Origin of the sequence: Burkholderia sp. BCC1985, from assembly GCF_905339915.1 — a bacterium.
Classification (GTDB): domain Bacteria; phylum Pseudomonadota; class Gammaproteobacteria; order Burkholderiales; family Burkholderiaceae; genus Burkholderia.
Window position 1 is genome coordinate 220940 of record NZ_CAJPGY010000004.1, and the last position, 57671, is coordinate 278610.

Annotated in this window: 43 protein-coding genes and 3 pseudogenes (2 of these 46 running past the window's edge); 30 read left to right on the top strand and 16 right to left on the bottom strand. The window is 66.8% G+C overall.

Annotated elements, in window-relative coordinates; genetic code table 11:
* From U4Z31_RS05880 to U4Z31_RS05900, 5 genes are all read left to right on the top strand, one after another.
* A protein-coding gene (locus U4Z31_RS05880; protein ID WP_415749147.1) for an amino acid ABC transporter ATP-binding protein crosses the window boundary here: on the top strand, positions 1-252 show its 3' portion. Its footprint begins 552 nt before the window's first position; only the last 252 of its 804 coding nucleotides appear in the window; its start codon lies off the left edge, out of view; it ends in the stop codon at positions 250-252.
* Between the two features lie 108 nt (positions 253-360).
* Positions 361-1194 carry an ABC transporter substrate-binding protein gene (locus U4Z31_RS05885; RefSeq protein WP_124485914.1) on the top strand — a complete coding sequence of 278 codons (834 nt, stop codon included), beginning with the start codon at positions 361-363 and terminating at the stop codon, positions 1192-1194.
* A gap of 7 nt (positions 1195-1201) precedes the next feature.
* Positions 1202-2083, top strand: coding sequence for a polysaccharide deacetylase (locus U4Z31_RS05890; protein ID WP_321809712.1), 882 nt, complete (start codon positions 1202-1204; stop codon positions 2081-2083).
* Positions 2080-2988, top strand: coding sequence for a polysaccharide deacetylase family protein (locus tag U4Z31_RS05895; protein WP_321809713.1), 909 nt, complete (start codon positions 2080-2082; stop codon positions 2986-2988). The genes U4Z31_RS05890 and U4Z31_RS05895 overlap by 4 nt, the downstream gene beginning before the upstream one ends.
* Positions 2985-4433: an MmgE/PrpD family protein gene (locus U4Z31_RS05900; protein WP_321809714.1), complete on the top strand. Its 1449-nt coding sequence runs from the start codon at positions 2985-2987 to the stop codon at positions 4431-4433. Before U4Z31_RS05895 ends, U4Z31_RS05900 begins: the two co-directional genes overlap by 4 nt.
* Before the next feature lie 34 nt (positions 4434-4467).
* Here the strand turns inward: U4Z31_RS05900 and U4Z31_RS37150 are convergent, their stop codons facing one another.
* Both U4Z31_RS37150 and U4Z31_RS37155 read right to left on the bottom strand, forming a co-directional pair.
* A complete protein-coding gene (locus U4Z31_RS37150) occupies positions 4468-5745 on the bottom strand; it encodes a formylglycine-generating enzyme family protein (RefSeq protein ID WP_415750272.1) in 1278 nt (425 codons plus the stop codon).
* Between the two features lie 3 nt (positions 5746-5748).
* Positions 5749-6447: pseudogene (locus tag U4Z31_RS37155) on the bottom strand (caspase family protein); the annotation flags it as partial.
* 325 nt (positions 6448-6772) lie between these two features.
* Here U4Z31_RS37155 and U4Z31_RS05910 point away from each other — a divergent pair.
* The 8 genes from U4Z31_RS05910 (at position 6773) to U4Z31_RS05945 (ending at position 18236) form a co-directional block, all read left to right on the top strand.
* Positions 6773-7201 (top strand): DUF4399 domain-containing protein, encoded by a 429-nt coding sequence (locus U4Z31_RS05910; RefSeq protein ID WP_124485919.1) that lies wholly within the window; start codon positions 6773-6775, stop codon positions 7199-7201.
* Positions 7202-7243: 42 nt separating this feature from the next.
* A complete protein-coding gene (locus U4Z31_RS05915) occupies positions 7244-7669 on the top strand; it encodes a DUF4399 domain-containing protein (protein WP_124485920.1) in 426 nt (141 codons plus the stop codon).
* 423 nt (positions 7670-8092) lie between these two features.
* Positions 8093-9520, top strand: a complete 1428-nt coding sequence (locus U4Z31_RS05920) for an efflux transporter outer membrane subunit (protein WP_321797628.1) — start codon at positions 8093-8095, stop codon at positions 9518-9520.
* 191 nt (positions 9521-9711) lie between these two features.
* Positions 9712-11571, top strand: a complete 1860-nt coding sequence (locus U4Z31_RS05925) for an FHA domain-containing protein (RefSeq protein WP_321809716.1) — start codon at positions 9712-9714, stop codon at positions 11569-11571.
* On the top strand, positions 11558-12967 hold the full coding sequence (locus tag U4Z31_RS05930; RefSeq protein ID WP_124485922.1) for an HlyD family efflux transporter periplasmic adaptor subunit: 1410 nt from the start codon (positions 11558-11560) through the stop codon (positions 12965-12967). Before U4Z31_RS05925 ends, U4Z31_RS05930 begins: the two co-directional genes overlap by 14 nt.
* A 101-nt stretch (positions 12968-13068) precedes the next feature.
* Positions 13069-13821: a peptidylprolyl isomerase gene (locus U4Z31_RS05935; RefSeq protein WP_044846561.1), complete on the top strand. Its 753-nt coding sequence runs from the start codon at positions 13069-13071 to the stop codon at positions 13819-13821.
* Positions 13822-13839: 18 nt separating this feature from the next.
* Positions 13840-16911, top strand: a complete 3072-nt coding sequence (locus tag U4Z31_RS05940) for a peptidase domain-containing ABC transporter (RefSeq protein ID WP_321809717.1) — start codon at positions 13840-13842, stop codon at positions 16909-16911.
* Entirely contained in the window at positions 16908-18236 is a 1329-nt protein-coding gene (locus tag U4Z31_RS05945) for a sigma-54 dependent transcriptional regulator (protein WP_321809718.1), read from the top strand. The genes U4Z31_RS05940 and U4Z31_RS05945 overlap by 4 nt, the downstream gene beginning before the upstream one ends.
* 15 nt (positions 18237-18251) lie before the next feature.
* Here the strand turns inward: U4Z31_RS05945 and U4Z31_RS05950 are convergent, their stop codons facing one another.
* Positions 18252-19022, bottom strand: a complete 771-nt coding sequence (locus U4Z31_RS05950) for a PP2C family protein-serine/threonine phosphatase (RefSeq protein ID WP_044846564.1) — start codon at positions 19020-19022, stop codon at positions 18252-18254.
* Between the two features lie 84 nt (positions 19023-19106).
* Positions 19107-19391 (bottom strand): hypothetical protein, encoded by a 285-nt coding sequence (locus U4Z31_RS05955; protein WP_044846565.1) that lies wholly within the window; start codon positions 19389-19391, stop codon positions 19107-19109.
* Positions 19392-19873: 482 nt separating this feature from the next.
* Between U4Z31_RS05955 and U4Z31_RS05960 the strand changes: the two genes are divergently transcribed.
* Positions 19874-20395: a lecithin retinol acyltransferase family protein gene (locus tag U4Z31_RS05960; protein ID WP_321809719.1), complete on the top strand. Its 522-nt coding sequence runs from the start codon at positions 19874-19876 to the stop codon at positions 20393-20395.
* Positions 20396-20437: 42 nt separating this feature from the next.
* A complete protein-coding gene (locus tag U4Z31_RS05965) occupies positions 20438-20680 on the top strand; it encodes a hypothetical protein (protein WP_321797171.1) in 243 nt (80 codons plus the stop codon).
* 29 nt (positions 20681-20709) lie between these two features.
* Here the strand turns inward: U4Z31_RS05965 and U4Z31_RS05970 are convergent, their stop codons facing one another.
* Positions 20710-20928, bottom strand: coding sequence for a hypothetical protein (locus U4Z31_RS05970; RefSeq protein ID WP_124645719.1), 219 nt, complete (start codon positions 20926-20928; stop codon positions 20710-20712).
* A 447-nt stretch (positions 20929-21375) separates the two neighbouring features.
* Here U4Z31_RS05970 and U4Z31_RS05975 point away from each other — a divergent pair, with 447 nt between their 5' ends.
* Positions 21376-23493 carry a serine/threonine protein kinase gene (locus U4Z31_RS05975; protein ID WP_321809720.1) on the top strand — a complete coding sequence of 706 codons (2118 nt, stop codon included), beginning with the start codon at positions 21376-21378 and terminating at the stop codon, positions 23491-23493.
* A 17-nt stretch (positions 23494-23510) separates the two neighbouring features.
* On the opposite strand, the gene U4Z31_RS05980 is transcribed toward U4Z31_RS05975, so the two are convergent.
* Positions 23511-23969: a (2Fe-2S)-binding protein gene (locus U4Z31_RS05980; RefSeq protein ID WP_044848690.1), complete on the bottom strand. Its 459-nt coding sequence runs from the start codon at positions 23967-23969 to the stop codon at positions 23511-23513.
* The gene (locus U4Z31_RS05985; protein ID WP_321809721.1) at positions 23897-26281 is read right to left on the bottom strand and encodes a xanthine dehydrogenase family protein molybdopterin-binding subunit; all 2385 of its coding nucleotides are present in this window, start codon (positions 26279-26281) and stop codon (positions 23897-23899) included. Before U4Z31_RS05985 ends, U4Z31_RS05980 begins: the two co-directional genes overlap by 73 nt.
* A gap of 281 nt (positions 26282-26562) precedes the next feature.
* Between U4Z31_RS05985 and U4Z31_RS05990 the strand changes: the two genes are divergently transcribed.
* Together U4Z31_RS05990 and U4Z31_RS05995 are read left to right on the top strand one after the other, a co-directional pair.
* Positions 26563-28908: a hypothetical protein gene (locus tag U4Z31_RS05990; protein WP_321809722.1), complete on the top strand. Its 2346-nt coding sequence runs from the start codon at positions 26563-26565 to the stop codon at positions 28906-28908.
* A gap of 11 nt (positions 28909-28919) precedes the next feature.
* On the top strand, positions 28920-29891 hold the full coding sequence (locus tag U4Z31_RS05995; RefSeq protein WP_321809723.1) for an NAD(P)/FAD-dependent oxidoreductase: 972 nt from the start codon (positions 28920-28922) through the stop codon (positions 29889-29891).
* A gap of 145 nt (positions 29892-30036) precedes the next feature.
* Here the strand turns inward: U4Z31_RS05995 and U4Z31_RS06000 are convergent, their stop codons facing one another.
* Together U4Z31_RS06000 and U4Z31_RS06005 are read right to left on the bottom strand one after the other, a co-directional pair.
* Positions 30037-30297 (bottom strand): hypothetical protein, encoded by a 261-nt coding sequence (locus U4Z31_RS06000; protein WP_044848682.1) that lies wholly within the window; start codon positions 30295-30297, stop codon positions 30037-30039.
* Positions 30298-31085: 788 nt separating this feature from the next.
* Complete coding sequence (locus U4Z31_RS06005) at positions 31086-31346, bottom strand: hypothetical protein (RefSeq protein WP_044848681.1); 261 nt, start codon at positions 31344-31346, stop codon at positions 31086-31088.
* 370 nt (positions 31347-31716) lie between these two features.
* Here U4Z31_RS06005 and U4Z31_RS06010 point away from each other — a divergent pair, with 370 nt between their 5' ends.
* The 5 genes and pseudogenes from U4Z31_RS06010 to U4Z31_RS06030 all read left to right on the top strand — a co-directional run.
* On the top strand, positions 31717-33312 hold the full coding sequence (locus tag U4Z31_RS06010; RefSeq protein ID WP_321809724.1) for a GMC oxidoreductase: 1596 nt from the start codon (positions 31717-31719) through the stop codon (positions 33310-33312).
* Between the two features lie 384 nt (positions 33313-33696).
* Entirely contained in the window at positions 33697-34710 is a 1014-nt protein-coding gene (locus U4Z31_RS06015; RefSeq protein ID WP_321809750.1) for a hypothetical protein, read from the top strand.
* A gap of 669 nt (positions 34711-35379) precedes the next feature.
* Positions 35380-39522 (top strand): CheR family methyltransferase, encoded by a 4143-nt coding sequence (locus U4Z31_RS06020; RefSeq protein WP_321809725.1) that lies wholly within the window; start codon positions 35380-35382, stop codon positions 39520-39522.
* Positions 39523-39726: 204 nt separating this feature from the next.
* Entirely contained in the window at positions 39727-40731 is a 1005-nt protein-coding gene (locus U4Z31_RS06025; protein ID WP_321809726.1) for a chemotaxis protein CheB, read from the top strand.
* 62 nt (positions 40732-40793) lie between these two features.
* Positions 40794-40967: pseudogene (locus U4Z31_RS06030) on the top strand (BON domain-containing protein); the annotation flags it as partial.
* A 49-nt stretch (positions 40968-41016) separates the two neighbouring features.
* Here the strand turns inward: U4Z31_RS06030 and U4Z31_RS06035 are convergent.
* Positions 41017-41508 carry a PRC-barrel domain-containing protein gene (locus U4Z31_RS06035; RefSeq protein WP_321809727.1) on the bottom strand — a complete coding sequence of 164 codons (492 nt, stop codon included), beginning with the start codon at positions 41506-41508 and terminating at the stop codon, positions 41017-41019.
* Between the two features lie 542 nt (positions 41509-42050).
* Here U4Z31_RS06035 and U4Z31_RS37160 point away from each other — a divergent pair.
* Positions 42051-42344, top strand: a complete 294-nt coding sequence (locus tag U4Z31_RS37160) for a hypothetical protein (RefSeq protein WP_415750271.1) — start codon at positions 42051-42053, stop codon at positions 42342-42344.
* Between the two features lie 34 nt (positions 42345-42378).
* Here U4Z31_RS37160 and U4Z31_RS06045 read toward each other — a convergent pair whose 3' ends face one another.
* The 3 genes from U4Z31_RS06045 to U4Z31_RS06055 form a co-directional block, all read right to left on the bottom strand.
* Positions 42379-42933: a phasin family protein gene (locus U4Z31_RS06045; protein ID WP_321809728.1), complete on the bottom strand. Its 555-nt coding sequence runs from the start codon at positions 42931-42933 to the stop codon at positions 42379-42381.
* Between the two features lie 130 nt (positions 42934-43063).
* On the bottom strand, positions 43064-43261 hold the full coding sequence (locus U4Z31_RS06050; RefSeq protein ID WP_044848675.1) for a hypothetical protein: 198 nt from the start codon (positions 43259-43261) through the stop codon (positions 43064-43066).
* Positions 43262-43359: 98 nt separating this feature from the next.
* Entirely contained in the window at positions 43360-43749 is a 390-nt protein-coding gene (locus U4Z31_RS06055; protein ID WP_124485938.1) for a hypothetical protein, read from the bottom strand.
* 710 nt (positions 43750-44459) lie between these two features.
* On the opposite strand from U4Z31_RS06055, the pseudogene U4Z31_RS06060 reads away from it, so the two are divergent.
* A pseudogene (locus U4Z31_RS06060) lies at positions 44460-48544 on the top strand (CheR family methyltransferase).
* A gap of 21 nt (positions 48545-48565) precedes the next feature.
* Entirely contained in the window at positions 48566-49162 is a 597-nt protein-coding gene (locus tag U4Z31_RS06065) for a recombinase family protein (protein WP_044848672.1), read from the top strand.
* Positions 49163-49246: 84 nt separating this feature from the next.
* Here U4Z31_RS06065 and tagH read toward each other — a convergent pair whose 3' ends face one another.
* The 3 genes from tagH to U4Z31_RS06080 all read right to left on the bottom strand — a co-directional run bounded on the left by tagH (position 49247) and on the right by U4Z31_RS06080 (position 51639).
* On the bottom strand, positions 49247-50659 hold the full coding sequence (gene tagH / locus U4Z31_RS06070; protein ID WP_321809729.1) for a type VI secretion system-associated FHA domain protein TagH: 1413 nt from the start codon (positions 50657-50659) through the stop codon (positions 49247-49249).
* Between the two features lie 47 nt (positions 50660-50706).
* Positions 50707-51093: a TssQ family T6SS-associated lipoprotein gene (locus U4Z31_RS06075; protein WP_124645695.1), complete on the bottom strand. Its 387-nt coding sequence runs from the start codon at positions 51091-51093 to the stop codon at positions 50707-50709.
* A gap of 225 nt (positions 51094-51318) precedes the next feature.
* Positions 51319-51639: a hypothetical protein gene (locus U4Z31_RS06080; protein WP_257772352.1), complete on the bottom strand. Its 321-nt coding sequence runs from the start codon at positions 51637-51639 to the stop codon at positions 51319-51321.
* A gap of 81 nt (positions 51640-51720) precedes the next feature.
* Between U4Z31_RS06080 and tssJ the strand changes: the two genes are divergently transcribed.
* The 4 genes in view from tssJ to tssM are tightly spaced (at most 15 nt apart) and all read left to right on the top strand, a layout consistent with a single transcriptional unit that may run on beyond the window.
* Positions 51721-52236 carry a type VI secretion system lipoprotein TssJ gene (gene tssJ, locus U4Z31_RS06085; RefSeq protein WP_321809730.1) on the top strand — a complete coding sequence of 172 codons (516 nt, stop codon included), beginning with the start codon at positions 51721-51723 and terminating at the stop codon, positions 52234-52236.
* Positions 52233-53615, top strand: a complete 1383-nt coding sequence (tssK, locus tag U4Z31_RS06090; RefSeq protein ID WP_321809731.1) for a type VI secretion system baseplate subunit TssK — start codon at positions 52233-52235, stop codon at positions 53613-53615. Before tssJ ends, tssK begins: the two co-directional genes overlap by 4 nt.
* A 15-nt stretch (positions 53616-53630) precedes the next feature.
* Positions 53631-54950 carry a DotU family type VI secretion system protein gene (locus U4Z31_RS06095; protein ID WP_321809732.1) on the top strand — a complete coding sequence of 440 codons (1320 nt, stop codon included), beginning with the start codon at positions 53631-53633 and terminating at the stop codon, positions 54948-54950.
* 1 nt (position 54951) lies between these two features.
* Positions 54952-57671, top strand: partial view of a type VI secretion system membrane subunit TssM gene (gene tssM, locus U4Z31_RS06100; protein ID WP_321809733.1) — the 5' portion only. 910 nt of this gene lie beyond the right edge of the window; 2720 of the gene's 3630 nt are visible here — the first part of the coding sequence; the start codon lies at positions 54952-54954; the stop codon falls past the right edge of the window.

The following is a 57671-nucleotide window of genomic DNA, read 5'->3' on the forward strand; positions in this document are numbered from 1 at the left end:
CTGTTCGACGAACCGACGTCGGCGCTCGATCCCGAACTCGTCGGGGAAGTGCTGGCCGTGATGCGCGATCTCGCGAAGAGCGGGATGACGATGATCGTCGTCACGCACGAGCTCGGCTTCGCGCGCGAGGTCGCCGATCGCGTCGTCTTCATGGATGGCGGCCGGATCGTCGAGAGCGGACCGCCCGACCAGGTGCTGTCCGCGCCGACGCAGGCGCGCACCCGCGACTTCATCTCGGCCGTGATTGCCTGAACGGACCGGGCGCACCGCACCGCGGCGCCCGATCGAGCGAACCGTCGACGAGACGGGCAACGCAGCCCTGCAGTACCCATTACACCACCACGACAAGGCGACATCCCCATGAAAGCATCCGTCCTGACCCGCACGCTGGCCGCTGTCGCATTCGGCGCGCTCGCGCTCCATGCGTCGTTCGCGGTCGCCCAGGCCGCGAACGCGAAGCGCACGCTGAACGTCGCGATCGTGCCGAACTATCCGCCGTTCGAATACAAGGATCCGGCGACCGACAAGCTCGCGGGCTTCGACGTCGATCTCGGCGAGGCGCTCGCCGCGAAGATGGGCGCGAAGCTGAACTGGGTGGAGACGAGCTTCGACCAGATGATGAGCGCGGTCGCGACGCAGCGCGTCGACATGATCCTGTCCGGCATGACCGACCTGCCGACGCGCCGCGACGCGGTGACGTTCGTCGACTACATCGAGACGGGCCCGCAGTTCTACGTGCTGAAGACGCGCGCCGGCGAGTTCGCGCAGATGAACGCGCTGTGCGGCAAGCGCGTCGGGTCGAGCCGGCGCACGTCGTTCCCCGACAACACGACCGCGTGGAGCGCGGAGAACTGCGTGAAGGCCGGCAAGCCGGCGATCGTCGTCGTCGGCACCGACGGTTCGTCGGACGCGCGCATGCAGTTGCGCCAGAACCGCATCGACGCGGCCGTGCAGGGCGGCGAGACGCTGCCGTACCAGAACAGCCTCGAGCAGAACGCGTACGCACCGGTCGGCAAGCCGTTCCTGTCGCAATACACGGGCATCGGCGTCGCGAAGAGCAATACCGCGCTGAGCAGTGCGCTGACGACGGCGCTCAACCAGATGATCGCGGACGGGTCGTATCACAAGCTGCTCGCGAAATGGGGGCTCCAGGAGCACGCGGTCGCGAAGGCGACGATCAACGGCACGCACTGAGCGCGCGATGACGGACCTGGCTCCCCGCTGGCCGCACGCGCGGCGCGCGTGTGTCGCGCTCGCGTTCGACCTCGACGGCCCGACCGGCGACGCGATGCTGAACGGATCGATCTGGCGCAACCCCGCGTATTTCACGCTCGGCAGCTACGGGCCGTGGCGCGCGCTCGGCCGGCTGCTCGACGTGCTCGCGTCGTTCGACCTGCCCGCGACGTTCTTCGTACCCGCATGGATCGCGCGGACGTGGCCCGCGCAATGCGCGGCAATCGTCGAGCGCGGCCACGAGATCGGTTATCACGGTTACCGGCACGAAGCGTTCTGGACGCTCGAACCCGCGCGGCAGCGCGAGATCATGGCACAGTCGGCCGACGTCTTCGCGCGCACGCTCGGGGTGCGGCCGGTCGGATTCCGCACGCCGTCCGGCGACTGGAGCGCGGCGACGCTGGGCGTGCTGCGCGAAGCCGGGGTGCGCTATTCGAGCTCGATGCGCGGCGACGACCGTCCGTACCTGCTGCCCGGCGCCGACGGCGAGCCGCCGCTCGTCGAGATTCCCGGCCGCTGGGAGACCGACGATTACGCGTCGCTCGCGTATCACCGCAACCCCGACTATCCGGCCGGACTTGACCGGATCGCCGGCTACGATGCGACGCTCGACAACTGGACACGCGAATTCGACGGCGTCTACCGCGAAGGGCTATGCCTGACGACCCTGCTGCATCCGAAAGTCTGCGGCAAGCCGGGGCGCCTCGCGTTACTCGAAGCGTGGTTCGAACACATGCGCGCGCAGGACGGCGTCTGGTTCGCGCGCTGTCGTGACGTGGCCGACTGGTGGCTCGCGCAGCACGCGCACGGCAGGCAATCGACGCAATCGACGCAACGGAGCAGCCCGTGACGACACTTCCAGCCTGGCCGGGCGGCGCGCGCTGCGCGGTCGCGATCACGGTCGATTTCAACGACATACACGGCATCGAGACGCGCGAGCCGCGCATCGTCGGCCGCGAGAAATCGCTGTCGGCATGGCGCTACGGCGCGACGCGCGGCGTCGATCGGCTGCTCGCGGCCTTCGACGAATTCAGCGTGCCGACGAGCTGGTTCGTGCCCGGCCGCGTCGCGCAAACGCATGGCGCTGCCGTGCGCGCGATCGCGGCCGCCGGGCATGAGCTCGGCGTGAGCGGCTATCGCTGCGAAGACTTCGACGTGCTGCCGCTCGCCGCGCAGATCGACGCGTGCCGTATCGGGCGCACGGCGCTCGCGGACACGATCGGCCGCGACGTGGAAGGGTTTCGCTCGTTCACCGGCAACTGGGCCGACGGCTTCGCGGACTGGCTCGTCGCGGAAGGCTTCACGTGGTCGTCGTCGTGGCGCGGCGACGATCTGCCGTACGTGCATCCGCGCGGCGAGGATCGCGCGGACGGCGCCCGGCTCGTCGAGCTGCCGCTGCACTACGAGCTCGAGGACGAGCCGTACTTCGAGTTCAACCTGTCGCCCCCCGTACCGGCCGGCCAGCCGCGTATCGCCGCGTACCGCGACGTGCTCGACAACTGGCGGCGCGACGTCGACGGGTTTCGCCGCTTCGGGCTCTGCTGCGTGCTGCGCCTGCATCCGGAGATCATCGGCACCGCGGGGCGCGTCGACTTGCTGCGCGCGTTGCTTGCGCATCTGCGTGACGCGGGCGACGTCTGGTTCGCGACCGGGCGCGACATCGCACGCTGGTGGCGTGCCCGGGTGCCCGTCAATCCGCCGGGCCATCCGGTCGACGTATTCGCGCATTGCGTGGCGCAGGCGTCGGCGCGATGAAGACGGTGACGCAAACGCGCGCCACGCGGCTTGCGACGTTCGTCGCGCAGACGGCCGCCGACGCAATGCCGGACGACGTGGTCTCGAAAGCGAAGCGTCATGTGCTCGACACGTTCGGGGCGGCGCTGGCCGGTACGTTCGCCGTCGAGACCTGCAGTGCGCGGGCGCTGACCGGCACGGTCGCGCATGGCGGCGCGACGCTGTGGGGCACCCGGCGGGCCGCGGGCGCGCGCGATGCGGCGTTCGTGAACGGGATCGCCGCACACGCGCTCGAGCTCGACGATTCCGGCGGCTGCGATCATTCGGGCGCGGTCGTGCTGCCGGCCGTGCTGGCCGCGCTGTCGTGCGCGGGCCGCCCGGTGGCCGGCCGGGAATGCGTGGCGGCGGTCGTGCTCGGCTACGACGTCGGCCGGCGCGTGCTCGAGGCGGCCGGCGGGTACTCCGCCCACAACGGTGCCGGCTGGCACTCGACGCTCAGTTGCGGCGTGTTCGGCGCGGCGGCAGCGAGCGCGCGCGTGTTCGGACTCGACGCCGCGCGCATGCGCGACGCGCTCGGCCATGCGGCGAGTTTCTCCGGCGGCTTGTGGGGCTTCATCCACGACGGTTCGCAGACGAAGCGGCTGCATGCCGGGCGGGCGGCGGAGGGCGGCGTGCTCGCGGCGCTGCTCGCGCGCGAAGGCGTGAGCGGCCCCGCGCAGGTGTTCGACGACGTGTGGGGCGGCTTCTTCAGCGCGTTCGCCGCGCAATCGCAGGTGCCCGACGCATTGACCGACGGCCTCGGCGCGCACTGGAAGGTGATGCGCTGCTCGATCAAGCCGCACGCGTCGTGCCGCAGCGCGCACGCCGCGGTCGACGCGGCGCTGCAGCTTGCGGACGGGCGCACCTTCGAAGCCGGCGAGATCGAGCGGGTGGTCGTGCGCGCGAGTGCATTCGTCGCCCGGATGTGCGGCGGCCGCGACCTGTCGACGCTGTCGTCGGCGCAGATGAGCCTCGCGTACGCGGTGGCAGCGGCCCTTGCGTTCGGCGACACGGGAATCGACGCTTATCGCGATGACAGGCGCACCGATGCGCGCATCACGGCGCTGCTCGCACGCATCGCGATCGAGGTCGATCCGGCGCTCGGCGATCTCGACGAGCCGACCGTGATCCTGCATCGCGCGGACGGACGGCGGGAATCGCGTCACGTGCCGATCGCGCTCGGCGACCCGCGCAATCCGCTGTCCGACGCGGCGCTGCTGGCGAAGTTTCGGGCGCTGGCCGGCATGGCGCTCGAGCAGCGTGCGCAGATCGATGCGTTGAGCGAAACGTGCCTGTCGTTGGAGCGGTTGACGGACGCGCGGGTGTTGAACGCGTTGCTCGCGACGGACGGCGGCGCTTCGGTTGACACGCCGAAATCATCTCCGTCATCGAAGGCATTGCATTCCAGACCAACATCCCGTCGCTGACACGGCGGCCGGCCGTTCTCGAACCGAGATCCGCCTACTTCAAGTCCCGCGCCACACGAAACCCGTTTGCCGAATAACGTACGCTGCTGTCGTACTTGAAGCGTGTCGAAACGGGCATGTAGCCTGCACCATCCCGCCACGAGCCGCCGCGGATGACGCGGACCTGGCAATTCGGCTCGTCCCATGAGCGGCCGTCGGCAGGCGCATTCCTGTACGAGTTGTGCCAGCAATCGCTGACCCATTCCCATACGCTGCCGCCCATGTCGTAGAAGCCGAGCGGATTGGCCGCGAACGAGCCGACGTTGTCCGGTGCGTCGGCATGCCACGGCTGACCGCAGTCCTTGCAGTTGGCGTTGCCCGGGCGCATCTCGTTGCCCCACCAGTAGCGCGTCGCGGTGCCGCCCCGGGCCGCGAATTCCCATTCGGCCTCGGTCGGCAGCCGGTAAGACTTGCCGCTGATTTTCGACAGCCACTTGACGTACAGTTGCGCATCGTCCCAACTCAGGTCGCGCACCGGCGCGTTCGCCGCCGTGTTGCTGTCGTTGGGCAGGCGCGGGCAGGCGCCCGCGTCGCGGCACGCGTTCCACTGCGCAACGGTCACGCCGTACTTCGCCAGCGCAAAAGAATGATCGAGCGTCACGCGATGCGCAGGCTTTTCCGACGGATCGCCCGAATTGCTGCCCATCGTGAAAGCCCCCGGACTGACCGCCAGCATGGCCGGGCAGGCAGGGCAATCGTGGATTTCATTGGCGGCCGTCGCGCCGCCTTTCTGCGGCGGTGCCGACGGGGCCGCCGCGGCAGGGGGCGGCGGCGCTTTCGGCGTCGAGCCGGACGTGTGCGCGGGCTGCGCCGGCGCAGGTGCCGGAGCCGGAGCCGGAGCCGGAGCCGGAGCCGAAACGGCGGCGGGGGCCGGCGCGGCGCTCGCCGTCTGCGCGGGCGCGGAGGCCGCGGGCGCCTTGGGCGCGGCCGCGCGCAGTCGTGCGAGACGAGCCTGCGCCAACTGCGCGAAGCGGCCGTTCGGGTAGGTCTTCAGATAGGCTTCGTAGTCGCCCGCCTCCTTGCTGTCCTTGATCGATTCCCAGAACGTGATTTCGTACTGTTCGGCGCTGTCTTTCGGCATCACGCCGCGGCTATCGAGCGCCACGACGCCGACGTCGGCCAGCACGTCGGATCGTTGCGCCGTGGCGCCGCCGGCATGCGCGTCGCCGGTTCCAGCGCGACGCGCCCCGGTGAACGCCAACGTCGCTGCCGCACCGGACAGGGAAGACGCGATCCACGGCGTCTGCCGATGCCCGGTGGCGCGTTCGACCATCGCGCCGGCACGGTCGAAGACCTGTGCGATCCCGAGCCCCGGCACCGCGAGCGTCTGCAGCAGCGCTGCCGTGTAGACACCATGCGCGGTACCGTCGGCGGCGCCTGCGCCGGGCGCTGCCGCGTATGCGACGAGCGTGTGCGGCGGCGGCTCGCGGGCCGCCACGTGGCCGGCACCGGGAGGCGCGATCAGACAGGAATCCAGAATGATCAGATCAATCCGGTCGCCGCGCGGCCGCGACGTCGCATCGAACACGGTTTGCAGGTCGATACCCGTTCGCGACAGGCCGGCCGGCGCGCCGACGTCGGCATCGACCGGCGCGAGCCATGTCGTTGCGCCGACGCTGGCGCCGTGGCCCGCGAAATAGACCAGCCCGGTGCCGCCGGCCGCGCCGTGGCGTTCGAACGCGGCAAGCCCGTCGAGCATCTGCTGCCGGGTCGCATTGCGCAACGTGATGACGTCGAAGCCGAGCGCGCGCAGCGCGTCGCTCATTGCATCGGCGTCATGAACGGGATTGGCGAGCGGATGATCGCGATAGGCGCCGTTGCCGATCACGAGCGCGACGCGCCGCGGTTCGACTGACGGGGCGCGCGCGGACGCCGACGGCGGTGCGGGAAAAGCATGCATGTCCTCGCCGGAGCACGTGCTCGATGCCACCGAGATCGACGCAAGCAGGCATGCGGGCAGGAGTATTCGCCACATGTTGAGCCCCCCAGGGTGCGCCGTCGGACCCGATGCCGAAGGCGGAGCGCAGCCATTGCCGGGTGTTCGGTCGCGGCGAGCGCAATGCCGGCTTGCGGCAGGCACGGGCGCGGCCGGGACACATTCAAGATAGCACGTGCGCCTGGCGGCGATCACCGGATCCACCCGCGGGTCTTGCAAAAAACGGACATACGGATCCGCGCATCGCGGCCGGCCCGTTACCCTGGAACATCGTTATGTGCCTTCCTGTCGATTACGTCCTAAGCTGTTAGACACGCTCCACTGTCCGACGCCGCGCGCCGCCATCCACGCGAGGAGCAACACGATGCGAAGAAGGGCTACCTTGTTGGCTTTGGCCGCCACCGTCCTGGCGCCGAGGATCGCGTTCGCCGCCGGGCGTACGACTTCGCCGCCCGGCGCCGAGGCCTACATCATCTGGCCGTCCGACGGCGCAACGATCACGGGCGGCAAGTTCTGGGTGCGCATGGGCCTGCGCAACATGGGCATCTGCCCGAAAGGCATCGAGCGGCCCAACGTGGGCCACCATCATCTGCTCATCGATACCGATCTCCCGCCGCTGGACCAGCCGATACCGTCGGACCGGAATCACCTCCATTACGGTGCCGGTCAAACCGAGGCGCGCATCGAGCTGCCACCCGGCAAGCACACGCTGCAGCTGCTGATGGGCGACCACGACCACGTGCCGCACGATCCGCCGGTGTACTCGAAGAAGATCACGATCACGGTCAAGTAGCGCGCCATGCCGCGCCTGCCGCCCGAACCGGGAATTGCCGCCATGAACAAGCTCATCCTCTTCGCCGTTGCCGTGACGCTGCTATGGACGGGGGCGGCGACCGCAGAGACCGGCACGCATCCCCCGAAGGCCGTCGTCTACATCGGCTGGCCCAACGATGGCCAGGTGATGCCGGCCGGACGTCCGTTCCGCGTGTGGTTCGGCTTGCGCGACATGGGTGTCGCGCCGTCGCACGTGCAGTTTCCGAACACGGGCCACCATCACCTGCTGGTCGATACGGACCTGCCGCCGATGGACCAGCCGATTCCGTCCGACCGCAATCACCTGCATTTCGGCGCGGGCGAGACCGAGACCACGCTGGAGCTTCCGCCGGGCAAGCACACGCTGCAACTTCTGATGGGCGACGCCAACCACGTGCCGCACAATCCGCCCGTCTACTCGAAGAAAATCACGATCTACGTGAAGTGACGTCGCGCACGCCGATCGGCGATCGCTGACGTACGCGCGCTCGCGCTCACGCGAGCAGGTGAGCAGCCCGGCGCCGGACGGCGACGCGGCCGCCCGATGCGCCAAGTGTCGGCGCACACCCGACATCCCGAGCCCGAACTGTCTGCGACGCCCCATCACGCACCGTTGATCCCGGTGCCGCGCACACGTCGCTCCAATTCCCGTCTTCGTGACCCGGACCCGCGCCAGCAAGCCTGCCGGCGCGATTGCCGCCGCCCCCGCGAGCGGCTGGCACGCCCCATGCGAGATGAGACGCGAGCGTGCCACGCTGCAGCATCGACACCAACACTTCCGCCGATCCCGCATCGTCGCCGCGTTCCGCCCAAGGAGTCGATCGTGAACACCTGCCTGTCGCCGACTGCCACGCGCAACTGCCGCGGCCTCATGCGTTCGCTGGCCCGCATCGCCGGTTCCGCCGGCGCATGCGCGGCGTTGCTGTCCGGCTGCATGGACCTGAACGTGCCCGTCTACCAGCGCCCCGAGATGCCGGCAAAGACCACCTGGGCGCATGCGCGCGGGCCGGTATCCGCGTCGGACGCGGTCAACGCCGAGTGGTGGAAGAGCTTCGACGATCCGACGCTCGACGCGCTCATCGACAAGGCCATCGCGGGCAACGTCGATATCAAGGTGCTGGCGGCGCGCATCGGCGTGGCCGGCGCGCAGGTCGGCGAAGTCCAGGCGGGCGCGCTGCCGAGCGCCGATCTCGGCGCGGGCGTGGACTTCGAGAAGAACACGCATCAGACGCTGTCGAAGTCCTACAACCTCGGCAGCCAGGTGAACTGGGAGATCGACATCTGGGGCAAGGTCGAGAAAGGCGTGCAGGCGCAGAAGGCCGAATACCGCGCGACCGAGGCCGACTGGCGCGCCGGCTACCTGACGCTCGTCGCCGACGTGTCGAGCACGTATTTCCGGATCCTCCAGTTCGACGACCAGATCGAGCAGGAACAGCGCACGCTCGACAAGAACCGGAAGATCCTCGCGATCTACCAGTCGATGCTGGCGAACGGCATCGCGCCGCAGACCGAAGTGCTGCGGCAGAGCGCGGAGATCAACGGGCTGGCGAACGAACTGATCGAACTGCACCGCTCGCGCGACACGGCCGAGAACGCGCTCGCGACGCTGCTGGGCGTGCCGGCCGGCGAATTCAGGATGCCTGCCGGCCATCTCCGGCAGCGCGTCAAGCTGCCGGACGTGCCGATGGGGCTGCCCGCGCAACTGCTGGCGCGCCGGCCGGATGTCGTCGCCGCGCAGTACCGCGTGCTCGAATCGTATGACGAAGTGGGCGCGGCGAAGTTGGCGCAGCTGCCGTCGATCAGCCTGACCGGGCGTGGCGGCACCGCGGCGTTCGCGCTGTCGGATCTCTTCAAGGCCTTCACGTTCAGCTTCCTGCCGAGCATCAACCTGCCGATGTTCGACCCGGGCGTGCGCGCGCACATCAAGACGACCGAGGCGCAGACCAAGGTCGCCGAGCAGCAGTACCGGCAGACCGTGTTTACCGCGTTCAAGGAGGTGGAAAATGCACTCGTCGATCTCGACGCGCACAAGCAGCAGCGCATACAGCTTCAGCAGCAGAGCGCGCGTCTGCGCACCGTCGCAGCGCAGGTCGAGGCGCAGCTCAAGGAAGGGCTCGTCTCGCAACTCGAGGTGCTCGAATCGGAGCGTTCGGTGGCATCCGCGGAACTCGCGCTGCTCGCCAATCATCAGCAGATTCTGAGCGACACGGTCACGCTCTACAAGGCGATCGGCGGCGGCTGGCGCGCGGTCGAAATCTCGAATGCAGGCAGCGAGCCGACCGGCCACGCGCTGCAATGAACACGCCAGCCCTGCGCAGCCGCGCGATCGGCGCCAGCCGATTGACTACCGCCATCCGTCGCCTAAACTTTTTTCACGATCGTGCCGCCACGTGCGTTGGCGGTGCGGCTTCACTCAGGTGGTTCGAAAGCGCGTCGCGTTGCCTGCGCCGCGTCTCCATTGGCGGGCGCATGTCGATCGTTGGCCGAATCATGGTTCCAGACGCCGCTTCGATTGCCGAGAAACACGCCGCGCTCGACCGGCAGTTCGACATCGTGCTCAAGCCGGTTTCGCATCCGGAGCTGAGCGAGATCCGGATCGACCACGCGCTGTTCGCCGTCGGGCGCACCAACACGCCATTCGCGTCCGCGAGGCCCGAACTGGTGGCCGACCTGTCGCGCCGCCATGCGCGCATCTTCTTCGAAGGCAGCGCGGCCTACGTCGCCGATCTCGGCAGCAAGAACGGCACGGCCGTCAACGGTGTCGAGGTCGGCGACAAGCCGCACCTGCTGCGCGACGGCGACGAACTGCGCTTCGCCGGCGCGCTGGCGTACCGCGCCGCGTTCGTGCCGCGCGCGACGCATCGGCCGGCGCGGCCGGCCGTCGTCACGCTGGCGCCGGAGCGCGGCGATCTCGGCCTGCAACCGGTCATCATTACCGCCTTCCCGTTCCTCGTGAGCAAGACCGACGATACGTTCGCCTGCTACCGGAACGCGTATCCGCATCAGGTCAACTACCTGTCGCGGCGTCATGCGCACATCTACGTGCAGGACGGCGAGGTCTTCGTGGAAGACCTCGGCAGCACGAACGGCACGTTCGTCGACGGCCGGCGCCTCGACGAGCATGCGGTGCCGCTCGGCGACGGCGCGCTGCTCGCGTTCGGCGGCGATCATTTCGTCTATCGCGTCGGGGTGCAGCGCGAGCCGGGGCCGGACTCCACCGTGACGGCCGCATCGTTGCCCGGCGCCGCCGCGCATGCGGCCGCCGCGGACCCCGACCGGACCACCTTCGTCGATACCGCGCATTCGTTCCTCGACATCTTCTGCACGGTGCCGGCCGTTCAGCCGGACGACGAGGTCAACCCGCACGCCGCGCATGGCGCCGCCGAAACCGCGCATGACGCGCGCCGCCGGCGCGGCAGGATCGAAGTCTTCCTGTCGGAGCTGAGCGAGGCGTTCGGCGGCAGCGGGCACGTCAACCTGCGCCGGCTCGGCGGGTGGAGCGGCGCACTGCTCGCGGCGGTCGGCCTGCTGGTCGCGACGCTGTATTTCCAGGACGCGCCGCTGCGCGAGATGCACGCGCTGCTGGCGCGCGGCGACGCCGCGCAGGCGGCGCAACTCGCCGACCGCCATCTGGCCAGCCATCCCGACGACCCGGCGTTCGTCGCGCTGGGCACCGAGGCGCTCGTCCGGTCGAAAGTGCCGGACTGGATCGCCGCGATGAACGCGCGCGCCTTCGACCGCGCCCGTGCCGTCGTGCAGGACATGCGCACGCTGGCGCGCCACAACGCCGACGCGCGCCCGCTCGTCGACGAAGTCGCGTGGATCGGCGAGCTGCAGGCGTTCGTCGCCGGGCGCGGCGGGGCGGAAGCGCCGATCCGCATCTATCGCGACGAAGCGCCGATCAAGGCGCTGACCGGCCGCTGGAACGACGACCCGGGTGCGCATCAGCGGCTGCTCGACCGGATTTCGTCATACGTTCCCGCGTTTGGCGTGCTGTATGCCGACGCGCTCAGTCAGCTGCGCCGGCTGCAAAGCGACAACTCCGTCTACGTGGCCGCGCTCGAGCGGCTGCAGCGCGCGATCGCGTCGGCGCTCGACGACGACCGGCTCGACGGTCTCCCGGCGCTGCTCGCCGACGACGAGCAGCGCTATCCGCGCCTCGGCGGCCTCGACGCGGTGCGGGCCGACCTGCAGCAGTACCTGCAGTTCGAGAGCGACGCGCGGGCCGGCCACGGGCCGGCCGTACTCGATCGCCTCAGGCAGTTCCGCTTCGCGACGCCGCAATTCGCCGCCCATGTCGCGACGCTGGAGCGGCTCGCTTCGTCGGGAGGGCGCAGTGAAGCTCGATAGTCTGCTCAAGCGCGCGCGCCAGGCGCCGCCGCCGGAGCCGCCACGCTCGCTGGGCGAGGCGCTGGAGGATCACAGCGTCGAAGGGATCGCGATCCTGACGGCGCGGCCGTGGCGGCTCACGCAGGCGACCATCATCGCGATGGTCGGGCTCGTCGTGTGCGCGCTGCTGTGGTCGTTCGTCGGCCGCGCCGACGTCATCGTGACGGCGCAGGGCGCGCTCGCGCCGGAGTCCGAGGTGCGCCGCATCTACGCGCCCGTCGACGGCGAGCTGGTGGACATCTACATCGCCGAAGGCCAGCCGGTCGAAAAGAACGACGTGATCGGCCGGATCAACGCGCGCGGCGCGATCGAGGCGGCGACCAACGCGCTCGATGCGCGCCTCAAGCTCGACGACGCGGAGCGCGAATGGAAGCAGTTTCCGGACAAGAAGCAGCTGATGGAGCGCAAGGCCGACGCGCTGAAGCAACAGATCGAGGTCGAGGAGCACCTGCACCAGAACCGCATTGCCGAAGGCACCAGCAAGCTCGCGCAATCGCAGCACGCGCAGATCGACGAAGCGCGCAGCAATATCGACAACGCCCGCCACGCACTCGATCTCGCGAAGGACGAACAGGACAAGTACGCGCGCCTGTTCGCGCTGCCGGGCGGCGGCGGCGTGTCGCAGAGCCAGGTGGAACAGAAACGCAGCGCCTACCTGCAGGCCCAGGACAGCTACCGCGTCGCGCAGGCGCGGCTCACGCAGCTCGAGGCGCAGCAGAGCCACGAGTTCGCGCAGGCGAAGGCGCAACTCGAAGGCAGCGGCGAGACGCTCGCCGGGCTGCGCATCCAGTACGACGCGACCGTGCGCGACATCGCGAACACCGAGGAGAAGCTGCGTCTGCAGGTGCAGACGGCGCGCCTCGCCGCGGATGCCGCCGCGCGGATCCGCTTCGAGAACATCGACAAGGACAATTTCCTGCTCGTGCTGGCGCCCGTATCCGGCGTGATCACCGATGTGACCACGACGCAGCCCGGCGACAAGATCCTCGCCAACACGCCGCTCGGCAGCATCGCGCCGTCGGATGCGCGGCCGGTGGTGAAGGTCGCGATCGCGGAGCAGGACCGCGCGTTCCTTCACGAGGGCCTGCCCGTGAAGCTCAAGTTCAATGCGTTTCCGTATCAACGCTATGGCGTGATCGACGGCACGCTCGAATACATTTCGCCGGCGACGAAGCCGCAGGCGCAGACGAAGGAACCCGTCTACGAGGGCAGGGTGGCGCTCGTGCGCAACGCGTACACGATTGCCGGCACGACCTACCCGCTGCGCTACGGCATGACGGCCACGGCGGAAATCGTGGTGCGCGAGCGCCGCCTGATCGGGTTCGCGCTGGACCCGTTCAGGCAGATCGCGGGCTGACGGGCGCCGCCACGGCGCAGTGGAACGCAGGCAAGCGGTGAGGCGAGGCACCGGCGGCGCATCACGGCGAACCGCCGCTGACAGGGATCAAGGGGAACGAGATGACGGCAATAGTGCGTATCGACGACGAGGTGATCGGCACCGACGACTTCATCCGCGTGCTGAAGCTCAGCGGGCAGTTCGAGGGCCTCGTCGAACAGCAGGTTCGCGACCGGCTGACGGTGATCGCGGCGAGGAAGATGGGCATGCAGGTCACGCCGGAAGAGATCCAGGAGCGTGCCGACCAGTTTCGCCGCGTGCGCGGGCTGCACCGCGCCGCGGACATGAACCGCTACCTGGACGTGTTCGGCGTCAGTCTCGACGAGTTCGAGCGCTTCATCACCGATACGCTGTACCAGGAAAAGACGCTCGACACGGTGTGCAGCGATGCGGCCGTCGACGCGTACTTCAAGCTCAATTCGCCGAAGTTCGACAGCATCGAGGTCAGTCACATCGTGCTCGATTCGGAAGGCAAGGCGCGCGAGATGATGGCGATCCTCGAGGACGACCCGAGCTGCTTCGGCGACATGGCGCGCGAGCATTCGATCGCCGACACGAGCGAGCGCGGCGGCGTGATCGGCAAGGTGCTGCGCGGCTCGCTGAAGACGGATATCGAGGCCAAGGTGTTCAACGCGCACGTGGGCGATCTGCTCGGGCCGTTCGCGGCGCCCGACGGCGCGTTCTTCGAGATCTTCTCGGTGACCGCGAAACACCCGGCCGCGCTCGACGCCGACGTCGCGTCGGAGGTGCGCCGCCTGCTGCGCGAGGAGTGGCTCGCCGAGCGCGCGCAGGAACACATCATCGAGGCACGCTGATCACGGAGAACCGCATCGATGGACGCACAAGCCCCCGCCCCGGCCAGCACCCCGTCGCTCGCGGCGTTTCTCGCGTCGGTGGAGCCGCTGTCGCTCTTCTCGCACGACGAACTCGATCGCATGGCCGCCCATGCGCAGGTGCGCACCTATGGGTTCGGCGACACCGTCTGCAATCGCGGCGACCTCGCCGAGGGCCTGTATGTGCTGCGCAGCGGGTCCGTGCGCCTGATCGCCGACGAGCGCGGCAAGGAAACCAGCGTCGGCGTGCGCAAGGAACGCGAGGTGTTCGGCGAAATGGCGATGCTGCGCGAATACTGGCACGAGGTGTCGGTGCGCGCGTCGACGAAGACCGAGGTGCTGTGCATCCCGCGCAGCGCGATCGAACCGATCGTGCGCGACAACCCGGCCGCGCAGTCGTTCGTGACGAGCTATGTCGCGATCAGCTCGGCCGGCGGTTTCGTGACGCGGCTGTTCGACCTGCGCGGCAAGCTGACGCGCGCCGAGCTCGAGGAATACGTGTCGAGCGTCGGCGTGAAGCGCGTGCCGGCCGGCAAGGAGATCGTCCGGCAGGGCCCGGGCGGCGACCTGCGGCTGTACGTCGTGCGCCAGGGCGAGGTCAGCGTCTCGTGCCGCGAGGACGGCAACGACTATCCGCTCGCGACGCTCGGCGCGGGCGAGATCTTCGGCGAGCGCGCGTGCCTGCTGCGGCAGGAGCAGGCGGCGACCGTCACCGCCGTCACCGATACGCGCCTGCTCGTCATTCCGGAAAAGACCGTGCACTTCATGCTCGAGCGCAACCCGAAATTACGCGAGGTGCTCGAGGAGCGCATCCGCTTCGTCGACCAGGAACTGCAGCGGCAGAAGAAGCTCGCCGAACGGCGCCGCCATCCGCTGCAGATCGACATCGGCGCCGACGCCGCGTTCGGCGAGCGCATGATCAAGCGTTTCGTGCTGGTCGAGCAGGCGGAGGAAATGGATTGCGGGGCCGCGTGCCTCGCGATGATCTGCCGTCACTACGGCGTCGCGATGACGCTCGGCAAGCTGCGCGATCTGGCGAACGTGACGACCCAGGGCGCGACGCTCGACAGCCTCGCGCGCACCGGCGAGGCGGTCGGCTTCGCGACGCGCGGCGTGCAGTGCACGTACGAGGCGCTGCTCGGGTTCGACCTGCCGTTCATCGTGCACTGGGAGGGCTACCACTACGTCGTCGTGTACGGCGTGTCGAAGTCGTGGGTGCGCATCGCCGATCCGGCGCTCGGCTTCAGGAAGCTGAGCGTCGAGACGTTCGAGCGCGGCTGGAGCGGCACCTGCCTGCTGTTTACCGCGAGCGGGCCGGCCGCGGCGCCGGCCGAGTCGCGCTCGCCCTGGGTGCGCTTCATCGGCTATCTGCGCCCTTACCGGAAGATCCTCGCGCACCTGTTCCTCGCGACGTTCGTGATCCAGATGCTGGGCGTCATACCGCCGCTCATCATCCAGAACATCCTCGACGGGGTCGTCGTGCACCAGAACGTGAGCCTGCTGCACCTGCTGATCGCCGGGCTCGTCGTTTCGCACGTGTTCACCCAGTTGATGACCACGATCCGCGCGCATCTCTCCAACTTCATGGTGCGCAGCCTCGACTTCGCGATGATGTCGCAGTTCTACAAACACACGATGTCGCTGCCGTATTCGTTCTTCGCGCGCCGCAAGAGCGGGGACGTGTTCGCGCGCTTCCAGGAAAACCAGACGATCCGGGCGTTCCTGACGGAGTCCACCGTGACCACCGCGCTCAATCTGCTGATGATCTTCATCTACTTCACGATCATGTTCCTCTACAACGTGAAGATGACGCTGGTGCTGATCGCGTTCGTGATCCCGATCATGGCGCTCACCGCGCTCGCGACGCCGAAGCTGAAAGGCTATGCGCGCGAGGTGTTCGCCGCGTCCACCGATGCGAAGTCGCTGCTGATGGAGACGCTCGGCGGCGTCGAGACCGTGAAGGGCATGGGCATCGAGCGCTCGGTACGGCTGAAGTGGGAGCGCAAGTATGCGAAGGCGCTCGACGTCCAGTACCGCGCGCAGGCATTCAACATCCTGGTCGCGCTGGGCAGCCAGCTGCTGAATGCGGCGACCACCATCGTGATCCTGTGGGTCGGCGCGAACCTCGTGCTCGCCCATGAACTCAGCATCGGGCAACTGATCGCCTTCAATGCGTTCATGGGCAGCGTGCTGGCGCCGCTGATGGGGCTCGTCGGCATGTGGAGCCTGATGAACGACGCGGCGGTGGCGATGGAACGGCTCGGCGACGTCCTCGACCTCGAACCCGAGCAGCAGCCGTCCGGACTGGCCTCGCGCGTGCTGCTGCCCGACCTGCAGGGCGACATCGGCTTCGAGGGCGTGTATTTCCGCTACGGCGGCAACGAAACGCCTTACGTGCTCGAGAACATCAACTGCACGATCAAGCGCGGCGAGATGGTGGCCATCGTCGGGCGCAGCGGTTCGGGGAAAACCACGCTGGCGAAGCTGCTGGTGGGATTCTATGCGCCCACGGACGGCAAGATCGTGGTCGACGGATACGACATGAGCGCGATCGACAAGGCGTACTACCGCCAGCAGATCGGCTATGTGATGCAGTCCAATCTGGTGTTTTCCGGCTCGATTGCCGAGAACATCGCCTGCGGCGACACGAGCCCCGACTGGCGCCGCATGGAGGAGGTCGCCCGGATGGCCGACGCGCACGCCTTCATCAGCAAATTGCCGCTCGGCTACGAGCAGGTGGTGGGCGAGCGCGGCGTGGGCCTGTCGGGCGGCCAGATCCAGCGGCTCTGCATCGCGCGCGCGCTGTATCACGACCCGCGCCTGCTCGTGTTCGACGAGGCGACGTCGTCGCTCGACACGCAGTCGGAGAGCAACATCCTCGCGAACATGCACGAGATTCTGCAAGGGCGCACGGCGGTGATCATCGCGCACCGGCTCAGCACCATCATGCGGGCCGACAAGATCCTCGTGCTGTACGAAGGCGCGATCGTCGAACAGGGCTCGCACGACGAGCTGGTCGCCCTTCAGGGCATGTATTACCAGCTCGTGCAGAAACAGCTGGGCGCATCATGAAACTCTTCGACCCGCACGGATTCGGCAACTCCGCGGTCTCGTATGCCGGCCTGCTCGAGAAGATCGAGATCCTGCGCTCGATGCTGCGCTGGGCGCCCAAGCTCGAGCGTGTCGACATCGAGAAGCTGCTCAATCAGGCGAACGTGCTGCGCGACGAAGTCATGCAGATGTCGCGCAAGGAGCGCTTCGTCGAGGCCGCCGTGGCCGCGCCGCAGGCGTCCGACGCAGCCGATTCGGCCGACGCGCCGGAGGCGCCCGCGCCCGCGGTGCAACGACGGCGGCAGGCGTTGATCGAGCGCAGCTTCATTTTCGAGGGCATTTTCGGCGACAACCCCAAGCTGCTCGCCGCGCTCGAAATCGCCGAGAAGGCCGCGCCGACCGATCTGCCGGTGCTGATCGACGGCGAGAGCGGGACCGGCAAGGAGCTGATGGCGAAAGTCATCCACGCGAACGGGGCGCGCGCCGACCGGCCCTACATCTCGGTGAACTGCGGCGCGATTCCCGACAACCTGCTCGAATCCGAGCTGTTCGGCCATCGGCGCGGCGCGTTCACCGGCGCGTCGAACGATCGCAAGGGCAAGTTCGAGAGCGCGCACACCGGCACGATCTTCCTCGACGAAATCGGCGAATTGCCGCTGTCGGGCCAGGTCAAGCTGCTGCGCGTGCTGGAATCGCACGAGATCCAGCGGGTCGGCTCGGACGAGCCGATCAGCGTCGACACGCGCATCGTCGCCGCCACTAACAAGAACTTGCGGCAATTGAGCGAGCAGGGGCTCTTTCGCGAGGACCTGTTCTATCGCCTGAGCGTCATTCATCTGACCTTGCCCGCGCTGCGCGAGCGTCGCGACGAAATCCCGCTCTTGCTCGCGTACTTCGGCGACGAGGCGGCAGGGGCGCTGAAGCGCAGGCCACTCAAGACGACGCCGAAGCTGCGCGACTTCCTGCTGACGTACGCGTATCCGGGCAACATCCGCGAACTGCGCAACCTCGTCTACCGTCTGTCGTGCCTGGCCGGCGAGGTCGCGGATATCGAGCACCTGCCCGAGGACATCCGGCCGAAAACCGGGTCGGCCGCCGTTCGCGCGATCGATGACGGCGCGTCGGGCAGGCCGATGTCGCTCAGCGACGCGAAGCGTGCGGCAAGCGACGAGGCGGAGCGTGCGTTTCTCGAACGCGGGTTGCAGGAGACCGGCGGCACCGTGGCCGAACTGGCGCGCCGTTGCGAGATGAACCGGTCGCACCTGCAGATGCTGCTCAAGAAGCACGGCATCCGTTCGAAAGCGTTCCGTCATCAGGACCCCGCGACGCCCGACAAGGACGCGTAGGCGTCGCGCGATCGTTCAGCGTCGCACGGAAGGATTGGCGAGCGTTCGGTCCGACGCATCGGGATCGGACGCGCGGATCACGACCGCGGTGACGTTGTCCCGGCCGCCCGCGCGCAACGCGAGGGCGACGAGCTCGTCCGTTGCGCGCGCGCAATCGCCGCAGGCGAGGGCGGCCGAGATGTCGGCTTCGTCGAGCTCGTTGCTCAGGCCGTCGCTGCACAGCAGAAACATGTCGCCGTCGCATACGTCGATGCGTCGTTCGTCGAGCTGCAGCTGCTCGGCGGCGCCGACCGCGCGCGTGATCACGTGCTGCGACGGGTGATGGCGCGCCTGCTGTGCGCTCAGGTGGCCCTGCGCCTGCAGTTCCGCGACGTGGCTGTGATCGAGCGTGAGCTGCGTCAGGCGCGCGTCGCGGTACAGGTAGATCCGGCTGTCGCCGGCCCACAGCCAGCCGCATTGGCGGCCGCTCGCCAGCAGCACCGCCACCGTGCTGCCGATCATGCGCACGCCGCGCCGGGCGGCCGATTCGCGCAATTGCGCGTTGACGGCATCGAGCGCGGTACGCGCCGCCGCGATGAAGTCCGCCAGCGTGGCCGGGGCGGCCAGCCGATCCAGCGCCTGCACGATCATCCGGCTCGCGAGGTCGCCGGCCGAATGTCCGCCCATGCCGTCCGCAACGGCCCACAGGCCACGGTGCGGCAACGCGAGGCAATCGTCTTCGTTGATCTCGCGAACCCGGCCCACGTCGGTGCGTGACGCCGAAGTCCATTGCAGTTCTGCGCTCACGGCGCGCCATTCCTTTTCGTTCAGGGCGGGTTCATGCCGATCAGGGCTTGTGAACGCGCGTTGCCGGCCGGCTTGAAACCGGCGCTAGACGAGCCGGTTCCTGCCGTCCGCGCCGACCCCGACCACGATGTTCGCGCCAGGCGCCGAGTTCGCGACGTCGATGTTCTGGATCTGGTTGAGAACCTGGTTCGCGTAGAACGTGTTGTACGTCTGATAGAGGTTGACGACCGGCCCGAACGCAGGCGCCGGCGGCGTGTAGGGCTGGATCCAGCCGAATACCCACGGCGCGCCTGCGCCGCGGATGAACGACATCGTCTTGCGGTCGATGTCGCGCTGCATGTGAAGGTCGGTAATTGCGAGCGTGGTCATGATGCATCTCCGAATGGGGCTTGCCGACGAACCGGGTACCCGATACGTGCAAACCTCGTGCCATGCGTGACACGACCCGCGTGCGTGGCCCGGGCGCGGGCGTCGATCCGCCCGGGCGCCACGCGCGGCAAGGCAAGGCGCGATCGACACGCGTTGCTTGCATCCTAGTGCGTCGCGGCCTCGTCCCGCAATGGTTGTACGCGAGCCAACAGTCGGGGCCACGAACGTGGTCGCGAAACCGACACCTGCTCCGGCACATGCAGACGGCGGTCGGGCGCGCCAACTGGTGCTGCCGCACCAACAAAATCCCCGGCAAACGGTTGGCCGCGCGGCGACAGCGCGGTGCGCGGTTCGCCGGGCGTTTCCCGCCAGGCCTTGCACGGCGGGCGCCGCGACGAGTGGCACGCTTGATGCAGGTTAGTTGGCAACCGGCTGACCCATGAGCAACACGGGCGGCCGCCAACCTGCAGACGGAGCCCGTCATGGAACGCGACCTTCAACCAGTGAACAGCATTGCGGACGCAAGCGCGCAGGCAGCTTCGCTGTCCGGCGGCGTCGATGCACTGCCGCTCGGCGCGCACCTGGTTTCCGATCGCGGCGCCTACAGCCATCACGGCATCTACGTCGGCGACGGGCGCGTCGTCCACTACGCGGGGCTGTGCACGTCGCTGCATCGCGGCCCGATCGAGGAAGTCACGCTCGAACGCTTCGCCGCCGGTCACGCGGTGCGCGTCGTGCCGCATCCGTACGCCGTCTATGCGGGACGCACCGCAGTGCTGCGCGCGCGCTCGCGTCTGGGCGAAAACCGCTATCGCCTGCTCACGAACAACTGCGAGCACTTCTGCACGTGGTGCGTGGAAGGGACGGGCCACAGCGAGCAGGTTCGCACCTGCGTCATGCATCCGCGGACGGCCGTCCGGTTCGCGCTGTCCGTCTGCCGCGCGCTGCTCGCGGCGCGGCGCGCGGGCGGACGAGGTGCCGTGGCCGCCATCGCCGCCGCATGAGCGACGTCCCGGCGCGTTCGACATCGTCATCAGGGGGCTCAAATGAACGGAACCGAATCCTCGCTGCGCATGCAGGTCGACAAGTGGCTCGCGCCGAGCGCGCGCGTGCCGGCGCGCATCGTGCGCTTCAGCCGCCTGCCGGTGCAACGGCGGCGCTTCGTCTGCGTCGAGGCCGTGCATCCGGCCGGCACGATCGCGATCTTCTTCTTTCGTCACGACGACGGCTCGTGGTGCGTGTTCCCGCCGGCCGATCGGCGGCCCGCGATGATGTCGCAGGCGGCCTGACCGTGCGTGCGCGGCCGGATGGTGTGCTGTCAGCGCAACAGGGTCGGGCGCGCCGGGGACGCCGCCGCTTCGGCCGCCGGTGCATGTTTCAGTGCAGCCCCGCGGGCGTCGGTGTGCAGATAGGGGAAAGGCTGCGGCGCGAGCATCGTCTGATGCGCACGGACCCGCGCGCCACCGCTGATGGCGGCCATCGCCTGGCGGTCGAGGTCGACGCTTTCGGGAAGATCGTTGATGACGAGCACGCCCATGGTTGACTCCGCGAAATCGGATGGAAGAGGGGCAGCCATGCAGCATCGTGCGATGTGCCGACGTACCGGGAATCTGTCCAGTATAGGTTCGCCGCACGACCGCGCGCGCTGGAAAATCGACCGGGCAGCGCGGGCGCGCGTGGACGGCGAAAACCGGAAGCCGGTTCGCGATCGATCGACGTGAATTCTAGTTCCGGCACCGATTGCACAGGGCGTGACCGCAGACTAGTATGATTTGTTAGACGTCCTGTCAGAAGGCCTGCGGCCGGTGCGGCGCGCAACCGAATTCGTCTGATGATGACGTGGCAGCGTGCGCAGGTTCGATGGTGTCCGGTGCATCAACGACATGTCGCGCTGCACGGGTACGTCGTGGACGGTCCTTGCCCTGGCGGCGCCGCGGAACGCCGAAGCGGGTCGGCAAGCTGAAGCTGAGTAGACGGCATACGAATGATGAGCTTTGCGCAGCTGATTCAGACATTCCAGAGCGGGACGCTGTCGCAGGAAGCGTTCTTCTCGGAGATCGACCGTGTGCTGGCGACCGATCAGGTCGATTGCGCGCGGTTGCGCGAAGTGCTCGACCAGACGCAAACCACGCAGCCGTTGTCGGACGATATCTATGCGGAAGTGCTGAAACGACTCGAGCGGTGTCGCGACAGAACGGCATCCGCGGGCGACGCGACCCGGATCCAGGAGAGCCCGCTTCGGCCGGACGCGCGTCCGGGCATCGCGCCCGGGCCGTCGGGCGACGCACTGTCCGTCGACGGCGAGCGCGTGAAAGGCATCGGCGATACGCTGAACGGGCGCTTCGTGCTGGAGGAGTGCCTGGGCGTCGGCGGCATGGGTACCGTGTACAAGGCGCTCGACCTGCGCAAGCTGGAGGCGTCGGATCGCAAGCCGCACATCGCGATCAAGGTGCTCAATGTGCAGTTTCGCGGCCAGCCGACCTCGCTGATCGCGCTTCAGCGTGAGGCCCGCAAGGCGCAGACGCTCGCTCATCGCAACATCGTCACCGTCTACGACTTCGATCGCGACGGTCCGCTCGTCTACCTCACGATGGAGTATCTGTCGGGCCGGCCGCTCAGCAAGGTGCTGCGCGCGCCGGACTTCAAGGGCATGCCGCTCGATGCCGCGTTGCCGATCATCGCCGGCATGGGCCAGGCGCTCGCCTACGCGCACGAGCGCGGCTTCGTTCACTGCGATTTCAAGCCCGCCAACGTGTTCCTGACCGACCGCGGTGAGGTGAAGGTGATCGACTTCGGGATTGCGCGCGCATTCCAGCGGCGCGACGAGGATCCCGACGTGACCGTGTTCGACCCGGCGAGCCTCGGCGGCATCACGCCGGCCTATGCGAGCCCGGAGATGTTCGAGCATCTCGAGCCGGATCCGCGCGACGACGTCTACGCGCTCGCCTGCGTCACCTACGAATTGCTGACCGGGCACCATCCGTTCAATCGGCTGTCGGCCACCCAGGCGCGTCACGACCACTTGCGGCCCGAGCGTCATCCCGGTCTCGATCGCCCGCAATGGCGAACCTTGAGCGCCGCGTTGTCGTTCGACCGTGCGGCGCGCACGCCCAGCGTCAACCAGTTCCTGGAAGGCATGGGCGTGCTCAAGCCACCCGCCCGGGCATCGGGCGTACGCGTGGGGGTGGCCGTGGGCGCTTGCACGGCGGCGGCGATCGCCGTGCTCTGGTACGGCTACCAGGCGCTTTCGCGCAGCGGTGACGGGCGCCCTGCAACGGATACGGTTGCGCACGCGACTGCCGGCGGCGGGAATGGCGCGACGGCGAGCGCCGGTGCCGGCAGCGCGCCCGCGGCCGCCGCGAACGCCGTGCCCGCTGCTGCCAGCGCGCCGCCGCCGGCAGCACCGGCACCGACACCCGCACCGGCGATCTCGCTGGCGGCCGTGACGGCTGCGCTGGCGCGCGTACCGTGTTCGGCGCTGGTTGCGTCGGTGCAGGATCGCGTGCTGCAGGTGCGCGGTTATACGGAAGCCGGTGTCGGCATCGGCCGCGTGCGCAGCGCACTCGGCGGCCTGGCGGGCGGGCAGGCGGCGAGGCTCGACGTGCGTCCGGTCGATGCCCGCGATTGCGAGGTCGTGAGCGCGCTGGCCCCGTACTGGCGATCGAATCAGGCATCGTCACACGCCGCGTCGCTCCGTACGCGAGCGCCGGACGCGCATCTCGCGGAAGGCAGCCCGCTCGTCATCGACATCACGACACCCGGTTACGAGTCGTACGTGAACGTCGATTACTACGTGCTGAACGGCAGCGTCGTGCATCTCGTGCCGAGCAGCCGCGAACGCGACAACCAGGCGCCGCCGAATTACGCCGCGACGATCGGCAGCATGGGCGAGTGGGTGATCGGCCCGCCGTTCGGCACCGAGATGATCGTGCTCCTCGTCACGCCCGCGCCGCTGTTCGACGGGTTACGGCCTTCATCCGAACCGCGCGCCGCCTATCTCGCGGCAATCGAGCGGCAATTGAAGCTGTTCGAGGCCAAATACGGCGAGGGGCGCATTGCCGCCGATTTCATCCAGATCACGACGCATGCCAACGGCCACTGATCGGGCCGATGCGCCGGTCAGCGGCCCAGCGCTTGCGCCGCCTGGTGAATGGCGCGGCGGATGCGGGGAAACGTGCCGCACCGGCATGCGATGTTCTTCATGGCTTCGTCGATCTGGTGGTCGTCGGGGCGAGGGCAGCGCATCAGCAGCGCCGTGGCGGCAATCAGCTGGGCGCTCTGGCAATAGCCGCATTGCACGACGTCGACGGCAATCCACGCGTTCTTCAGCGCCCGCGCTTCGACGCCGTCCAGCCCTTCGATGGTGGTGATGCGCGCGCCGTTCAGCGTACCGACCGGCAGCTGGCAGGCGGGCACGGCCTGATCGTTCAGGAGCACCGTGCACGCACCGCAGACGCCGACACCGCAGCCGAACTTCGTGCCGGTCAGCTTCCGTTCGCACCGAATCACCCAGAGCAGCGGCGTGTCGGGCTCGGTATCGAGGTCAGCGGTTTCCCCGTTGATACGGACTGACACCATCGGTCGTCTCCTTGCCCGGGCGGGCTCGGCTTGATGAGCGGCAGCGTGCGATGACGCACACCCGTGAGCGCATACAGCGCATTCGCCACGGCCGCCGCGATCGGCGGCGTGCCCGCTTCGCCGACACCGTGCGGCTCGGTCCCGCCGGCCAGGACTTGCGTGACGATCTCGGGGCAAGTCTCCATGTTGACCAGCGGATAGCTGTCGAAATACTGCTGCGCGACTTGCCCGTTCTCGATCGTGATCGCCTGCTCCAGCGCGGCCGACAATCCGAAGATGATCCCGCTCTCCATCTGCTGCTCGACCAGGTTCGGATTCACGGCCAGCCCGCAGTCGATCACGCAGAACACGCGCGTCACGCGAAAGCCGTCACCGTCCTGCCGGACTTCGGCGACTTGCGCGACCACGCTGCCGAACGATTCGTGCATCGCCACGCCGCGTGCGCGCCGCGCGCCGGTCTCGTCACGCCACGCGAGCGGCGAACGCCAGCCGGATAGCGCGACGAGCGCCCGCAACACGGCCACGTGGCGCTGATGCGCCGGCTGCTTCAGCATGTCGAGGCGAAACTGGATCGGGTCCTTGCGTGCCAGCACCGCCATCTCGTCGATGAAGCTCTCGACGAAGAATGCCTGATGCGAGTGTCCGACGGAGCGCCAATAGCCAACCGGAACCGGGAGCGTCACCGTATTGTGCTGGACGAGAATGTTCGCGCATTCATAGGGCAGGTCGAATGCGCCTTCCGCCGTGGTGGCGTCGGGCAGCCATTTCGCGGCGAGGCCCGGCATGCCGAAGGTGCGCGGCATCGCCTGCGCGCTGATCGACTGGCTTGCCGACACGCCTTTCCAGGCAACCAGCCTGCCGCTCGCATCGATGGCGCCGCTGTATCTCGCCACGCAGGCCGGGCGGTAGAAGTCGTGCGTCATGTCCTGCGGGCGCGACCAGATCGTCTGGACGGGCCGCCCCTTCGCATGAAGCGCGATGGCGGCCGCCTGCGTGATGAAGTCGACTTCGAGCCGCCTGCCGAAGGCCCCGCCGATCAATTGCTGGTTCACGACCACCTTGTCTTCGTCCAGGCCCAGCAGCGCCGCGACTGCCCGGCGTGCCACCATCGGAACCTGCGTGCCGCACCAGATCGTTGCCGCGTCGTCGTCGACCCGCACCGTGCAATTCATCGGTTCCAGCGGCCCGTGAGCCAGGTACGGCACTTCGTACTGCGCGACGAACGGCTTCGCGCGGCCCAGCGCCGCATCGGCGTCGCCGGCGGCGTAGAACACGTGGCGCCCGTCGTCACCGTCGAGGGCGCGCGTCAATGCCGCGCGGACGTCCGCGGTATTCACGCCCGCAGCCGGCCCGTGATCCCATGTGACCGGCAACCCGCACAACGTCCGCATGGCGATGAAGGGATTGTCGGCAATGACGGCAACGCCTCCCGTTCCGCCGTGGTATGGCGCGATCGTGAAGACGCCGGTCACGCCCTTCAGGCCGGCGACCGTGGACCGGTTGACCGCCAGCGCCGTTCCGCCGAGTGTCGGGCACATCGTGACGCTCGCGTACAGGAGCTTGTCCGGAAGCACGTCGATGCCATAGCGCGCGCTGCCGTCGAGCTTCGCGTGCGCCTCGATGCGGCCCAGCCGTTTCCCGACCAGCGTGAACGTCTTCGGGTCCTTCAGAGCGACATGTGCCGGGCGCGGCACGTCCCGCGCGCGCTCGACAAGTTCGCCGTACGTCGCCGAGCGCCCCGACCGATGCAGCACCACGCCGGCTTTCGTCTCGCATTCGGCGACGGGCACCTGCCAAAGCTGCGCCGCGGCGCTGCGCAACATGATGCGGGCCGTGGCGCCCGCTTCGCGCATGGGCCCCCACAGATCGATCATGTTCGTCGATCCGCCCGTTACCATCGAACCCAGATAGCGTGCGCCGTGGCGCACCACGGCCGCCGCGCCGCGCGCGAGCAGGCTGTCGTCATCGGGACGAAACGGCAGGCCGTCGGCCAGTGATTCGCGGTCCTTGTAGATCGTGTCGAGCGGGGACATGACGATGCGCACGCGCGACCAGTCCGCATCCAGCTCTTCGGCCAGCAACATGGCCGCGCCGGTATGTATCCCCTGGCCCATTTCGGATTTGCTCATGACGATCGTCACGTCGTTAGCGGAACTGATCATCACCCAGCCGTTCAGCGGCACATCGACGCGCGACATCGCCAGCTGCGCGGGTATGGCCAGCCGGTCGTCGCGGCGCCACCACGCCCAGCCGATCACCAGCGTGCCCGCCACGCCCGCACTGCCCAGCACGAAGGTTCTGCGCGTCAACATGAGGTGGCCGCCGACATGTGTTGATCGAGTCACGGCGCCGCCGGCGAATCACGCCACGCGCCTCCGGCATTCAATGTTTCGAACACAATCCGACATTTCATTGCAGCTGCAATCACCTATATTAGTCACTGATCTCGGCAACCGAGAACCTGAATGTGAGGTTCGTTTGAAACAAGCGCTGAAGAGGCGGCCTGCCGCGACCGGATCGACATGCGTGGGGTTCCCGGACGCGAAGCGCATCGAGCCGGCCGCTTCGAACGCACCACCGCCGGAGGCCGTCGATGCTCGTCGATGAGGTTCACGCGTTGCTGCTCGGGTTGCCGGCGCCATGGCGAGCAGCGTTCGAACGTCACGGTCTCGACCTGTCCGATTCGGGCACGCCCGAGGAGACGGCGAAGCGACTGAGCCGGCCGCTGCCGATCGACTGGGACGATCCGCGCATTCACGATCTCTGCCCGGACACCACGCGGGCGATCGAGCCCGGCGACCCGGCACGCAGCCTGGTCTATCACCTGCTCGCGCTGTCCACGTGCCCGGCGCCGGATGCCGGCGTGCGCCTCGAGGCAATCGACTTGCTGGAGAACTACATCGATGCGCTGGCGCCGTTGCCGCCCGACTGGCAGACGCTGGACATCGCGGTGCTGGCTTACCAGTACCGGCCCGCGCGCCGTACCGGACATCAGCAGCATGCGGACCTCGTGTTCTCGCGACTCGGCATTGCCCGTAACGGCGACGTCGACGCAAGCTACGACGAGCAGACCCGCAGCTTCGTGCCGCACGTGCCGGACGGGATCGAGCATGTCCGCGCGATGCCGGCGCGCTATGGCGCGTTTCTCGTGCGCCGGGTCACCGGCCCCGGCACGCTCGCGCTGATCGAGGGCAGGCAAGCGGGCGACGATCGGCGCACCTTCATCGAACCGGTGCGCAAGCTGTTTCCCGATGAATGCCTGCCCGGACGCCGGTTGACGCTGCAATATGGCCACTGCCATCGCGGCGAGAAGCTGAAGCGGGCCGTCGAGGCGCGCTGGGGCGTGCGGCCGTCGCCATCCGGCGATCTGGGCGGCGCACCGTATGCGATCTGCTCCGAGGACGCCGGCACGGCACCGCCTGCCGGCGCGAGCACCCCGGCAGTCGCACTGAAGCGTTCGGGCGCGGCCGTACTCCTGATCCCGGCCGCGCGGCCGCTGATCGAGCCGGTGAACGCCGCCAACTTCGGCGTGCACGGCTTCGGCGTGCCGGCTCGATGGCGGCTGGCCCCGCTCGCCAACCGGCGCTTCACGACGATGAGAATCATCACGAATCTGTGGAAGCTGGTGCTGGCCGCCGTCGACGACGTGCGGCAGCACTATTTTCCGCATTTCGCGCCCGCCTGGCTTCGATTTCCCGAACCCCGCAACGCACCGGAGTTCATCAACATCCGGCACAAGGCGCATGAGGACGGCTCCTGCACGGATATGCGCGCGCATCCCGTCGACCGACAGGCATTCCTCGGGGAAGTCGGCAAAGGCGGCTATCGCGCGCAGCTGTTTCTGGATCACTGCAGCGAAGGCGTCGTGACGATCCGTATCGCCGAGTTGGCGGGACACGCGGTACACCCGGCCTATTCGGTCGTTGCCGCGCCGGATTTCTACCCGTATGCCGACCAGGCGGAATTGCAGCGCTGGTTCAAGGACCGTCGGATCGATCCGAAGTCGCAGTTCAGGAGCGGCTCGCCGATATCGCTCAGCGCCGAGCGCCTGCCGGCCAATCCCCATCACGTCGATCCGTTCAGCCATACGCAGGCGTTTTCGCCGCGTGACGAGACGGTCGCCGTCGCGTTCAGCCGGGCGGCACGCTCGGCGCGGCGGCGGGACCGGGACGTGCAGATGCCGCGCATGACCTCGTTTCTGTCGGACGCGTCTTCGGGCGTGTTTGCGCCCGGCTGGGACGTCACCTATGCGGGCAACCGGCGCGGCATCTTCCTCGCCACCTTCGGGCTGGGCAGCCCGTTCGCCGAAGATATCAAGCTATGCGCGGCCTCCAACAGCTTCTGGCCCGCCGTGAGCCCTGATGCGTCCAGAACCTTCAACCGGAGCGACGCGCCGACCGCGATCCCGATGCTCGACCATGAACTCGGCCTGCATCCGTGTCATCCGCTGGTCACGCGCGGTGACGAGTCGAACACGCGGCGCGGATGGGACGGCGAATACGGCCCGTACCTGACGCCCGACGGCAGTGTGGATTACGCGGACATCGAACGCTCGGACTACGTCGCCAACGCGCTGCACGGCGAGATGCTGTACGGCGCGTTCGAGCATGTCGATTCGGCCGAGCTGATCCGGCGCATCGGTGCATTGCGCCATGCGGTCGCCGCATGCGACCACGGACAAACGCCGTCGCATACGAAGCTGTGGCTGGTATCCGCGCGGGCACTTCGCGAAGCCGACGCTGCGGACGCGCCAGGCGTTGCCGCGCGCTATCGCTTTCTTTTCGTTCTGCCTGCTGCCGATGCGACGCCGGCGCAGCACATGCCGGGACGGCTGCGCGTGCGCTACGGTGAGGCGATCCGTTGCGATGCGACCGAGGCCCGGGTGATCGGGCACGTGCTGCGCAGCGCACCGGGGCCGGACGCGCTCGGGCTTTACTGAAGGGAACCGCGATGAATGCGATCGACGTGCTCGTGGTCGGCGACGGGCCTGCCGGATGCGCTGCCGCGATCGCGGCAGCAAGAGCGGGCGGCAACGTGTGGATGCTGGGCCACGGGCGTTCGCGGGCGGCCCCGGAATGCGTGTCCGGCGCCGCGCTCGCGCTGCTCGATCGGCTGGCGCCGAGCCTCGCGCGGCAACCGCATACATGGCTCGATGATGTGGCCGATGCGCAGCGGGGACGTGCGGTCATCCGCAGCCGGCTCGACGACGGCCTGCGTGCCGAAGCGCTGGCTGCCGGCGTTCGCTATGCGCGTGCGCCCGCCGGCGGGGTTCTCGCGCGTGTCGAACACGGCGCGGTCACGGGCATCACGCACGGCGACGGCGATGTCGGCGCAAGCACCGTGATCGATGCAACCGGCGTCAACGGGTGGCTGCGTCGCGCGATGCGGCTCGAGGTGACGACCGACTCTTCGCTGTTCTGGCTTCGCCGCGGCTACGCGCGCGGGCCAGGCACGCACCCCGGCACCTACTGGAACATCGCGCGCGGCGGCTGGCTGTGGATGAGGGCGACGTCCACGTTCCGGATCTGGACGTCGCTCTCGACGCTGCGCGATGGCGAGATCGCGTGGCCGGCGGACACGACACCCGTCGGACCGGTGTGGCGCGAGGGCAGACGCTGGCAGTGCGTGCGCCGGACCGCGGGCCCGGGCTATATCGTGTGCGGCGATGCGGCGGGTTATCTCGACCCCGCGACAGGAGACGGTTTGCGTTTCGCCATCGCTTCCGGCCTGCGCGCGGGCGCAATGGCCGTCGACGTTTCGCGTCATCCCGGACGGGCAAGCATGCTGGCCGCGCTGTACTGCGACTGGGTGACACACAGCTACGAGCGCAGCAGATCCGTGTTGGCACGGAGTTACGCGCGTGCGGGGCTCGATCTCGGATGGCGCGACGCAGTCCGCTGCGCGGCAGTGGATGCGGCATGAAGGCCGGTTGCGCTTTCGACCATGCAAAGAAGCCCGCCAGCGGGACCTGGCGGGCTTGAAACGCCGCGGGACGAACCCGCGGCGGGCTGAGGAACTTCGGTACGACTCGATCGAAACACTACTGCGACTGCAAGCATCGCGAAACTTACAAGCCCAGCTTCGCGATGACCTGGCCGCCGAGGTTGTTGATCGAGTTGGTCACGCTGGTGAGATCCTGGTGGGTCGATGCATCGACCTGCGTCACCGGCGCCGTGATGGTATTGGCGCTGGCGAACGAGAATCCGCCGCCGGTCACGATGTTGTTGATACCTGCGTTCTGGAACACGCTACCCCCGCTGACGGAAGCCATTTCCTTGCGGCTGAGTTCGTGGGCGTGGGACAGATCGTTGATCATCAGTGCGGACATGGTCAATCTCCTTGAGTGTGCTGCGGTTTGGAAAGAGCACGTTTCGTTGCGCTCGCAGCTATCAATGCACGGCGCGTGCCAGGCTCTGTCCATGCGCGCGGGAAACACATCCAACCTCATGAAAACAAACGAAATTCAATCCGCTCGACGCCATTTCACCGGGTTCGCCGGGCAAGATCGGAGCACGGCAGTGTCGGGTTCTTCCAGACGGTTTCCGCGGCTGCTGTTCTATCCCGGCCAACAGGAACGGGACATGACGCTGGCGATTCGCATCGAAGGCATCGACGGGCAGCCGCAGCGTGTGCGCGCCCGCGCAGGAAAGCCATCGAGGCGATGCTGCGCCGACGGTCGGCGGCAACCGGCATTGGCGCAAAGATCGTCACGAGGTACTTCGGATCACTGAATTTATCGCGTACCATCCGGAATGGCGCAACGCATCGGGGCTGCCGCGCCGACGGCCAACGGGGCATCGATGCGACCACGCGGCACCATGACTGGCGCCGCGGCGCCATCCGCCTCGACGAGGCGAAGCGGATCCGCATGCAGGGAAGGGAGGTCGAAGGCGCGGCGGGATCAGCCCGGCCGCTGATGGACGCGGGCGGTGCTGCCGACGGTGCGTCGGCCCGTCTGCCCGTTCATGCCGGCTTCGTTTTTATCATGCAGGGAAGCCCGCCAGGGAACACGGCCTGGCGGGCTTTGAACGCCGCGAGGACAACCCCGCGGCGGGCTGGAGCGTTTCGGTCGACGCTGTCGGACACGGTTGCCGCTGAGCGGACATCCGGCGCAGCTTAGAGGCCCAGCTTTCCGACGACCAGGCCGCCGAGGTTGTTGATCGAATTGGTCACGCTGGTGAGATCCAGGTGGGTCGATGCATCGACCTGGGTGACCGGGGCCGTGATGGTATTGGGGCTCGCGAACGAGAAGCCGCCGCCGGTTGCGATGTTGTTGATTCCGTAGTTCTGGAACACGCTACCACCGCGGACGGAAGCCATTTCCTTGCGGCTGAGTTCGTGGGCGCGGGACAGGTCGCTGATCATCAGTGCGGACATGATAAATCTCCTAAGTTTGCTGCGGTTTTGGAAGAGAGCACGTTTTCGTTGCGCTCGCAGCTACAAACGCATGGGGCGTGCCAGCCCGCATCACGGCTGCGCGATGAGCACTTAACCTAATGAAAACAAAGGACATTTCATCCGGCTTCCGATAATTCGCCGCGTGCACAGAGCAAGCTCGCGGAAAGACGATGTCGGGTGTTGCCAAACAATTTGCCGGGCAACTGTTTCGCGTCATCCAACACGAAGGCGGCCTGGCTGCCCGCATCGGCTTCGCTCGGTCCGGCCTCGCGATGCCGCCGGAAATCCGCGGATGCTTCGGGTCGTCCGTATCGGAACCGCGGCGCACCTGCGTCAGGAGATCGTCGTCATGAGCGCGCTTGAATACGATGTCGTCGTGGTCGGCAGTGGCTTCGGGGGCGCGGTGGCGGCCTGCCGCCTCGCGGAAGCGGGATGGAGGGTGCTGGTGCTGGAGCGTGGCCGGCGCTGGACGCCGAAGACGTATCCGCGCGACGAGACCGACCCGTGGCTCTGGAACCAGCAGAACCCGCAACGCTTCCACGGCTGGGCCGACCTGCGTGTTTTTTCCGACATGTCGGTGGTGACTGCCGCGGGCGTCGGCGGCGGGTCGCTGATCTACGCCAACGTCTCGGTCGAGGCCAAACCCGACGCGTTCGAGCATGGCTGGCCGCCGGAGATCACGTACGAGGCGCTCGAGCCTTATTACCAGCGCGTGGGCTGGATGCTGTCGGTCCAGGAGGTGCCCGACAACCAGATCAGCGAACGCACCCGCTTGTTGCGCGACGCGGCCGACGCCTGCGGCTGGGGCGATCGGTATCGCAAGTTGCCGCTCGCCGTGTCGTTTTCGTCGACTTACGATCCGTCCTTGCCCGACGCGCGCGACGACCGGCATTCCGTCAGGCACGTCAACGTGCACGGGGTATCGCAAGGCACGTGCGTACACTGCGGCAATTGCGACATCGGATGCCAGGTGTCGGCGAAGAACACGCTCGATCTCAACTATCTGGCCGTGGCCGAGCGCCATGGCGCAACGATCCTGCCGCTGCACGTCGTGCACAAGCTCGAACCGCTCGGCCAGGGATGGCGCGTGCATTTCAACGTCATCGATCCGGCCGCGGGCAGTTTCATGCCCGGATCCGTCACGGCGACCAGGGTGATCGTCAGCGCCGGATCGATCGGCAGCACCGAGCTGCTGCTGCGCTGTCGCGACGCGCATCGCACGCTGCCGAATCTGTCGCCGCGGCTCGGCTGGGGCTGGGCCTTCAACGGCGACTTCGTGACGCCCGCCTTCTACGGCAGCCGGAAGATCTCGCCGTCGCACGGCGTCACCATTTCCGCCGCGATCGATTTGCTTGACGGGACCGCCGACGAAGGTCAGCCCTTGTTCGTCGAGGATGGCGGCGTGCCCAATCTTGCGCATGATTTCGTGCGCCGCCACCTGCAGCGTTCGCACGGCACGGCGATGCGCACGTTCTGGCGAGCCTTCGCGCGCCATTTCGATTGCGACGACCCGGTCGAGAACATGATGCCCTGGTTCGGCCAGGCGATCGATCCGGGAGACGGGCGCATGCGTCTCGGTCGCTGCTGGTTTGCGCCGTGGCGTCGCGTGTTGCGGCTCGACTGGTCGTACACGCGATCGCAGGCGGTGGTCGATGCGATGGTCGACACGCACCGGCGCCTGTCGGCTGCCACGGGCGGCGAACCCTTCGTCCCTCCGACGTGGAGCGACTTCCACAGGCTGATCACCCCGCATCCGCTCGGTGGTTGCAACATGGGGCTCACGCGCGCGGACGGCGTGGTAAACGCGGACGGAAAAGTATTCGGTTACGACGGGCTCTACGTGATGGACGGTGCGACGATCCCGCGTGCGCTCGGGCTGAATCCGTCGCGCACGATCGCCGCATTGGCCGAGCGCAACGTCGCCGTGTTGCTTGGCCGGCGTTAAGCGAAGGTGTTCCGGATCGGCAACGATTGACGGGGCATCCTGATCGTCACAATGGATCGCGTGGAAACGCGCGCCGAACGCATCGGGATCGGGGCGAATATCGATATGATTTCCACGCGCGTACCGTTCGGCGGTCCTGCCTTTGCGAATCGGCAGGTATTGCAGGAGGCAAACACCTATTGTTCGTTGCAAGACGGAGCGATATTGCTTCATCACGAGCAACCGGGTAAATCTGTGCTGCACGGTGGCTGCGGCGAGACGGAGATTGCGTTTGATCGTCTGCAGGCAGGAGAACCGATGCTCAAGCGCCCGGCATCAAGGGCGATGCGACAAATGGCGTTGTGTCGAACCAAGTCGAGGTCACCAAGGTCAGGGAGAGTCCAAATGGGACAGTGCCGTCGCAACTATGCGCGCTTCGTCGTCGCCAGCTCGATCGCCGGTCTGGTCATTCTGGCAGGCGCGGGCCACGCGCACGCCGAGGACAATCCTGCGAGCTCGCCGGCCGGCTTCAAGCCAGCGGAAAGAAAGATCGATGTCTATGCGGTGTATGGCGACGGACGCGCGACCGAGGGTGGCGACATGCATTGGCGTGCGTACGAAGTCGGCTTCGGCGACGTCCTGAACGACTACTTCTCCGTCTATCTCGCGTATCTGAACGAGGGCCATCCGCTGAATCACCACCGCGATGGCTTCGCCGCGCTGGGTTCGTTTCGTTGGCCGCTCGGCAATCGCTTCGCGCTCGAATTGTCGGCCGGGCCGTATTTCAGCATGGACACGACACACGTCGACAATCAGCCGCGCAACGACAAGCGATGGGGGGTGCGTGCGTCTGCAGCGGTGCGGTATTACGTCGTTCCCGACCGCTTCTTCCTCAAGGTGCAGTACAACCACGTGCAGATGATCGGCGGATTCAACTCCGACGCGGTGCTCTTCGGCATCGGCTCGGATTTTGGCGGCGATCCGGGACCGGCGTTTTCGGACGGCAAGACGCAGGTCGGCGTGTGGGCCGGAACGTCGCAGACGAACCGTCCGCAAGTGCCGATCGAAAAGGGCTACATGGTCGAAGTCAAGCGGCCGCTCGGCAATGCGTGGGCCTATTCGGCGAGCTTCATCTACGAGGGCAACAACGGCGTCGCCGGCCGCAGAGGCGTGGCAGCGCAAATCTGGTACGTCGCGCCGATCAGGAGCAAATGGACGCTTTCGGCAGGCGTAGGTCCGTACCTGTCGCGTGATCGGGACGATGCCTCGAGCACAACGAGGCTCAACGCGTTGCTCAGCGCACAGGTGACGTATCAGGTCACGCCCGATTGGGCGGCGAGCTTGCGCTTCAATCGCGTCGCAACCGGCAACGACAAGGATCAGGACATGTTCATGGTCGGCGTGGCACGCAATTTCTAGGGCTTGTTTTCAAGCGCAGGCGCATTCTGTTCACAGAGCGTTGCTCGACAAGGCAAAGAACCCGGCGGTCAGCGAGTGGTACGGCGGCACGGGCAGCGCGCTCGAGCACGGGTGGCGCCTCGACGTTCCCGCGATATGAATCGAGACGCATGCCCATGCGCGGGCCGGTGCGGCCGTCACCCATATCGTGAACGCAGGCGGCGCTGCGTTGCGATCAAGACTCACCAATGCGCATGACTTTCACACCGTCCGCCGATCCCAAGTCGATCGGCTGTCCCTGTCGCCGCGTTTGCCTTCAGGGAGATAAGACTCCGGAAATTCGAGTATCGCGGCGCAACGGGACGACCGGCGAATGAATTCGGGGTCAGGATGCCGGCTCATGGCTCGATCGCCGCGTACAATACGCACGAGCGCCCGTGCAAGGTCTCGCGAGCACGAATAGGCTGCCGAATATCCATCAGGCGCTTGGACGAAACCGGCTTCACCGGTCGATATCGCGAGCCCGTGCGGTCGCCTTCGAGCGCGCTTCGGGTAGCCGGCTGCCAACCTGATAGAGTGCATGGCCACGAACAGGCCCGGCCCGTTGCGGAACTGCGCCCCGATCCATGTGACGCCCCAACGATTGGCGCCCGACAGGCGACGTCCAGCTACAGCATCAGGAGAAAATCAATGTCACGGCAAGAGCCGACCCATCGGGAGCAGCCACACTCGTCCACCACGGTGAAGAGCGATCTGCCGTTTCCGGTTGTGGGCATCGGGGCATCCGCTGGCGGCACGACGGCCTTGCAGACCTTCTTCGAGAGCGCGCCGACGGGCATGGACATGGCGTTCGTGGTCATCGTCCATTTGGCACCGGCACAAGTCAGCCATATGGACAACGTCCTGCAGCACACGACGGGTATGCCGGTGCATCAGGTCACGACCACGGTAGCGATCGAAAAAAACCATATCTACGTGATCGCGCCCGGCATGCAGCTGGAGATGTCCGACGGTTGCCTTCGCTGTAGCCCGCTGAGCTCCGCCGAAGGTGCCGCGCTCTCGATCGACCACTTTTTCCGGACGCTGGCGGACGCTCACGACTCGCGCGCGATCGGCATCGTGCTGTCCGGTACCGGCTCGGACGGCGCGGCGGGCTTGAGCCGTATCAAGGAGGCGGGCGGCATCACGCTCGCCCAGACGCCGGACGATGCGGAGTACGCGGAGATGCCGCAGCATGCGATCTCGACGGCGCGCGTCGATATCGTGCTGCCGGCGGCCGAGATGCCGCAAAAATTGCTGGACCTCTGGGCGAATGCGCGGCGCATCGAGCAACAGACCCTCGAACTCACGCAGATGCAGCAAATCGGCGATCGGCCCGGCGCCAATGATCCCGAACGGGCGCTGTCGGACATCCTGATGCACCTGCGGGTACGCACCGGCCACGATTTCAGGCTGTACAAGCGGGCGACGGTGCTGCGACGTATCGAGCGGCGCATGCAGGTGAACGGCCAGCGCGACATGCTCGCGTACCGCGACTTCCTGCGGACCGCGCCGGACGAGGCCAACGCGCTGCTGGCCGACATGCTGATCGGCGTGACCCAGTTTTTCCGCGATCGCGAGGCCTTCGACTTCCTCGAACGCGAGGTGATCGCCCAGTTGTTCGCGCCGGAATCCGCCGAGGAGCAGGTCCGGGTCTGGGTGGCCGGATGCGCGACGGGGGAAGAGGCGTACTCGATCTCGCTGCTGCTCGCGCGGGCACGCGAGGCGTCGATGTCGAGCCAGGCGATCCAGGTATTTGCCACCGATATCGACGAAGCCGCGATCGTCCGCGCACGCACGGGCTCCTACCCGCTGTCGATCGCGACGGACGTGCCTGCGCCGCTGCTGCAGCGCTACTTCACGCGCGAGGGCGCGCACTACGTGATTGCCAAGGCCGTGCGCGAGCGCATCCTGTTCGCCGCCCACAGCCTGCTGCGCGATCCGCCGTTCTCGCACCTCGACCTGATCTCGTGCCGCAACGTGCTGATCTACCTGGAGCGCGCGGTGCAGCGGCAGATCCTCGAGTTGTTTCATTTCGCGTTGCGTCCGAACGGCTATCTGTTCCTCGGCACCGCGGAATCGGCCGACGCAGCCGACGATCTGTTTACGGTCGTCGACAAGAAGCGGCGGATCTACCAGGCGCGCGTCGTCACGCATCGCGCGAAACCGGTCACCGGCTTCCCGCCGCTTTTCCAGGTCGAATCCGGCGGGGACGAGCGTTCCGCGCCTCAACCGCCGATGCGGGTTCCGGCCAGCCCGGCCCAGCGCAACTTCTCCTATTCGGAGCTTCATCAGCGTGCGCTGGAAACGTATTCACCGCCGAGCGTCATCATCGACAAGGAATCCAACGTGGTTCACCTGTCGGACAACGCCGGGCGATTCCTGCGGCATGTCGGCGGGGAGCTGTCCAGCAACATCATGACGCTGGTGCTGCCGGACCTGCGGCTCGACTTGCGCACGGCCATTTTCCGCGCGCTGCAAACGGGCACGAGCGTCGAGGCGCGGCGCGTCAAGTGGACGCACGAGGCCCGCGTGTCGTGGATCAACATGACGGTCAGGCCGTTTCACGACAAGGTCGCCAATTCGGAATTCCTGCTGATCGTGTTCGACGAGGTGGCCGGCCGCATGACCGAGGAGGATCAGGCGGAAGCGAGCGGACAGGATCCGGTGCTCGCGCAGCTCGAACAGGAGTTGCAGCACAGCCGCGAGCAACTGGCGACGATCATCGAACAGTATGAAACGTCGGTCGAGGAACTGAAGGCGTCGAACGAGGAGCTGCAGGCGATCAACGAGGAACTGCGCTCGACGAGCGAGGAACTCGAAAGCAGCAAGGAAGAACTGCAGTCGGTCAACGAAGAGCTGACCACGGCGAACGCCGAAATGCAGGCGCGCATCGAGGACACGGCAAAGGCGAACGACGACCTTCACAACATCATCGCGTCGAGCGAAATCGCCACCGTCTTCGTCGACAAGGAAATCCGCGTCAAGCGCTTCACGCCGAACGCGACGGCGATCTTCAACCTGATCGATACGGACCTCGGCCGGTCGCTGTTCCATATTACGCACGCGCTGCGATATCCGACGCTCGCGGACGACGTCCGCCAGTCGTTCCAATCGCTGCGCCTGATCGAACGCGAAATCGAGAGCGAGACGGGACGGTGGTACCTGATGCGGCTGCTGCCTTATCGCACCGCGGACGATCACATCGACGGCGCCGTGATCACGCTCATCGACATCACCGACCGGCACCACGCGGAAGAAGCGGCACGCGCGGGCGAGCAACGCCTGCGGCTGGTCGCGCAGTCGACCAAGGACTACGCGATCATCATCCAGGACAACAACGGATCGATCGTCAGCTGGAATGCCGGCGCCGAACGCATCTTCGGCTATACGGAGGACGAGATGATCGGTCAGGACGTGGAGCTGATCTACGAACCGAACGACCGGCAGGCGCTCGTGCCGGCGCGCGAGCGCGACATCGCGACCCGGGAAGGGCGCGCCGACGACGAGCGCTGGCACCGCACCAAGGACGGGCGCCGCATCTTCTGCAGCGGCGTCGTCACGCCGATTTCGGACACCTCGTTCAGCGGGTTCGCGAAGATCGTCCGCGATCTGACGTCGCGCAAGCAGAGCGAGGATGCGAACCGGGAAGCGCTCGCGCGGGAACAGGCCGCACGCGAGCAGGCCCTGAGCTCGAACCAGCTGAAGGACGAGTTCATCGCGGTGCTGTCGCACGAGCTGCGACATCCGCTCAACCTGATCGGCGTCAAGTCGGAGATGCTGCCGCGCCTTCCCGAGACGCGCGACATTCCCGCCGTGCGCGAGGCGGCCGATTCGATCCGCCAGGCCGTACGCGCGCAGGCCCAGATCATCGACGACCTGCTCGACCTGTCGCGCATCCAGACCGGAAAGCTGGCACTCGACGTATCGCGGGTCGACCTGACGGCCATCTTGCGCACGATCGCGGATACGTGCGAGGCCGACGCGCACGCGCGCGGGCTGGTTCTGAAAACGGAGTTGCCGGCCGGTCCGGCCATCGCGCTCGCCGATCCGGTGAGATGCGAGCAGATATTCTGGAACCTGATGTCCAATGCGCTGAAGTTCACGCCGCCGCATGGGCAGATCGTGGTGCAGTTGACGCACGAAGGGCGGATGCTGCGCGTCGACGTCGTCGACAACGGCCAGGGCATCGATCGCGAGATGCTTCCGCATGTATTCGACATGTTTCGGCAGGCGCCGCGCGACAGGGCTCGCGGTGGCCTCGGCATCGGTCTGGCGCTCGTGCGGCAACTCGTCGAGATGCACGGCGGCCGGATTTCGGCGGCTTCCGATGGTCAGGGGCAAGGCACGCGGATGACGGTATGGCTGCCGGCCGCGGCGGACGAGCGCGCGGTGTCCGCCACCGGCGGTGACGTGTCGGAGCGGAGCATCGCCGGCCTGCGCGTGCTGCTCGTCGAGGATGACCAGGAGACGGCGCTGTCGCTCACTGCGCTGCTGGAGTTGGCGGGCGCGGTGGTCAGCACCGCCGAAACCGCCGCCTCGGCACTGGAGCTGCTGCCGACGACACCGATCGACGCGATCGTGTCCGACATCGGGCTACCGGACATGGACGGCTACGAGTTGCTTCGCAGGATCAAGGCCGACCCCCGGTGGGCGAACCTGAAGGTCGTCGCGTTGACCGGCCGTAACCGCCAGGACGACGTCGACGCTGCCGCAGACGCCGGATTCGATGCGCATCTCGCCAAACCGCTGGATTTCGGGATGCTGCTTGCCGCATTGACCGACCTTCAGTGAAGTCGCGCGCCTGTTCAATGCGCGTGTGACGGGAGGGCAGCGGACGACGGTCCGCTGTCGTCCATCTGCATGCATTCGTCCCCGCGTCGAGGTCGTCTATTCGAGCGTCGGTCGGCGCTTCGTACCGCCTGCTCGTACGGGGTTCATTCGGCGGCATCCCGTATCGGGCACTAATCTTGCTGCACCATCCGCATAGGAGGTGCCATGAACCACCGAGACATTGTTGTCATCGCCTCGTCCCGCGGTGGCCTCTCGGTACTCCGGACGCTGGTGGCGGGCGTTGCCGCGGATCTCCCGGTGCCGATTTGCATCGTGCAGCACATCGGCCGGCATCGGACGATCCTGCCGGAGCTGCTGACGCGATGGGGTCCCTTGCTGGCAAGCCAGGCGATGCATGGGGAACGCCCCCAGCAGGGAAGGATTTACATCGCGCCGCCGGATCGGCACATGATTCTACGCGGCGGGATCTTCTTGTTGCTCGATACCGCTGCCGAAAACTACACCCGTCCGGCCGCCGATCCGCTGTTTCGATCGGCGGCACGTGAATACGGTGCCGGGGTGGTCGGCGTGGTGCTCAGCGGCGATCTGGACGACGGCGCAGCCGGACTGGCCGCAATCCGGGCCCGCGACGGCTACGGGATCGTTCAGGACCCCGATGAGTGCGACGCGCCTTCCATGCCGCGCAGCGCGCTTGCCGCAGCGGGCGCCGATGCGATCGCCCGGGCCGACGAACTGCCGCGGACCATTCATGCAGCGGTCTACGGTGCCCGTGTGGAGGAGAAGGACAAGATGGCAGAGTTGCGTGATCTGGACGAAGAGGCCCGGCTTGCGGAGCGCGGCCTCGTGACGCCACAGCTTCTTGATGCGATCGGCGAACGCTCCGCGCTCACATGCCCCAGTTGCCACGGCGTGTTGTGGCGCATGAGCGACGATCGCCCGTTGCGCTATCGGTGCCATACCGGGCACGCGTTCTCCGTGCTTTCGCTGGAGGACGCGCAGGCGCAGAAAGCGGAAGACACGATATGGGCGGCGATCCGGGCGGTTCACGAGCGCATGATCTTTGCGCTCGAGCGCCAGAAATGGGCCCGACAGAGCGGCAACGCCGAGGACGTTGCAATCGAGCAGGCCCGCATCGATGAGAACGAGCAACTCGCGGAGGTCCTGCGCAATGCCGTGGGGGCGACGATGCACCGGAGCGAAACGCAGTAAGCGGACGCTGATTGGAAACGCGGCAGACGACGTATGTTTCAGGGTGGCCTTGATGGCAACGCGTGGGCAAGGACAACCTGTCGTCAGGCGATATCCACGTGAAGACGCGCCACGGCGACGTCGTGCTGACGGGCAGTGTGCCGGACCTGCAGCAGCGCACGCTCGCCGTCAATACGGTGAAGCAGGTCGATGGCGTGCAGCACGCCCACGACCAGCTCACGATCCGGCCCAGATGACGGCGCACGTTTCCATGCTGCTCTCCTGCGACGATGCAACCGCCGCGTGTCAGCGCTGGCGTCCGTCGTGCCCAGGAACATTCGGTGCCAGCTCGTCTTCAGGCATATCGGACCCGAACTCGTCATCGACGCTCCAGTGAGGCACGCTGCTGTAGTAGTCGCGGATCGGTCCGGCCCATTGCGGATCGACCAGAGCCGGCCAATGGTCCTTGTCGAATCCCGGTGCGCTGCGAACCTGTTCGATTGACACCGACAACACGAAGCACTTGTGTGCAGCGTCAAGCGTGAGCTCGTTCCATGGAATTGCGAGCAGCTTGTCGCCAATCCCGAGCAGGCCGCCGCTCGACAGCACCGCATAGGCGACTCGACCGGAGCCGACATCGAGCATGATCGCCTTGATCCTGCCGGCGTGGTCGCCGTCCGCGGTGAGCACTTTGTCGCCTTCGAGCGTACTGGCGGCCATGAAGTCGGGGCCAGGGCCGCGCGCAGTTTCACGTTCCTTGCGAATGATGCGGGTTCCGTGGTGGTCGGTGGTGTTCATGGTGATCCTACTGGCTGGCGCGAATGTCGACTCTGTCGGGCAGCGTTTCGCGCGGGTGAGTTTCCAAATCGGCGGGACGCGTCGCGCATCGTCGACATGCTGCTCCGAACGATACGCATGCGTGCCGCCGTGATACGCCTGCGGCGGCGTCGAATGTATGGCGCGCCGGCCTGGGGCCAACGCGTCGTCGCCGGCGTGGTGGGGTTTGGTCGTGTCGGATGCTCCTTCGGGACACGCGTTCGCCAGCGCAACGGACATTCCCGCGGCGGCGTGGCTATGCCGCTTGCGGCAGCCCCTCCCGTCACATCACGACGCCAGCGCGGCGGCCGGGCGGGGGAGCGAGCCTGCGGGCCGCGACATGGCAATGCCGTGCAACGCCCGCAACGGCGGCGTCGACAATGCAGGAGGGCGCTACGACTTGGCCGAAACCGACACATCCGGTCCACTACGAAGTCAACGTTCGCGGCGGTGGATTCGATACGGCGAGGGACCGCTTTCAGGTTTGGAAGCACGAGCCGCCGGTTTCGCGGCCCGACAGGCTGATGTTCGAGGGCAAGAGGGAGGTGCGGTGGCTCGGGAATGCAGGCTTCGACGATACCGAAGCCGTGCGTCGGGCGTTGCAGTCGGCGAGCCGTCCGCAGGACGATTTCGCACTCGCCGAGTGGGAAAAGCAGTTGGACGATCGTGGTTCTTCGACCGGAACAATCGACAAGTCAAACAGGCACGCTCGATCGAATCCGACGCCGACGAGCGCGCGTGAAGCCCCGCAGATGCCCGCAAATGCACAGTCGATCCGGGTGTGGTCCGCGATGGAAAATGTCCGTTTGGTCGCGTGATGTGCGGCGACAGGCCGCGGCACTGCCGGCCAAATTATCGTTTCGCCGCGCGCTGCTCCTGCTCGATCGCGCGCCTGGCGCTCTTCGACACCGCGGCCGCCGCCACATCGACGGTGCTTTGCGCGACTTCGACCGCCTGCTGCCCGGTTTTCCCTAGCGTCAGATAAAACTCGTTGGCGGCATCGATCGCGGAGTTCAAGGCAGCGACAGCCGCCTCGGAGCCGCTCGGCGCGTGTTTCGTCGCGTTTTCCACGAAAGTCTGGACACGACGAACATACGTGTCGCTTCCCTCCTGCGCGGCCTTGAGCATCGACGTCTGGGCCGACGACACGATTCCCCAGAATTCGCTGCTGTAGGACTGAACGTTCTCGGCCATCGGCGCGACGGTCGCGCTCTGGATCGCCAACCAGTCTTGCGGATTGACGATCGCGTTCTGTCCGATCTCCAACGCGCTCTTCAGCGTCGACCGCGTGAAGCGCGCGTGGAGTTCAGCCAGTTTCCCGACGCCATCGACCATCGTGCCGGCCAGATCGAAAAAAGTGTCGAGATTGGCGCGCTGCGCGCCGGAAACCAATTCATGGGTTTGCATGATCAACAATCTCCTGAATTGAATGAACTACCGTGGATGTTCACCTGCTCGGCGCGCGGACGTTGGCCACGTCACGGCTTTTCGCCTGTCGCGCCTGGCCGCCATGACCCGGTCGGTCAGCGAAGGCTGGTCAATGTGCCCGCATCACTGCACGAAGCAGTAATTCGCCGTCATCCGTCACCGAGGGACGCCGCACGCCGGAAGCGAGCCGCTCGAGTATGACGAGTTGCTGCTCGAGCAGCGTATCGAGTTCCTCGCGTTCCATGTCGATCTGGTCTGGCGACGACTTGATCAGCATGAGCGCCGCCAATTCGTGAGGGCTCAGCATTTTTGTCTCCTGGAATTTGAAATAGGCGTTTTTACCGATCCACTGAGTGTCGGTCGTGACGACCGCAAACCGGGACTACGTCGCGCGCTTTGGCGCGATCATTTTCGCCTGGAGCACGTGACGTGATCCGTGACATCACCGGCCAGCGTCAGCCGCGGACCTGAGCGTACGCGTGCGAATGGACCGACCGCGTCGCGTGCGCCGCCCGCCCCCGATGCAGGCTCGGCTCCCGGATTCGAGATCACCGTCAAATGAAACGGCGCGACTCTCATTTCGAGATGCGGGTCGCCGAGCATGGCGGCGAGGTCGGCGATGCGCATCGGATGGGCGCCGATAACGTCGACCGTCATCGATTCCATGCGGGTCGTCCGATCGACTTCAACTCTCCAACGACACACTTTCATGCCGTTTTTTGCGAGGCATTGCCAGACCGCGATGACCTTCAGCTTGCCGAAGTCAGCACGAATCGAAAGCCTTTGAACAACCATCGCGATTTCCCTGTAAGGAGCTCGTCCGAGCCGGGATGGGACCGTACGTAGCATAGGCCAGGGACGATCGCGAGTACACGACGTAAACATGTCCGTATGTTGAGCATTACGGACAGCTGCGCCGACTGCAGGCAAGAGCGATTTCTCGCTCGTCGATACGTTCGAGCGTGAGAATGCGACGCCTTCGGTTGTCGACAGCGAACAAGGAGAGACGCGGTGGGGCCGGCACCTTGTCGCGACCCGATGGTCGGCGAGATCGCGCACTGAGACTGAGCATGCGGCGCGAAAACTGCGCGTGCTCCCTGTTGTCGCCAACGACGTGGATGTGCGAAGCCCGAATCCAATGGATACGTTTCCATCAGGCACATTCATGACCGTTTTTCGTTGCAATATCCCGCGCATCGGAGATGTCAGTTTCGGTAACTGTCTGCGCAGCCGTTTCGGATACGTGAGATGTGTGACGATCGATGTGGCGGGCGTACCACCGCGGGAAAAAATACTCGCCGGGGCGGTGCGGCGACCCTGCGTCGCGGCAGGGGGAAGAGGCGGGCGGCGGCCCGGCGCGCGCGGCATGGCGGCATGCGGCAAAAATCTTGCAGTCGCTGCTTCTCGAAGGATAATAGAAGTTTACTGCGCATCTTGGTGCAAGCGGGCCAGGAGCCTGCCTGACCCTGGCCGCGAATACCTATTCTTCCGAAGGATCAGCAGCGATGTCGAAAAGACGCGGCCACACTCTCCCGAGCCAGGCAAATCATCCGATCGTCGGTATCGGCGCGTCGGCGGGCGGGTTGAGTGCGCTCCTTGAATTTTTCGAAGCGCTGCCGGCGCGCACGTCGATGGCGTTTGTCGTGGTCGTGCATTTGGCGCCTGATCACGAAAGCAACATGGCTTCGCTGCTGCAGAAGGCAACCAGCATGCCCGTGCTCCAGGTGACGAGCGCCACGCCCATTCAGCCGGATCATGTCTATCTGATCGCACCCTCGCTCGTGCTGACGATGGTCGACGACTATTTGCGCGTCGCCCCCAATCAGCCTGAAGAAGGGGGGCGCAAGGCCGCGATCGATCTGTTTTTCCGGACACTGGCGGAAGCCCACCGCGAACGCGCAATCGGCATCGTGCTGTCCGGCGCCGGCTCGGACGGGTCCGTCGGGCTGTCGAGAGTCAAGGAGATGGGCGGCATCACGCTTGCCCAGGACCCGGCGGAGGCGGAATACGATAGCATGCCGTGCAGCGCGATTGCGACCGGCATGGTCGACTTCGTGGCCACCGCGGCGGAGATGCCGCAGCGGCTAATGGACCTGTGGCTGACTGCAAAGGAAATACATCTGCCGGCGGTCGAAAACGAGGAACACCTCTACGATCTGGGCAACGAGGCGGCAGAACGGGCGCTGCGCGAGATCATGATCATCCTGCGCACGCGCACCGCGCACGATTTTCGCCATTACAAGCGGGCGACCGTTCTGCGACGGATCGAGCGCCGCATGCAGGTCAACGGCATCACCGATCTGCAGGCGTACCGCGACCACCTCCACCTGCACCCGGAGGAAACCCAGGCGCTGCTGCAGGACATGCTGATCAGCGTCACGAACTTCTTCCGCGACAAGGAGGCATTCGACGTGCTGGAGCGGGATGTCCTGCCCGGTATCTTCGATGGGCGAGACGAGCAGGACCGCGTCCGCGTATGGTCGGTCGGATGCGCCACCGGCGAAGAAGCCTATTCGCTGGCGATGCTGCTGCAGGATCGATCGCTGAAGTCGCCCGAGGGCAATTCGTTCCAGGTCTTCGCGACCGATATCGACGAGCGGGCGATCTCCTTCGCGCGTGCCGGCCTCTATCCCGATTCGATTCTCGCCGACGTGACGCCGGGCCGCGTACGCCAGTTCTTTACAAGAGATACCGCGCACTATCGGGTCAAGAAGGAACTGCGCGAGCACATGCTGTTTGCGCATCACAACGTGTTGAGCGATCCACCGTTCTCGCGGCTCGATCTGATTTGCTGCCGTAACTTGCTGATTTATCTGGATCGGGAAGCCCAGATTGAAATTCTGAAGATGTTTCATTTCGCGCTGCGTCCGGGCGGCGTGCTGTTTCTCGGCAGCTCCGAATCGGCCGACAGCGTCAGTTCGATGTTCACCGTCATCGACAAGCGCAACCGCATCTACCGTGCGAACGTGGCGGTGCGCGGCGATACGCTCGTGCCGGCGTCGATTTCCAGCACCCTGAGCGCACGGCCGATCGTTTCGACGGTGCAGCCGCCGGGACGCCGCCGCCTCTCCTTTGGCGACTTGCATCAGCGTCTTGTCGAGCAACATGCACCGCCCAGCGTGCTCGTCAGCCGCGATTCCGAAATCGTTCACTTGTCCGACCGCGCAGGGTCTTCCTGCAGTACTCGGGGGGCGAACCGTCTCACAACATCATCGCGGTGGTGCGCCCCGAGCTGCGGCTCGAACTGCGCACCGCGATCTACCAGGCGTTGCACACGAATCGCAGTGTGGAAGCGCGACGTGTGAGGATAGAGCGCGAGGCACGTTCGTATTTCGTCAACATGACGGCGCGTCCCGTGCACGATCCCGAGGCCAATGCGGATTTCGTGCTGGTGTTGTTCGATGAAGTCGAAGACAGCATGAGCGGATCGGAAACGTCGACGGCCGACGCGCAAAAAGATCCGATCATCAACCAGCTCGAGCGCGAGTTGCAGCGCACGAAAGAGCAGCTTCAGTCGACCATCGAGCAGTCGGAAACGTCGACGGAAGAGCTGAAGGCCTCCAACGAAGAACTTCAGGCCATCAACGAAGAACTGCGTTCGGCGACAGAGGAGCTCGAAACCAGCAAGGAAGAGCTTCAGTCGATCAACGAGGAATTGACCACCGTCAATGCCGAGCTGAAATCGAAGGTGGAGGAAACCGGCAAGATCAACGACGACTTGCACAACCTGATTGCCGCGAACGACATCGGCACGATCTTCGTCGATCGCAATATCTGCATCAAGCGTTACACGCCGCGTGCGACCGATGTCTTCAGCATCATTCCTTCCGATATCGGACGATCGTTGCTGGATATCACGCATCGGCTCGAATACCCGAAGCTCGCCGACGATGCAGCGGAGGCGTTCGATTCGCTGCGCCTGATCGAGCGGGAGCTGAAGAGCAACGATGGGCGCTGGTATCTCGCGCGCTTCGTTCCCTACCGGACGACGGAAGATCGCATCGACGGCGCGGTGCTGTCGTTCGTCGACATCACGGACCGTCGTCACGCGGAAGACCGGCTGCGCGAAGGCGAACGGCGCATGCGTATCGTGGCCGAAGGCACCAAGGACTACGCGATCATCACGTTCGACGACGACGGCCTCATCACGAGCTGGAATGCCGGTGCGAAGCGGATCTTCGGGTACACGGAAGCGGAAATGATCGGGCAGTCCGCCGATATCCTTTCGACCGAGGAGGACCGTGTCAATAACGTTGCCCGGCGCGAATTCGCGGAGGCTCGACTGAATGGGCGCACCGAGGAGGAGCGCTGGCATCAGCGCAAGGACGGCACGCACTTCTTTGCGAGCGGCGTGCTGGCGCGTCTGGATGAACCGGGTGTGAGCGGATTTGCGAAAATCGCTCGTGACCTCGGGGAATTCGCCGAGTCCGCAACGGCCGCCCGCGCCGCAAAGCCCGAACTCGTCCGAGAAGCCAGCGAGCGGGATACGCAGCGGCGGCGCGACGAATTCCTTGCCGTGGTATCCTACGAACTCAAGCATCCGCTCAATCTGATTTCGGCGAGCGCGGAACTGATTGCGCGCGCGCCGGAAACGCGGCAGAACCTGAACCTCTTGCGTGCAACCGACACGATCCGGCGCACCGTGATGGGTCAAGCCCAGATCATCGACGATTTACTCGATATCTCGCGCGTACGGACCGGCAAGCTGTCGGTGGTGCGGACGCCCGTCGACCTGCGCGAGGTCGTCCGTCGTGTCACCGACGCCGTTCAGGCCGAAGCGAACCAGCGCAGCCTCGCGCTCAACGTCACCATGACGGGCTCGCCCGTCATCATCCACGCTGACATCACGCGGATCGAACAGACGGTCTGGAACCTGATCAGCAATGCGCTGAAATTCACGCAGCGCGGTTCGGTGGATGTCTCGCTGCAGGTCAACGAACATGCCGAGGCCGTGCTGCGTGTGGCAGATACCGGCAGCGGCATCGAGCCGTCGCTGTTGCCGCACATCTTCGACATGTTCCAGCAAAGCCGGGACTCGAACGCACGCCGTGCCGGCCTCGGCATCGGCCTTGCGCTGGTCAGGGATCTCGTGAGCCTGCATGGCGGCGCGGTACGGGCGGAATCGGAAGGTGTCGGCCGCGGTGCGACATTCACTATCACGCTCCCGACTCATCGCGCTGTCGCAGTTACGAGTCCTGCCAGCGGACCCATGGCGGAATCGTTGCACGGTCTGCATATCCTGATGGTCGATGACGACGCTACAACCGTCGAAACCTTCAAGGTCCTGCTGGAAAGCGATGGCGCGATCGTCCAGACGGCGACCAGCGGAGAAGAGGCGTTGTCCCTGCTCGACGGCCAGATACCGGACCTCGTCCTGTCCGATATCGGCATGCCGGGCATGGGTGGGTTGGCGTTCATCGCGAAACTACGCGAAGCGCCGGCGCTCAGATCGGTGACCTGTATCGCGCTCAGCGGCTTTGGCCAGGAGGCCGACGTGAAGGAGGCCACGAATGCCGGCTTCGATGCGCATCTGCTGAAACCGGTGGCGCTGGACGACTTGCTGTCCGTTCTTGCGCGTTCGCGTCGTTGATGCCCGCTCCAGGACACCGTCGTGGCTCGCACTTATTTCTACCTCAACAAACCAGTCGATCGTCAGGATCCGGAAAAGGAGTTGTTCGAGCTCGACAAGGCCGGTTACACCGTCGTGCTCAGCCGCACCGCGATCGAACATGTGCACCCGTACGTCGCGGCAGCTGGTCGGCCGGAACTGAAGGGTCTCTTGCGGCGTGTTGCTCCCGGCGATTCTCTGGTGGTACTCGAACTTTCCGCGCTCGGGTGCAGCGCGCGCGATGTACTTTCGACGTTGATGGCATGTCGCGACAAAGGAATTTCCGTCCTGTGCGTCGAGCTCGGCAACGTGGATCTCGCAGGCCGTCCCGAACGGCAAGCGGTCAAAACGCTGCGCGCGATCGTCCAGATGGAAATCGCGACGAGAAGCCAACGCAGCCAGAACGGCCTGAAGTTCGCGCAGGAACGCGGACAGCATACTGGCCGGCCAGCCTCGCTGTCGCGCCACGATCAGGAGCGCGTCATGCGTTCGCTCGACAAAGGCCTGTCGGTCAGCGAGGTCGCACGTAAATTCGGCACCTCGCGTCAAACCGTCATGCGGATACGGGCGTCTTCCGCGACTGCCGCTACGGAAGATTGACGGTCGCGCAAGCGCGTTGCGCAGCGTGACGGGCCCGGTCGCGGCGATCCGCGATTTCAACAAGCCCGAGGACGCGCTCGCCGTTCAATGCCGGCTGCTGCCGCGATAGCTTTCCACTTCCGCGTCGTACGCGGCGAGAAACGCCTTGCCGAATACCGACGCGAAATCGTCTTCGATCGCGAACACCGTGTCGCGATGCGTCGCCGCGTAGCGGTCCCACATCCTCGCCTTGTACAGCGCGGGCACGCGCTTCTCGTACCAGCGCATCGCATCGTCGCGCTCACGCAGCCGTTGCGGCGAAAAGCGCGTCAGCAGGTCCATCAGCGCGGCGCGCATGCCGGCGACCATGCCGATCTGGTGCGCGTGCAGATCCTGGAACGCGTCGCTGACCGCGCTCTGCGGCGACATGAAGCCGGGCAGCGGCAGCCCGAACATCTGGCGCAGCACGGCGCCGCCGTCCGGCAGCAGCTTCAGCGGATTGTTCTCGCGATCGAGCAGCATCGTCATGTGCGCCTTCACCTCCCGCTTCAGGATGCTGCGCGACGACAGCAGCTCGACCGTGCCGTTCGCGAACAGCGCCAGCAACTGCCCCGCGATGTACAGCTGTTCGGCCGACCATTGACGCGACCCGGCGGCGGTATCGAGTCCGGCGCCTGCGAAGAACGCGTTCAGCAATTCATCGGGCGTCGGCACGCGGTTCGCCGGCGGTGCGGGCTCGTCGATGGGACGTGGCTCGGCATGCGCCGTCGCCGGTTGCACACGCACGTGCTGCGTCCACTCGGGCGCATGATCGGCTTGCGTCGCGGACGACGCGCCGCGATCCGCCTTGCCGCGTTCGGGCGGAGACGCCGAACCCGATCCACCGATATCGGGCGACGACGGTACAAACAAGTCGAGCGGGTCGGTCGATAACTGATTCAGATCGCGTTGCGATGGCACCGGCGGCGCGGCGCGGCTCGCGGGCTGCGCCGCCTCCCTGCGCGCCGCCGTGCCGGATCGCATGCCGGTGTCCGCTGCTTTGCCGCGCGGAGCGAGGCGATCCTGCAGCAGGCCCCACAACCGGTTGCCGGTCGTCTTCGCGTCGACGTGTGCGTGTGCGGCGGTTCCCGGCGTGCCCCGCAGGTCGGCGCGCGCGCTGGAAGCAGCGGTGGGCATGTCGACGACCGGCGCGTCATGTCCGTCGTCACGCTCGGCACGCAGCACGTAGGGTCCGATGCGGATGATGTCGCCGGTATTGAGCGGGCGCTCCTGTGCGTAGCCGACGGGCTCGCGGTTCACCTCGATCGTCGACACGCTGCTCAGGTTCTTCAGCAGGCACGCATCGTCACCGACCTGCAGCAGGGCCTGCAGCCGGGAAATCTGCCGGGTGTCGTCGCGCAGCACGAGATGGTTGTCGGTCGCCCGGCCGATGGTGCCGCCGGGCGGGTGGAACACGACGGCGTCGTAGGAGTCGCTTTCGACCGGCTCGCCAGCATGTTCGATCACGATCAGTTGCATGTCACACGTCGCTCGGTAAGGAAACGCTCGCGGGGATTCCGGTTCGGTCAGGACGACGACGCATGTCTGCGGCGCGCGAACTCGAACGCGGGCCCCCAGACCGGATGTCCCTTCTCGGCCGGGGACAAGTCGAAGCGCGGGTTGAGGTCGAGAATCTTCGAGAACTCGGCGCGGCACTGCGCGATGCGGTTCGTCACGCAATAGCTGAACGCGAGCAGCTTGTGCGCGGCGACCTGCGTGTCGGTATCGGCCCCGTCGATCTCCTTCGCTCGGCTCAGGATCGCGATCGTGCGTCCGTAGTCGCCGGCGCCATACGCCGCGCGCGCGCTGTCGACCGCGGCGCGCGCCGCCGACTGCGTGGGCGACGTGCTGCATCCGCCGATTCCCAGCAGCAAGGCGCCGAGGAAAATCACGATCGATGAACGGCCTTTCATTTTGAAATGAAATATTTGCGTTATTGGAAGGTGGCGCACAAGCGCTGTTGGATTCTAGTGCCAATCAGGGGCGGTGATGTCGCCGTTACGTTTTGTTTCAACTTGGGAATTGCGTTCGAGTTGCCACTCAAATCGATTCCGGGTTTTCGACTTGTTAATCCATAAAATCGATTCTATAGTTCGCTGTGCTTTTTTGGGATTCGTCAGTTGTTTGCCCGGCGCCGGTCAATGATCGTAAAGACCGGCCTGCCGTTCGGGCAACGCAAACAGCGTGACACGACCCGCAGGGCGTCGCCACCCATCGCCGACGGCCGTCAGGCTTGGGTTCAGCGTCCATACAGCAAGTGTCCATGCAATAGAACCGGGCCGCCGTGGCGAACCGGCCGGATTAACACGCCTTTTCAAAATGACAGAAATCAATTCATCGCCATCTCCCCAATTTCGATTCCGTCCCGTAATTGGAGATTTGACCCGTCTTTTTACCAGAATAAATTGCCGAATGAAATTTGAGTGGAAGGATATGCAGGCCACGTAATTACCGGTCAATTAATCGTCCCCTTTTAATTCGATGCGTCGATTTCGCGTACGGAAATCGACGGGGGGATTATTGCGCTGCGAGGGTGAAATATGCGCTGGCGGTCGAGCGGGTTCATCGTATTGGGATGTGCATTGCTGTTGCCCGGATGCGGCGCCACCGAGCGTGCCGCCGCGGTGCCGTATGCGATCACGGTCGACGTGGCGCCCGACGTCAATCCGGACCTCAACCGCAAGCCTTCGCCGATCGTACTGAAGGTGTTCCAGCTGCGCGCGGCATCGGCGTTCGACGGCGCCGACTTCTTCTCGCTCCAGGACAAACCCGAGAATATCCTCGGCGCGGACCTGCTCGGCACCGACCGCGTGATCCTGCGCCCGGGCGAGTCGCGCACGCTGCATTACCGCGGCAACGTCGAGGCCGGCGCGATCGGCGTGATCGCCGAATACCGGATGCTCGACAAGAACCGCTGGCGCCTGACGGTGCCGCTGCCGCGCGCGAAGCCGCTGAACGTATACAAGTTCTGGCAGACGTCGCCCGGCGAGTTGAAGCTGTCGATCGCGGTCAGGAACGGCGGTCTCGCGCTGAACGACACGCGGGGGCGCCCATGACCGAACCGACGACGTCCGCGACGCCCGTCGCCGCACTGCGCCAGCGCGTGGTGTGGACCGAAGGGATGTTCCTTCGGCCGCAGCATTTCCAGCAGCTCGAGCGGCACTGGGAGCGCTACGTCGCGCTGCGCTGCCTGCCGCTGCAGGGCTTCTACTGGGGCTTCGACACCCTCGAGATCGACCGGGAGCAGCTCGCGCTCGGCAAGGTCGCGCTACGCGCGGCGGCGGGCGTGATGCGCGACGGCACGCCGTTCGACCTGACGCATCCCGACGATCTGCCCGAGCCGCTCGATGTGCCGCCCGATGCGAAGGATCAGCTCGTCGTGCTCGCACTGCCGCTGTGGCGCGGCGGCGGCGAGGAGGTGTCGTTCGGCGTGGACGCAGGCGGTAACGGCGGCGCGGACGTCGCGCGCTACGTCGTGCGCGAATACGAAGTGGCCGATGCGAACGCGGTCGCGCTCGGCCCCGCACTGCTCCAAACGGGGCGCCTGAACGTCCGGCTGATGCTCGACACCGAGCTGACCGGCGACTGGCATGCGCTCGGCGTCGTGCGGATCGTCGAGCGGCGCACCGACGCGCGGCTGCTCGTCGACGACGGCTACATTCCGCCGCGCCTGGTCGCGCAGCGCGATGCGGCGTTGCTCGCATACACGCGCGAGCTGCACGGATTGCTGACGCAGCGCAGCGACGCGCTGGCTGAGCGACTGTCGGAGCCGGGGCGCGGCGGCGTATCGGAAGTCGCGGATTTCCTGCTGCTGCAACTGGTGAACCGCTACCTGGCGCTGACCTGGCACGCGCAGCAGGACGTCGCGACGCATCCGGAGGCGCTGTTCCGCGACTGGCTGAAGCTCGCATGCGACCTCAGCACGTTCACGGCGGCCGGCCGGCGCCCGCAATCGCTCGTCGTCTACGTGCACGACGACCTGCGCACGAGCTTCGCCGAATTGATGACGGAGCTGCGCCGGTCGCTGTCGACGGTGCTGGAGCAAAACGCGATCCAGATCGAGCTGCGCGACGCGGGCAACGGCATCCGGGTCGCGACGCTCGCCGATCCCGCGCTGCGCGACACGGCCGGCTTCGTGCTGGCCGTGCGCGCGGACGTGCCGGCCGACAGCCTGCGCGCGCGGTTTCCCGCGCAGGCGAAGCTCGGCCCGGTCGAGCGGATCCGCGACCTGGTGCAGTTGCAGCTGCCGGGCATCACGATGCGCCAGTTGCCGGTCGCGCCGCGGCAGATCCCGTATCACGCGGGTCATACGTACTTCGAGATCGACAAGGGCAGCGACCTGTGGAAGCAGCTGGCGCGCTCCGGCGGTCTCGCATTTCATTTCGCCGGCGAATTTCCGGGGCTCTCGATGGAGTTCTGGGCGATTCGCGGGTGAGGGCGGGGCAGCGCGATGAATTCTTCCTCCGATTCGATTTCCGCCGGCGCAGGCGGATTCGTGCCGCCGAATCCGGGCGGCATGCATCCGCCGGCCGCGGCCGGTGCGGCCGGGCCGACGGCCACGCAGCCGCGCCCGGGACGCTGGGCCGCGAGCGGCACGAACCCGCTCGTCGCGGCCGCGAACCCGCTGCTCAATCTCGTGCCCCAGATCCGCTCGACCGTCCATCATCCGAATCCGGCGTGGCTGCGCGAGCATCTCGTCGTCGAGATCCGTCAGTTCGAGGCGCGCGCGCAGGAAGCCGGCGTGCCGTCGGAGGCGATCATCGGTGCGCGCTACTGCCTGTGCACGGCGCTCGACGAAGCAGCCGCGCTGACGCCGTGGGGCGGCAGCGTGTGGTCGTCGCACAGCCTGCTCGTCTCGTTCCACAACGAAACCTGGGGCGGCGAGAAGTTCTTCCACCTGCTCGAACGCCTGTCCCAGCAGCCGCGCCAGCACCTCGACCTGCTGGAGCTGCAGTATTTCTGTCTCGCGCTCGGCTTCGAGGGCCGCTATCGGGTGCTCGACAACGGTCATGCCGAGCTCGACGCGCTGCGCTGGCAACTGGCTCACACGATCCGCTCGGTGCGCGGCGAATTCGAGCCCGCGCTGTCGCCGCACTGGCGCGACGTCGTCACGCGCGACGTGTCGCGTCGCTTCATCGTGCCGCTCTGGGTCTGCGCGGCGCTTGCGCTGCTGATCGGCTTCGGCACGTTCGTCGGGCTGCGCATCGCGCTGGCCGGACATTCGGACCGGCTGTTCGCGTCGATCGACGCGCTGCACGTGCCGAAGCTGCAGCCTGCCCAGGCATCGCCGCGCGCGGCGCCGGCGCCGCGCGTCGCGAAGTTCCTGGCGCCCGAGATCGCGGCCGGCCTCGTGTCGGTGCGCGACGACGCCGATCGCAGCGTGATCGTGCTGCGCGGCGACGGGCTGTTCAAGTCCGGCTCGACGTCGGTGATCGACCGTTACGCGCCGGTGCTCGCACGCGTCGCGGATGCGCTCGACCAGGTGCCCGGCAACGTGCGCGTGACCGGCTATACCGACGACACGCCTGTGCATACGACACGCTTCGCGTCGAACTGGGACCTGTCGCGCGAGCGCGCGGAGGCCGTGCGCGGCATGATCGCCGCGCGCCTCGACCATCCGGAGCGACTCGCGGCCGAGGGGCGCGGCACGCTCGATCCGGTCGCGCCGAACGATACGCCCGCGAATCGCGCGCTGAACCGGCGCGTCGAGATCACGCTGCTGCCGGCGCCCGGCAGTGCCGCCGTCGGCGCGACGCAGGGAGCGCACTGACATGAACCAGGCCGTCGCACGTTTCGTCAGGCCGTTGCCGTCGCGGGAGATCTGGACCTTCGCCGGTCTCGTCGTGCTCGCGTGTTTCGTGTGGCTCGCCGGGCCGCTGTTCGCGTTCGCCGAGATTCGGCCGCTCGAGAGCGGCTGGGCGCGCGCGGTGACGATCGCGGTGCTGTTCGCCGCGTGGGGCGCACGCGTGGTGTGGCGAAGCTGGCACGCGAGCCGCCTGAACGCGCAGTTGCTGAACCAGTTGCGCGAGGCCGCGCCCGGGCCGGCCAACCCCGACGATCCGGCCAAGGCCCAGCTCGACGAGCTGCGCAGCCGCTTCGACGAGGCCGCGGCGCTGCTGAAGAAAGTCCGCTTCGGGCAGGCGGACACCGCGCGCAAGGGGCTGGCGCGCTGGTTCGACCGGATGTCGCGCCAGTATCTGTACCAGCTCCCGTGGTACGTGTTCATCGGTGCGCCCGGCTCGGGCAAGACGACCGCGCTCGTCAATTCCGGGCTCAGTTTTCCGCTGGCCGAGCAGTTCGGCCGTGCCGCGATTCGCGGCGTGGGCGGCACCCGGCACTGCGACTGGTGGTTCACGAACGACGCGGTGCTGATCGACACGGCCGGCCGCTACACGACCCATGAAGGCAACCGCGCACTCGACGAAGCCGAGTGGAAAGGCTTCGTCGAGCTGCTGAAGAAGTACCGCACGCGCCAGCCGCTGAACGGTGCGATGCTGACGATCAGCGTCGCCGATCTGGTCGGCGCGTCGGAAGCCGAGCGCACGCAGCACGCGATGGTGCTGCGCAAGCGGCTGCTCGAGCTGCGCGCCCAGCTCGGCATCCGGTTTCCCGTCTACCTGCTCGTGACGAAGGCCGACCTGCTGGCCGGCTTCGCCGAGTATTTCGGCGGCTTCGGCCGCGCGGAATGCGCGCAGGTGTGGGGCTTCACGTTCCCGCTCGCGCAGAGCGAGGCGCCGGGCTTCGACCTGCGCGCCGCGTTCGACCGCGAATACCGGCTGCTGCACCAGCGGCTGAACGACGGGCTGCCCGAACTGCTCGCGACGCAGACCGATGCGCGCCAGCGCGAGATGGCGTACCTGCTGCCGCAGCAGGTCGCCGACTTGCAGGACATGCTCGGCCAGTTCGTCGCCGAAGTGTTTTCCGTGTCGAGCTTCGAACCGATGCCGATGCTGCGCGGCGTGTACCTGACGAGCGGCACGCAGGAAGGCACCGCGTTCGACCGCGTAATGAGCGGCATCAAGCGCTTCCTGAAGATCGAGGGCGTGCCGCCGGTTGCCCAGGTCGGCTCGACAGGGCGCAGCTTCTTCCTGAAGTCGCTGCTGCAGGAGCACATCTTCCGCGAAGCCGCGCTCGCCGGCAGCGACCTGCGCTGGCATCAGAAGCGGCGCGTGTTGCAGATCGCCGGCTATGCGCTGCTCGCGCTCGTGAGCGTGGTCGTGCTGGCTGCCTGGCTGCGCAGCTATGCGAACAATCGCGCGTATCTCGACCGGATCGCGCAGCAGGTACCCGCTGTCGATGCGCAGATCGCCGGCGCGAAGTTCTCGGATGCGACCGACATCGCGCGGCTGCTGCCGGTGCTCGATGCGCTCGGCGGGCTTGCGAATGCCGGCGGCGTCGACCGCTCGCATCCACCGCTCGCGTACCGCTGGGGGCTGTTTCAGGGCGAGAAGATCGACGAGGCCGTCGACGCCGTGTACCGGCGCGCGCTCGACGACGTGCTGCTGCCGATCGCCGCGCGCCGGATGGAGGCCGCGCTGGGCGATGCACGGCCGGACGAAACCGACTACGCGTATGCGGCGCTGAAGGCCTACCTGATGCTGTACGACAGCGCGCATTACGATCCTGCGTTCGTGCAGGCCGTCGTCGACCTGGAAATGGAGCGCTCGCTGCCGCCCGATTTCTCGCCGGCCGAACGCTCGGCGCTGCGCGCGCATCTTGCCGCGCTGTTCGGCAACCGGGTGGCCGTGTCGCCGTATCCGATGAACGAGCGGCTCGTGGCCGACGTACGCGACCGGCTGCGGCAGGTGCCATTCTCGCAGCGGCTGTATCGCCAGCTCACGCGCACGCTGCGGCCGGCGACGTCCGCGTTCGATTTCAGCGTCGCGCGCGCGGTGGGGCCCGACGCGTCGCTCGTGTTCCGCCGCCAGAGCGGCAAGCCGCTGTCGGAAGGCGTGCCGGGTCTGTATACGCGCAACGGCTATCGGAACGCGTTCGCGCCGCGCCTCGCGGGCGAGGTCGACGCATACGGGCGCGAGGAGGTATGGGTGCTGAATCTCGGGCTGTCCGAGATCCCCGGGCCGAACGACGCCGCCGCATGGGCGCGCGACATCCGCCAGCTGTACCTGAACGACTATCTGAAGATCTGGGACGACTATCTCGCCGACCTCAAGCTGCAGCGCACGGCGACGCTCGCGCAGAGCATCCAGGTCGCGCGCACGCTGTCGTCGGCGGATTCGCCGCTCACCCGGCTGATGATCGCGCTCGCGCGCGACACGGCGCTCGGCGATGCGCCGGGCGGCGCGCGCAATCTCGCGTCGCGCGCGCAGGACAAGGTCGACGAGGCGCGCAACTCGCTGTCGCAGATCTTCGCGGGGCAGGGCGCGAGCGACGCGAATCCGTCAGCCGCGGCGCCCGCGAGCCCCGAGCAGGTGGTCGACAGCCACTTCGCCGGACTGCGCGCGTTCGCGCCGGGCAGCGGCGACCAGGCGCA

Excerpts from the sequence above, each read along its gene's own strand:
- U4Z31_RS05940 (WP_321809717.1), top strand. The coding sequence starts at position 13,840 with ATGGACGCACAAGCCCCCGCCCCGGCCAGCACCCCGTCGCTCGCGGCG.
- U4Z31_RS05890 (WP_321809712.1), top strand. The coding sequence starts at position 1,202 with ATGACGGACCTGGCTCCCCGCTGGCCGCACGCGCGGCGCGCGTGTGTC.
- U4Z31_RS06095 (WP_321809732.1), top strand. The coding sequence starts at position 53,631 with ATGAATTCTTCCTCCGATTCGATTTCCGCCGGCGCAGGCGGATTCGTG.
- U4Z31_RS06055 (WP_124485938.1), bottom strand. The coding sequence starts at position 43,749 with ATGGTTGTTCAAAGGCTTTCGATTCGTGCTGACTTCGGCAAGCTGAAG.
- U4Z31_RS05885 (WP_124485914.1), top strand. The coding sequence starts at position 361 with ATGAAAGCATCCGTCCTGACCCGCACGCTGGCCGCTGTCGCATTCGGC.
- U4Z31_RS05960 (WP_321809719.1), top strand. The coding sequence starts at position 19,874 with ATGGAACGCGACCTTCAACCAGTGAACAGCATTGCGGACGCAAGCGCG.
- tssJ (WP_321809730.1), top strand. The coding sequence starts at position 51,721 with ATGCGCTGGCGGTCGAGCGGGTTCATCGTATTGGGATGTGCATTGCTG.
- U4Z31_RS06075 (WP_124645695.1), bottom strand. The coding sequence starts at position 51,093 with ATGAAAGGCCGTTCATCGATCGTGATTTTCCTCGGCGCCTTGCTGCTG.
- U4Z31_RS06050 (WP_044848675.1), bottom strand. The coding sequence starts at position 43,261 with ATGCTGAGCCCTCACGAATTGGCGGCGCTCATGCTGATCAAGTCGTCG.
- U4Z31_RS05925 (WP_321809716.1), top strand. The coding sequence starts at position 9,712 with ATGGTTCCAGACGCCGCTTCGATTGCCGAGAAACACGCCGCGCTCGAC.
- U4Z31_RS06010 (WP_321809724.1), top strand. The coding sequence starts at position 31,717 with ATGAGCGCGCTTGAATACGATGTCGTCGTGGTCGGCAGTGGCTTCGGG.
- U4Z31_RS05910 (WP_124485919.1), top strand. The coding sequence starts at position 6,773 with ATGCGAAGAAGGGCTACCTTGTTGGCTTTGGCCGCCACCGTCCTGGCG.
- U4Z31_RS05975 (WP_321809720.1), top strand. The coding sequence starts at position 21,376 with ATGATGAGCTTTGCGCAGCTGATTCAGACATTCCAGAGCGGGACGCTG.
- U4Z31_RS05990 (WP_321809722.1), top strand. The coding sequence starts at position 26,563 with ATGCTCGTCGATGAGGTTCACGCGTTGCTGCTCGGGTTGCCGGCGCCA.
- U4Z31_RS06025 (WP_321809726.1), top strand. The coding sequence starts at position 39,727 with ATGAACCACCGAGACATTGTTGTCATCGCCTCGTCCCGCGGTGGCCTC.
- tssK (WP_321809731.1), top strand. The coding sequence starts at position 52,233 with ATGACCGAACCGACGACGTCCGCGACGCCCGTCGCCGCACTGCGCCAG.
- U4Z31_RS05970 (WP_124645719.1), bottom strand. The coding sequence starts at position 20,928 with ATGGGCGTGCTCGTCATCAACGATCTTCCCGAAAGCGTCGACCTCGAC.
- U4Z31_RS05900 (WP_321809714.1), top strand. The coding sequence starts at position 2,985 with ATGAAGACGGTGACGCAAACGCGCGCCACGCGGCTTGCGACGTTCGTC.
- U4Z31_RS05935 (WP_044846561.1), top strand. The coding sequence starts at position 13,069 with ATGACGGCAATAGTGCGTATCGACGACGAGGTGATCGGCACCGACGAC.
- tagH (WP_321809729.1), bottom strand. The coding sequence starts at position 50,659 with ATGCAACTGATCGTGATCGAACATGCTGGCGAGCCGGTCGAAAGCGAC.
- U4Z31_RS06045 (WP_321809728.1), bottom strand. The coding sequence starts at position 42,933 with ATGCAAACCCATGAATTGGTTTCCGGCGCGCAGCGCGCCAATCTCGAC.
- U4Z31_RS06000 (WP_044848682.1), bottom strand. The coding sequence starts at position 30,297 with ATGTCCGCACTGATGATCAACGATCTGTCCCACGCCCACGAACTCAGC.
- U4Z31_RS05945 (WP_321809718.1), top strand. The coding sequence starts at position 16,908 with ATGAAACTCTTCGACCCGCACGGATTCGGCAACTCCGCGGTCTCGTAT.
- U4Z31_RS06015 (WP_321809750.1), top strand. The coding sequence starts at position 33,697 with ATGGGACAGTGCCGTCGCAACTATGCGCGCTTCGTCGTCGCCAGCTCG.
- U4Z31_RS06035 (WP_321809727.1), bottom strand. The coding sequence starts at position 41,508 with ATGAACACCACCGACCACCACGGAACCCGCATCATTCGCAAGGAACGT.
- U4Z31_RS06005 (WP_044848681.1), bottom strand. The coding sequence starts at position 31,346 with ATGTCCGCACTGATGATCAGCGACCTGTCCCGCGCCCACGAACTCAGC.
- U4Z31_RS05965 (WP_321797171.1), top strand. The coding sequence starts at position 20,438 with ATGAACGGAACCGAATCCTCGCTGCGCATGCAGGTCGACAAGTGGCTC.
- U4Z31_RS05985 (WP_321809721.1), bottom strand. The coding sequence starts at position 26,281 with ATGTTGACGCGCAGAACCTTCGTGCTGGGCAGTGCGGGCGTGGCGGGC.
- U4Z31_RS05920 (WP_321797628.1), top strand. The coding sequence starts at position 8,093 with ATGCGTTCGCTGGCCCGCATCGCCGGTTCCGCCGGCGCATGCGCGGCG.
- U4Z31_RS05915 (WP_124485920.1), top strand. The coding sequence starts at position 7,244 with ATGAACAAGCTCATCCTCTTCGCCGTTGCCGTGACGCTGCTATGGACG.
- U4Z31_RS37150 (WP_415750272.1), bottom strand. The coding sequence starts at position 5,745 with ATGGTCGAACGCGCCACCGGGCATCGGCAGACGCCGTGGATCGCGTCT.
- U4Z31_RS05995 (WP_321809723.1), top strand. The coding sequence starts at position 28,920 with ATGAATGCGATCGACGTGCTCGTGGTCGGCGACGGGCCTGCCGGATGC.
- U4Z31_RS05955 (WP_044846565.1), bottom strand. The coding sequence starts at position 19,391 with ATGACCACGCTCGCAATTACCGACCTTCACATGCAGCGCGACATCGAC.
- U4Z31_RS05980 (WP_044848690.1), bottom strand. The coding sequence starts at position 23,969 with ATGGTGTCAGTCCGTATCAACGGGGAAACCGCTGACCTCGATACCGAG.
- U4Z31_RS37160 (WP_415750271.1), top strand. The coding sequence starts at position 42,051 with ATGTTCGAGGGCAAGAGGGAGGTGCGGTGGCTCGGGAATGCAGGCTTC.
- U4Z31_RS06020 (WP_321809725.1), top strand. The coding sequence starts at position 35,380 with ATGTCACGGCAAGAGCCGACCCATCGGGAGCAGCCACACTCGTCCACC.